Source organism: Micromonospora sp. C28SCA-DRY-2 (genome assembly GCF_030519475.1).
Classification (GTDB): domain Bacteria; phylum Actinomycetota; class Actinomycetes; order Mycobacteriales; family Micromonosporaceae; genus Micromonospora.
Genome location: NZ_JAUMKD010000009.1, coordinates 166762 through 224432, shown reverse-complemented (window position 1 = coordinate 224432; position 57671 = coordinate 166762). Strand labels below are relative to the sequence as shown.

Annotated in this window: 50 protein-coding genes (1 of these 50 running past the window's edge); 22 read left to right on the top strand and 28 right to left on the bottom strand. The window is 73.0% G+C overall.

Features of this window, described 5'->3' with window-relative positions:
• Nucleotides 1-1317 carry the 3' portion of a glycosyltransferase 87 family protein gene (locus Q3W71_RS28345; RefSeq protein WP_302922519.1) on the top strand. It extends 129 nt beyond the left edge of the window, so only the last 1317 of its 1446 coding nucleotides appear in the window; its start codon lies beyond the left edge, outside the window; its stop codon occupies nt 1315-1317.
• Nucleotides 1318-1357: 40 nt separating this feature from the next.
• On the opposite strand, the gene Q3W71_RS28340 is transcribed toward Q3W71_RS28345, so the two are convergent.
• From Q3W71_RS28340 to moaC, 4 genes are read right to left on the bottom strand one after another with little or no spacing between them, the layout of a single operon-like run.
• Nucleotides 1358-1786, bottom strand: a complete 429-nt coding sequence (locus Q3W71_RS28340) for a molybdenum cofactor biosynthesis protein MoaE (protein WP_302922518.1) — start codon at nt 1784-1786, stop codon at nt 1358-1360.
• On the bottom strand, nt 1783-3042 hold the full coding sequence (locus Q3W71_RS28335) for a molybdopterin molybdotransferase MoeA (RefSeq protein ID WP_302922517.1): 1260 nt from the start codon (nt 3040-3042) through the stop codon (nt 1783-1785). Before Q3W71_RS28335 ends, Q3W71_RS28340 begins: the two co-directional genes overlap by 4 nt.
• A gap of 38 nt (nt 3043-3080) precedes the next feature.
• On the bottom strand, nt 3081-3551 hold the full coding sequence (locus Q3W71_RS28330; protein ID WP_302922516.1) for a molybdenum cofactor biosynthesis protein B: 471 nt from the start codon (nt 3549-3551) through the stop codon (nt 3081-3083).
• Entirely contained in the window at nt 3548-4039 is a 492-nt protein-coding gene (gene moaC / locus Q3W71_RS28325; RefSeq protein ID WP_302922515.1) for a cyclic pyranopterin monophosphate synthase MoaC, read from the bottom strand. Before moaC ends, Q3W71_RS28330 begins: the two co-directional genes overlap by 4 nt.
• Before the next feature lie 810 nt (nt 4040-4849).
• On the opposite strand from moaC, the gene Q3W71_RS28320 reads away from it, so the two are divergent.
• From Q3W71_RS28320 to Q3W71_RS28300, 5 genes are all read left to right on the top strand, one after another.
• Nucleotides 4850-7363: a bifunctional diguanylate cyclase/phosphodiesterase gene (locus Q3W71_RS28320; protein ID WP_302922514.1), complete on the top strand. Its 2514-nt coding sequence runs from the start codon at nt 4850-4852 to the stop codon at nt 7361-7363.
• 74 nt (nt 7364-7437) lie between these two features.
• Nucleotides 7438-8727, top strand: a complete 1290-nt coding sequence (locus Q3W71_RS28315; RefSeq protein ID WP_302922513.1) for a glycosyltransferase 87 family protein — start codon at nt 7438-7440, stop codon at nt 8725-8727.
• Nucleotides 8728-8826: 99 nt separating this feature from the next.
• The gene (locus Q3W71_RS28310; RefSeq protein ID WP_302922512.1) at nt 8827-9459 is read left to right on the top strand and encodes a phosphoribosyltransferase; all 633 of its coding nucleotides are present in this window, start codon (nt 8827-8829) and stop codon (nt 9457-9459) included.
• Nucleotides 9460-9478: 19 nt separating this feature from the next.
• On the top strand, nt 9479-9889 hold the full coding sequence (locus Q3W71_RS28305) for a zf-TFIIB domain-containing protein (protein WP_302922511.1): 411 nt from the start codon (nt 9479-9481) through the stop codon (nt 9887-9889).
• An 89-nt stretch (nt 9890-9978) separates the two neighbouring features.
• Nucleotides 9979-10797, top strand: coding sequence for a maleylpyruvate isomerase N-terminal domain-containing protein (locus Q3W71_RS28300; RefSeq protein ID WP_302922510.1), 819 nt, complete (start codon nt 9979-9981; stop codon nt 10795-10797).
• Nucleotides 10798-10855: 58 nt separating this feature from the next.
• Here the strand turns inward: Q3W71_RS28300 and dnaB are convergent, their stop codons facing one another.
• Nucleotides 10856-12262, bottom strand: coding sequence for a replicative DNA helicase (gene dnaB / locus Q3W71_RS28295; RefSeq protein WP_302922509.1), 1407 nt, complete (start codon nt 12260-12262; stop codon nt 10856-10858).
• Between the two features lie 396 nt (nt 12263-12658).
• Between dnaB and Q3W71_RS28290 the strand changes: the two genes are divergently transcribed.
• Nucleotides 12659-14323, top strand: a complete 1665-nt coding sequence (locus Q3W71_RS28290) for a hypothetical protein (RefSeq protein WP_302922508.1) — start codon at nt 12659-12661, stop codon at nt 14321-14323.
• Between the two features lie 171 nt (nt 14324-14494).
• Here the strand turns inward: Q3W71_RS28290 and rplI are convergent, their stop codons facing one another.
• From rplI to rpsF, 4 genes are all read right to left on the bottom strand, one after another.
• Nucleotides 14495-14941, bottom strand: a complete 447-nt coding sequence (rplI, locus tag Q3W71_RS28285; RefSeq protein WP_302922507.1) for a 50S ribosomal protein L9 — start codon at nt 14939-14941, stop codon at nt 14495-14497.
• Nucleotides 14942-14955: 14 nt separating this feature from the next.
• Nucleotides 14956-15195, bottom strand: a complete 240-nt coding sequence (gene rpsR / locus Q3W71_RS28280; protein ID WP_007073789.1) for a 30S ribosomal protein S18 — start codon at nt 15193-15195, stop codon at nt 14956-14958.
• A 41-nt stretch (nt 15196-15236) separates the two neighbouring features.
• Nucleotides 15237-15764 (bottom strand): single-stranded DNA-binding protein, encoded by a 528-nt coding sequence (locus Q3W71_RS28275; RefSeq protein WP_199235687.1) that lies wholly within the window; start codon nt 15762-15764, stop codon nt 15237-15239.
• Nucleotides 15765-15841: 77 nt separating this feature from the next.
• Entirely contained in the window at nt 15842-16132 is a 291-nt protein-coding gene (gene rpsF / locus Q3W71_RS28270) for a 30S ribosomal protein S6 (protein WP_076468436.1), read from the bottom strand.
• Nucleotides 16133-16769: 637 nt separating this feature from the next.
• Here rpsF and Q3W71_RS28265 point away from each other — a divergent pair.
• Nucleotides 16770-17561: a deoxyribonuclease IV gene (locus Q3W71_RS28265; protein ID WP_302922506.1), complete on the top strand. Its 792-nt coding sequence runs from the start codon at nt 16770-16772 to the stop codon at nt 17559-17561.
• Entirely contained in the window at nt 17558-20005 is a 2448-nt protein-coding gene (locus tag Q3W71_RS28260; RefSeq protein ID WP_302922505.1) for a hypothetical protein, read from the top strand. The genes Q3W71_RS28265 and Q3W71_RS28260 overlap by 4 nt, the downstream gene beginning before the upstream one ends.
• Before the next feature lie 122 nt (nt 20006-20127).
• Here the strand turns inward: Q3W71_RS28260 and Q3W71_RS28255 are convergent, their stop codons facing one another.
• The 4 genes from Q3W71_RS28255 to Q3W71_RS28240 form a co-directional block, all read right to left on the bottom strand.
• Nucleotides 20128-21624, bottom strand: a complete 1497-nt coding sequence (locus tag Q3W71_RS28255) for a glycosyltransferase family 87 protein (protein WP_302922504.1) — start codon at nt 21622-21624, stop codon at nt 20128-20130.
• A 114-nt stretch (nt 21625-21738) separates the two neighbouring features.
• A complete protein-coding gene (locus tag Q3W71_RS28250) occupies nt 21739-24432 on the bottom strand; it encodes a transglycosylase domain-containing protein (RefSeq protein ID WP_302922503.1) in 2694 nt (897 codons plus the stop codon).
• A gap of 113 nt (nt 24433-24545) precedes the next feature.
• A complete protein-coding gene (locus tag Q3W71_RS28245; RefSeq protein ID WP_302922502.1) occupies nt 24546-27422 on the bottom strand; it encodes a transglycosylase domain-containing protein in 2877 nt (958 codons plus the stop codon).
• Nucleotides 27423-27613: 191 nt separating this feature from the next.
• Nucleotides 27614-28081: a DUF5318 domain-containing protein gene (locus Q3W71_RS28240; protein ID WP_302922501.1), complete on the bottom strand. Its 468-nt coding sequence runs from the start codon at nt 28079-28081 to the stop codon at nt 27614-27616.
• Nucleotides 28082-28255: 174 nt separating this feature from the next.
• On the opposite strand from Q3W71_RS28240, the gene Q3W71_RS28235 reads away from it, so the two are divergent.
• On the top strand, nt 28256-28894 hold the full coding sequence (locus tag Q3W71_RS28235; RefSeq protein WP_088996671.1) for a PadR family transcriptional regulator: 639 nt from the start codon (nt 28256-28258) through the stop codon (nt 28892-28894).
• Between the two features lie 23 nt (nt 28895-28917).
• Nucleotides 28918-29997, top strand: coding sequence for an inositol-3-phosphate synthase (locus tag Q3W71_RS28230; RefSeq protein WP_302922500.1), 1080 nt, complete (start codon nt 28918-28920; stop codon nt 29995-29997).
• An 87-nt stretch (nt 29998-30084) separates the two neighbouring features.
• On the opposite strand, the gene Q3W71_RS28225 is transcribed toward Q3W71_RS28230, so the two are convergent.
• The 3 genes from Q3W71_RS28225 to Q3W71_RS28215 all read right to left on the bottom strand — a co-directional run bounded on the left by Q3W71_RS28225 (nt 30085) and on the right by Q3W71_RS28215 (nt 32231).
• The gene (locus Q3W71_RS28225) at nt 30085-31020 is read right to left on the bottom strand and encodes a hypothetical protein (RefSeq protein WP_302922499.1); all 936 of its coding nucleotides are present in this window, start codon (nt 31018-31020) and stop codon (nt 30085-30087) included.
• 171 nt (nt 31021-31191) lie between these two features.
• Nucleotides 31192-31680, bottom strand: a complete 489-nt coding sequence (locus tag Q3W71_RS28220) for a methylated-DNA--[protein]-cysteine S-methyltransferase (RefSeq protein WP_302922498.1) — start codon at nt 31678-31680, stop codon at nt 31192-31194.
• 146 nt (nt 31681-31826) lie between these two features.
• On the bottom strand, nt 31827-32231 hold the full coding sequence (locus Q3W71_RS28215) for a hypothetical protein (RefSeq protein ID WP_302922497.1): 405 nt from the start codon (nt 32229-32231) through the stop codon (nt 31827-31829).
• Nucleotides 32232-32347: 116 nt separating this feature from the next.
• On the opposite strand from Q3W71_RS28215, the gene Q3W71_RS28210 reads away from it, so the two are divergent.
• Nucleotides 32348-32869 carry a hypothetical protein gene (locus Q3W71_RS28210; RefSeq protein ID WP_302922496.1) on the top strand — a complete coding sequence of 174 codons (522 nt, stop codon included), beginning with the start codon at nt 32348-32350 and terminating at the stop codon, nt 32867-32869.
• A 29-nt stretch (nt 32870-32898) separates the two neighbouring features.
• The gene (locus Q3W71_RS28205; protein WP_302922495.1) at nt 32899-34413 is read left to right on the top strand and encodes a flotillin family protein; all 1515 of its coding nucleotides are present in this window, start codon (nt 32899-32901) and stop codon (nt 34411-34413) included.
• 56 nt (nt 34414-34469) lie between these two features.
• On the opposite strand, the gene Q3W71_RS28200 is transcribed toward Q3W71_RS28205, so the two are convergent.
• Nucleotides 34470-35933, bottom strand: coding sequence for a CCA tRNA nucleotidyltransferase (locus Q3W71_RS28200; RefSeq protein ID WP_302922494.1), 1464 nt, complete (start codon nt 35931-35933; stop codon nt 34470-34472).
• Between the two features lie 126 nt (nt 35934-36059).
• On the opposite strand from Q3W71_RS28200, the gene murJ reads away from it, so the two are divergent.
• The 7 genes from murJ to Q3W71_RS28165 all read left to right on the top strand — a co-directional run bounded on the left by murJ (nt 36060) and on the right by Q3W71_RS28165 (nt 44551).
• Complete coding sequence (gene murJ, locus Q3W71_RS28195) at nt 36060-37805, top strand: murein biosynthesis integral membrane protein MurJ (RefSeq protein WP_302922493.1); 1746 nt, start codon at nt 36060-36062, stop codon at nt 37803-37805.
• 436 nt (nt 37806-38241) lie between these two features.
• A complete protein-coding gene (locus Q3W71_RS28190) occupies nt 38242-39843 on the top strand; it encodes a protein kinase family protein (protein ID WP_302922492.1) in 1602 nt (533 codons plus the stop codon).
• 40 nt (nt 39844-39883) lie between these two features.
• The gene (sigM, locus tag Q3W71_RS28185) at nt 39884-40660 is read left to right on the top strand and encodes an RNA polymerase sigma factor SigM (RefSeq protein WP_302922491.1); all 777 of its coding nucleotides are present in this window, start codon (nt 39884-39886) and stop codon (nt 40658-40660) included.
• Entirely contained in the window at nt 40657-41670 is a 1014-nt protein-coding gene (locus Q3W71_RS28180) for a hypothetical protein (RefSeq protein ID WP_302922490.1), read from the top strand. The genes sigM and Q3W71_RS28180 overlap by 4 nt, the downstream gene beginning before the upstream one ends.
• A gap of 178 nt (nt 41671-41848) precedes the next feature.
• On the top strand, nt 41849-42802 hold the full coding sequence (gene trxB, locus Q3W71_RS28175) for a thioredoxin-disulfide reductase (protein WP_302922489.1): 954 nt from the start codon (nt 41849-41851) through the stop codon (nt 42800-42802).
• Nucleotides 42803-42837: 35 nt separating this feature from the next.
• A complete protein-coding gene (trxA, locus tag Q3W71_RS28170) occupies nt 42838-43161 on the top strand; it encodes a thioredoxin (RefSeq protein WP_088996685.1) in 324 nt (107 codons plus the stop codon).
• A gap of 226 nt (nt 43162-43387) precedes the next feature.
• Complete coding sequence (locus tag Q3W71_RS28165) at nt 43388-44551, top strand: N-acetylmuramoyl-L-alanine amidase (protein WP_302922488.1); 1164 nt, start codon at nt 43388-43390, stop codon at nt 44549-44551.
• A gap of 50 nt (nt 44552-44601) precedes the next feature.
• On the opposite strand, the gene Q3W71_RS28160 is transcribed toward Q3W71_RS28165, so the two are convergent.
• Entirely contained in the window at nt 44602-45267 is a 666-nt protein-coding gene (locus Q3W71_RS28160) for a GNAT family N-acetyltransferase (RefSeq protein ID WP_302922487.1), read from the bottom strand.
• 294 nt (nt 45268-45561) lie between these two features.
• Here Q3W71_RS28160 and Q3W71_RS28155 point away from each other — a divergent pair, with 294 nt between their 5' ends.
• On the top strand, nt 45562-46875 hold the full coding sequence (locus Q3W71_RS28155) for a PLP-dependent aminotransferase family protein (protein WP_302922486.1): 1314 nt from the start codon (nt 45562-45564) through the stop codon (nt 46873-46875).
• A 7-nt stretch (nt 46876-46882) separates the two neighbouring features.
• Entirely contained in the window at nt 46883-47872 is a 990-nt protein-coding gene (locus Q3W71_RS28150; RefSeq protein WP_302922485.1) for a D-alanine--D-alanine ligase, read from the top strand.
• Between the two features lie 147 nt (nt 47873-48019).
• Here Q3W71_RS28150 and Q3W71_RS28145 read toward each other — a convergent pair whose 3' ends face one another.
• From Q3W71_RS28145 to rpmH, 10 genes are all read right to left on the bottom strand, one after another.
• Complete coding sequence (locus Q3W71_RS28145) at nt 48020-48880, bottom strand: hypothetical protein (protein WP_302922484.1); 861 nt, start codon at nt 48878-48880, stop codon at nt 48020-48022.
• Nucleotides 48881-51227: 2347 nt separating this feature from the next.
• Nucleotides 51228-52238, bottom strand: a complete 1011-nt coding sequence (locus tag Q3W71_RS28140) for a ParB/RepB/Spo0J family partition protein (protein ID WP_302922483.1) — start codon at nt 52236-52238, stop codon at nt 51228-51230.
• A 27-nt stretch (nt 52239-52265) separates the two neighbouring features.
• Nucleotides 52266-53552, bottom strand: coding sequence for a ParA family protein (locus tag Q3W71_RS28135; protein WP_302922482.1), 1287 nt, complete (start codon nt 53550-53552; stop codon nt 52266-52268).
• A 214-nt stretch (nt 53553-53766) separates the two neighbouring features.
• Nucleotides 53767-53991 (bottom strand): hypothetical protein, encoded by a 225-nt coding sequence (locus Q3W71_RS28130; RefSeq protein ID WP_302922481.1) that lies wholly within the window; start codon nt 53989-53991, stop codon nt 53767-53769.
• Between the two features lie 132 nt (nt 53992-54123).
• Nucleotides 54124-54819: a 16S rRNA (guanine(527)-N(7))-methyltransferase RsmG gene (gene rsmG / locus Q3W71_RS28125; RefSeq protein WP_302922573.1), complete on the bottom strand. Its 696-nt coding sequence runs from the start codon at nt 54817-54819 to the stop codon at nt 54124-54126.
• Nucleotides 54820-54943: 124 nt separating this feature from the next.
• Nucleotides 54944-55534: a R3H domain-containing nucleic acid-binding protein gene (locus Q3W71_RS28120; RefSeq protein ID WP_302922480.1), complete on the bottom strand. Its 591-nt coding sequence runs from the start codon at nt 55532-55534 to the stop codon at nt 54944-54946.
• A 212-nt stretch (nt 55535-55746) separates the two neighbouring features.
• Complete coding sequence (gene yidC / locus Q3W71_RS28115) at nt 55747-56733, bottom strand: membrane protein insertase YidC (protein WP_302922479.1); 987 nt, start codon at nt 56731-56733, stop codon at nt 55747-55749.
• A 3-nt stretch (nt 56734-56736) separates the two neighbouring features.
• On the bottom strand, nt 56737-56976 hold the full coding sequence (yidD, locus tag Q3W71_RS28110; protein WP_231928446.1) for a membrane protein insertion efficiency factor YidD: 240 nt from the start codon (nt 56974-56976) through the stop codon (nt 56737-56739).
• A 44-nt stretch (nt 56977-57020) separates the two neighbouring features.
• Nucleotides 57021-57437, bottom strand: a complete 417-nt coding sequence (gene rnpA, locus Q3W71_RS28105) for a ribonuclease P protein component (protein ID WP_302922478.1) — start codon at nt 57435-57437, stop codon at nt 57021-57023.
• 37 nt (nt 57438-57474) lie between these two features.
• Entirely contained in the window at nt 57475-57612 is a 138-nt protein-coding gene (gene rpmH / locus Q3W71_RS28100) for a 50S ribosomal protein L34 (RefSeq protein WP_074478258.1), read from the bottom strand.
• Nucleotides 57613-57671 lie beyond the last annotated feature (59 nt).

The window sequence follows — 57671 nt, the reverse complement described above, 5'->3', positions numbered from 1 at the left end:
ATCGGCGCATTCGGGCGGCCGTACAACTTCTTCGACATGAAGATCTACCACGGCGCGGTGGTGTGGTGGGCGAGCGGTCATGAGCTGTACGAGTTCATCGCACCCGGCACCACCCTGGGTTTCACCTACCCGCCCTTCGCCGGGCTGGTCATGCTGCCGATGGCGCACCTGCCGGTCGCGGGGGCCGGGCTGGTCAACGCGCTGGGCAGCCTCGCCGCGCTGGCCGTGGTGCTGGCCGGGCTGCTGCGCCCGATCGTCGACCGGCTGGGCTGGCCGCTCTGGTACACCGTCGCCATCGCGGTGCCGCTCGCGGCGGCGATCGAGCCGGTCCGCGAGACCCTCGGCTACGGCCAGGTCAACGTGCTGCTCTTCGCCCTGGTCATGGCCGACCTGATCGGCCTGCGCTGGCGGTCGCGCCGGGGCACCCACGTCGCCGAGGGTGACGGGGCGCTGCTGCGGTTCGTCTACAGCGGCGCGTGGGCCGGCGCCGGCATCGGCCTGGCCACCGCTGTCAAGCTGACCCCCGCGCTCTTCATCGGCTACCTGATGATCACCCGACAGTGGCGGGCGGCGGCCACCGCCATCGGCACCGCCATCGGCGTGACCGTCGGCACCTTCGCCATCGTCGGCACCGAGTCGCGCGCCTACTGGGGCAGCGTGCTGTGGCAGACCGAGCGGGTGGGCGCGGCGGACATGACGCCGAACCAGTCGCTGGCCGGCCTGCTCGCCCGCCTCTACGACTCGATCGAGACGCCGGGCCTGCTCTGGCTCGCCTTCGCCGTGCTGATGCTGGCGCTGGGCCTGTCCCGGGCCGCCAACGCGCACGCCGACGGCGACGAGCTGACCGCGTTCACCCTGGTCGGGCTCACCGCCAACGTGATCAGCCCGATCTCCTGGACGCACCACCTGGTCTGGGTCATCCCGGCGATCATCGTGCTGGCCGACGCCGCGGTCCGCCGCCGCGAGGCCAGCCGCGGCCTCAACCAGCGGGCGGCGCAGGCGTCGTCGTACGGGGGGCCGCCGGGGGTGAACGGGCTGCGCCCACCGATCTGGTACCCGACGCTGACCGGGATGCGGCACGGGGTGGCGGCGGCCGGGCTCTACCTGCTCTTCCTGGTCTCGCCGATCTGGCCGTACGAGCACCAGCTGCCCGAGGTATCGCACTACCAGGACGGCCTGTTCGGCGCCCTGATGGAGAACTCGCTGGCGCTGGCGCTGATCGTGCTGGTGGCCGCGCTGCCCTGGCGGCCCGGCGCCGAGCCGGTCTTCTACGCCGACCGGCTCGGCCGGCAGGCCGCGCTCAACGCCCGCCGCTGACCGGGGAACCCGCCCCCGACCGGGGGACCCGGGGAACCGGTCAGGGGCAGTTGACCCACTCCTCGGTGCCGTCGGCGAAGACCTGCCGCTTCCAGATCGGCAGCCGCGCCTTGACCTCGTCCACCAGCCGGGCGCAGGCCGCGAACGCCGCCGCCCGGTGCGCGGTGCTGACCGCGGCGACCAGGGCCACGTCGCCGATGGCGAGCGGGCCGACCCGGTGGGACACGGCGACCGCGTACACCTCGGGGTCGGCGGCGATCTCGGCGGCCACCTCGCGCAGCACCCGCTCGGCGCTCGGGTGGCCCTCGTACTCCAGGCTGGTCACCGCACGGCCGTGGTCGTGGTCGCGGACCACGCCCTGGAACGAGACCACCGCGCCGGCCCGCACGTCGGCGACCGCCGCCTCGTGCGCGGCGAGGTCCAGCGGCTGGTCGGTCACCTCGCCGTAGGTCGTCGTCGGGGCGGTCACCAGGCACGCTCCCCGGGCAGCAGGGGCAGCGGCAGCACCGGCACCCGGTCGCCCGGTTCACCGGAGGTGCCCGGGCGGATCACCGCGAAGCCGTCCGCCCCGGCCAGGCCGCGCAGCATCGCCGAACCGACGTGCCGGACCGGGTGGGCGGTGCCCGCGACCCGGTCCAGCCGGACCAGCGCCAGATGGGTGTGATCCCCGCGGCCGGGCACCGGCTCGGCGAGGGTGGCGTGCGGCAGCACCGGCAGCGGGCGGCCGGCCAGGCCGGCGAGCAGCGGGACGACCAGGGACACCAGGGCGATGACGGCGGACTGCGGGTTGCCCGGCAGCCCGGCGACGAAGCGCACCCGGCCGTCGTCGCCGACCAGCCGGGCCAGCAGCATCGGGAAGCCGGGCCGGACCGCCACGGTGTTCACCACGTAGTCCGCGCCGAGCGCGGTCAGCGTGGGGTGCAGGTGGTCGACCGGGCCGTGCATGGTGCCGCCGGTGGTGCAGACCAGGTCCGCCTCGGCCAGCGCGGCGCGTACCGCCGCCACGTGCGCGGGCAGGGTGTCGGCCACCGGGCCCACCACGTCGGCCGGGCGCACCTGGCAGCCGTAGCGACGCAGCCAGGCCGGCACCGCCGGGCCCAGGGCGTCGCGGACCCGGCCGGCGGCCGGCGGGCCCTCGGTGAGCAGCTCGTCGCCGAAGACCAGCAGGGCGGCCCGCGGCTGCCGCCGCACCAGGAGGGCGTCCTGGCCACAGGAGGCGGCCAGGCCGATCAGCGCCGGGTCGACCGGGGTGCCGGCGGGCAGCAGTTCCTCACCGGCGTACGCCTCCTCGCCGGGCGCCCGCCACTCCGGCGTCGGTCGCGGCACGCCGCTGACCAGGTCGTCGGCGGTACGGCTGGACTCCTCGACCCGCAGCACGGCGGTGGCGCCGTCGGGCACCATCGCGCCGGTGGCGATCTCGACGGTGGTCCCGTCCTCGGTCAACGGGGCCGGCGTGCCGCCGGCCAGCACCCGCCCGACCACCCGCCACGGGCCCTCGCCGCGCACCGCCCAGCCGTCCACGCTGGAGGTGGGGAAGGCGGGCAGGTCGGTCCGGGTGGCCAGCGGTTCGGCGAGGGTGTACCCGTCGGTCTCGGCGAGCGGCCGGCGCTCGGCGGGCAGCGCGGCGGCCAGCCCGACCGCGTACGCCCGGTCGCGGGCCTCCTCCCAGCCGGCCGGCGGCGGCGCGGCGACCCGGCCGGCGGCGGATGCGGTGTCGGTGCTCACCGGCCGAGCCTATCCGGGCGACCCGCTCGGGGGGCGGGTCAGTGGTCGCCGCCGCGGAGCTGGTCGACGGCGTGGCGCAGGATCGGGCCCAGTACGGCGAGTCCGTCGCGGGCGCCGCCGGTGGAGCCGGGCAGGTTGACCACCAGCGTGCGACCCGCGACGCCGGCCAGCCCTCGGGAGAGCGCCGCGCTGGGCACCTTGTCGCGGCTGTGCGCCCGGATCGCCTCCGCGATGCCGGGGATCTCGTAGTCGAGCAGCGCCCGGGTCAGGTCCGGAGTCCGGTCCGACGGGTTGATGCCCGTCCCGCCGCTGGTGACCACCACGTCCATCCCGTCGGCCACCGCCGTGCGCAGCGCCGCGCCGACCGGGTCGCCGTCGGGCACCACCACCGGCTCGGCCACCTCGCAACCCAGCTCGCGCAGGCCGGCGACGAGCAGCGGCCCGCTGGTGTCGGCGTACACCCCGGCGGCGGCCCGGTTGGACGCCACGATCACCCGGGCGCGGATCACGGCCGGCCCTCCGGGCGCATCCACTCACCGGTCTTGCCGCCGGTCTTGCGCAGCACCCGCACCGCGTCCACGCTGGCCGCCGGGTCGACCGCCTTGACCATGTCGACCAGGGCCAGCCCGGCGACGGCCACCGCGGTCAGCGCCTCCATCTCCACGCCGGTCCGGTCGGCGGTGCGGACGGTCGCGGTGATCTCCACGGTGTCGTCGGTGAGGGTCAGGTCGACCGTCACCCCGTGCAGGGCGATCGGGTGGCAGAGCGGGATCAGGTCGGGGGTGCGCTTCGCGCCCATGATGCCGGCCAGCCGCGCGACGGCGAGCGCGTCGCCCTTGGGCAGGCCGTCGCGGCGCAGCAGGTCGATCACCTCGGCGGTGGTCCGCAGCCGGCCGGCGGCGACGGCCTCCCGGCCGGAGACCGGCTTGGCGGAGACGTCGACCATGCGGGCCGCGCCGGCCGAATCGACGTGGGTGAGCTGCGCGGGTTCGGTCACGGGGGCGAGCCTATCCCCCGGCCGCGCGGCACGGGCCGGTGCCGCGGTCGCCCGACTGCCGGCATTCAGGGTTCCGGCCCGCGTCGACCAGTTCCCCGGGCCGGCACCGTGGGCTGTGGATAGGCAATTGTGGTGGGCCGGTCACCCCGGAGTTCATCCACGAGTTGAGCGGCCGTCACCGTTTGTCCAGGTGGTGTGGTCAAGCGCCGGGAGAACGTTGTGCTACTGCCCGGTTCCGCCGTGCACCCTGCCCGGGGCAACTTGCACCGACAAGCCCCCGAGAACGCGAATCCGCACTGCGGCGGCTGCTTCGACTAAGCGGGTATTCAGGTGGTCACGGGATGCTGCCGGGTGAGCGGAAAGAAGGCCGGAAGTGCCGCCCAACCAGCACGAACCCGCCGAGAATGGGGACACCATAGGGGTTGAGTCGGACACCTGGCCGAACCGACGATGAGGTGGCCGCGACCAGTCGTCAGACTGATTACACGCATTGACTGTGGCGGGTGGATGTCGCGCAGAGCGACCTGACAAGTGCATAGCGAAAGAAGCGTTCGCATTGCGTCAGGATCACCGAACTGACCGTGACAGCTCATTGCCGTATTAGCTCATATTGCGCATATGGACATTTATCGTCTCAAACCAGCGCCAAGTTCCCTTAGGCTGACCCCATCGAAAGCCGGTACCGATCAGCTGGGGGTCGAAATGACGTCGAACGAATGGGGCTGAGTTGCGGTTGGTTCACCTTCTGTAGGTGACCACAATCGCAGTAGTCTTGCGGAGCGCAGCCGTCGATGACGACAGGGAAGACGGGTGGCTCCACAGGATCGACAGACTGGGACCGATCGGCAGCTACGGCTGCTAGTCGGTCTCGTCGTCGTTGTGGCCGGCCTGGCCGGGGCCGTCTCCGCGACCCGCGTCCCGCTCCACGGCCTGCCGGACACGGCGGTGGTCTGGGCGGCCCTGATCTCCCTGGTGGCGGTGGGCTTCACGGTCAAGGTGCGGATCCGGATCCGCGCCACCCACCACTACATCGCCTGGACCGAGACCGCGATCATGATCGCGCTCGCGGTGGCACCGCTGCCCACGGTGGTGCTGGCCACCGGAGCCGGCGTCGCGATCGCCACCGCGCTGGCGCGCCTGACCCCCGTCAAGGCGCTGTTCGGCGTCGGCAAGAACATGCTGGTCGCCACGGTGGCCGGGCTGGTCCTGCACGCCAGCGGCTGGCAGACCGACGGCGGCGACGTGCTCGGCGTGGTCGGCCCGATCGCTGTCGCGTACCTCGCCGCGGTGGTGGTCGACGAGGCGATCACGCTGCCGGTCATCGCGCTGGCGACCGGAACCCGGCTCAGCGCCGTGTTCCGCGGGGACTGGGACCTGCGGCTCGGCGGCGGGTTGGCCCGACTCCTCGTCATCATCGGCACCGTCTTCATCATCCGGATCGACAACCGGCTGCTGCTCGCCGTGCCGCTGCTCGTCCTGAGCCTGCACCTCGCCTACTCCACCCGCTTCCGGGCCCGCACCGAGCAGCAGGCGTGGCAGCGGCTGGCCCGCACCACCGACGCGCTGAACGTGGTCGACCTGGACAAGGTCCTCACCACCGCGGTCACCCAGGCCGCCGAACTCTTCTCCGCCGACGAGGTGGAGATCGAGCTGCGCGACGACGGCCGCACCGTGCGGGGCGGCACCGGCGGCGTGACGTACGACGGGCCGGCCGGCCAGCCCACCACCGTGGACGGCACGGTCGTCCCGGCCGCGCTGGAGGGGCACGACCGGGCGGTCGACGTCGGCGTGCTCCGGCTGCGGTTCCGCGGCCCGGTACGGCTCTCCGAACGCGAGCAGTACACGCTGCGCACCTTCGCCTCGGCGCTCTGCACCGCCGTACGCAACGCGCAGGCGTACGCCGAACTGGCCCGGGTCGCCGACGAGCACGCGTACGCCGCCACCCACGACCCGCTCACCGGGCTGGCCAACCGGCGGCACCTGCTGGAGCAGGGCACCGAGCAGCTCAGCACCCGGCACGCCGACGGGGTCACCGCCCTGGTGCTGATCGACCTCAACCACTTCAAGGAGGTCAACGACACCCTCGGGCACGCCGCCGGCGACCAGGTGCTGGTGCAGGTCGCCGACCGGCTGCGCGGCGCCGCCCAGGACGGCGACCTGGTGGCCCGGCTGGGCGGCGACGAGTTCGCCGTGCTGCTGCGCGGGCTGCCGGCGCCCGCGGTGGCCGCGCACCGGGCCGAGGCGCTGCTCGGCGCGCTGCACGAGCCGTTCGACCTGGACGGCATGCGGATCAGCGTGGAGGCCAGCGGCGGGATCGCCGCCGCCCCGGCCAGCGGCGGGATGGCCGAACTGCTGCGCCGCGCCGACGTGGCGATGTACCAGGCGAAGCGCGCCGGCCAGCGGACCTCCACCTACGCCCCGAACCGGGACACCGCCGACCTCGGCCGGCTGGCCCTGGGTGGCGAACTGCCCCGCGCGGTGGCCGACCAGGAGTTCACCGTCAACTTCCAACCGATCGTCGACCTGGGCACCGGCGAGGTGACCGGCGCGGAGGCGCTGGCCCGCTGGCACCATCCGGTGCACGGCGTGATCGACCCGCTGCGCTTCCTGGAGGCGGTGGAACGCTCCGGCCTGCTGCCCGCCTTCGCCGAGGCGATCCTCGACCAGGCGCTCATCGCGGCCGGCAGTTGGCGCGACGCCGGCTTCGACGTGCCGGTGGCGGTCAACGTGTCCCCGCGCAGCCTGCTCGACGCCCGCTTCCCCGGCTCGGTGCTGGCCCGGCTGCGCGCGCACGACCTGCCACCCGACCGGCTGGTGCTGGAGCTGACCGAGACCCTCACGCTCAGCCAGCTCGACGTGGTCGACCGGGTGCTCAGCCGGCTCCGCGACGAGGGCGTCCGGCTCGCGTTGGACGACTTCGGCACGGGCTACTCGTCACTGTCGTTGCTGTCCCGGATCCCGGTGCACGAGTTGAAGATCGACCGGAGCTTCGTCACCGAGATGGAGACGTCGGCCGAGGCCGCCGCGGTGATCCGCTCCACCCTCGACCTCGGCCGCAGCCTCGACCTCGCCGTCGTCGCCGAAGGGGTCGAGCGGGAACCGCAGCGCCGGGCGCTCTGGGAACTGGGCTGCGCCGCCGGGCAGGGCCACCTCTTCGGCCGGCCGATGCCCGCCGGCACCCTGCTGGCCGCCCTGCAACGCGGCTCCGGCGGCAGCCCCGGCGCGCTGGCGCCCCCGCTGCACGACGCGGGCGCGGTGATCCGGTTCGCCCCGGGCCGCCGGCCGAACGGCCGCGGCCGCACCGACCGGCCCCTGCCCGCCTGAACCCGATCGGCGCCGCGAACGCCACCCGCGTCGGCGCGTGAGCCGTCCGCCGGCGGTCTGCCAGACTGGCCCGCGTGACCGCCGCCCCCACCACCCGACGTCCCGTCTGGCGGAAGCTGGACACCGCCGCCGGCGGCCTCGCCCTCGACCTCGGGCTGTACGCCGTCTCCGCCGCGTTCGCCGCGGTCACCGCCGCCACCTCCACCCTGCTGCCACACCGCGCCTGGGGTGGCATCGCGGCGGTCGGCTACCTCCTCGCCGCGCTCGCCGCGAGCGGGCAACTCCTGCTCCACCGCCGGTCGCCCGGGTCGCCGCTGACCGGGTTGCGGGCCCGCTGGGCGGTCACCGCCTTCGCGTGGGCCGCCACCGCCCTGCTGCCGCTGGTCGCGCAGAGCGTGCAGCGGGCCGGTGGGCGTACCGACCGGGCGCAGGAGGAGGTGCTGGTGGTCGAACACTCCGGCGACCGGCTCGTCGACACCGGCACCCCCTATCTCGGCCACGACGCGATCGCCGCCCTGCCGCCCGGCGAGCAGTTGCTCGGCTACACCCCGTACCAGCCGGGGATGGCGCTGTTCGGGCTGCCCCGGGCGGCCGTCGACGCCTGGTGGACCGACGCGCGGGCGTGGTTCGCGGTCGGCACCGCGATCGCGCTCGCCCTGGCGGTCCGCGCCCTGCGCGGGCCGGACGGCCGGCGCACCGACCGGGACGGCGCGCTGCTGCGCGGCGTGCAGGCCGCCACCGTACTGCCGATCTGCGCCCTCACCCTGGCCACCGGCGGCGACGACCTGCCGGTCCTCGCGCTCTGCCTGCTCGCGCTGGCGCTCGCCGCCGCCGACCGGCCCGGCGCGGCGGGCGTCGCGGTCGGCGTCGCCGGCGCACTGAAGCTCTTCGCCTGGCCGGTCGCGCTCGTCCTGGTGATCTGGGGGGCGACCCGCCGGGCCGGGCTGCGGGTGGCGGCCGGCGCCCTCGGCCTGCCCGTCGCCGCGCTGCTGCCCGTGCTGCTCGTCGACCGGGACGCGCTGGTCGAGAACGTGCTCCGCTTCCCACTCGGCCACGGCCTGGTCACCAGCCCCGCCCAGTCCCCGTTCCCCGGGCACCTGATCGCCACCACGCTGCCGGCCGGCCGGGCGGTCGCCGCCGCGCTGCTCGTCGCCGCCGGGCTGGCGATCGCCGTCCGGCTCGCCCGCCGCCCGCCCCGCGCCGCCGCCACCGCCGCGCTGATCTGCGGGTACGGGCTGCTCGCCGCGATCCTGCTGATGCCGTCGACCCGGTTCGGCTACCTGCTCTACCCGGTCGCGTTCCTGGTCTGGGCAGCCGCGCTGCGGCCGCCGCGGGTCGACTCGGCCGGCCTGACGCCACGGTGAGGCTCACCCGGCGAGCCGACGCGGGCTGAGCGGGCCGCCGCCGTGACCGGTTCGGCCAACTGGCGGGCGAAGCGCGGCGGCAGGGCGTACACCTGGAACATGACCACCTATCGCGACCGGGCCGAGGCGGGCCGGATGCTCGCCGACCGGCTCACCGCCCTGATCGGCGAACCGGACGTCATCGTGCTCGGCCTGGTACGCGGCGGCGTACCGGTGGCCGAGGTGGTCGCCGAACGGCTCGGCGCACCCCTGGACGTGCTGGTGGTACGCAAGCTCGGCATGCCCTGGGCGGCCGAGGTCGCCTTCGGCGCGCTCGGACCGGGCGGCGTGCAGGTGCTCAACGACCAGATCGCGAGCCGGCTCAGCGCCGAGGACATCGCCGAGGTCACCCGCCGCGAGCAGGCCGAACTGGACCGGCGGGAGCGGCTCTACCGGGCCGGCCGACCACCGCTGGACCTCTCCGGGCGTACCGCCGTGATCGTCGACGACGGGCTGGCCACCGGCGCCACGGCCCGGGCCGCCGTGGAGGTCGCCCGCCGGCTCGGCGCCCGCCGGGTGGTCGTCGCGGTGCCGGTCGGCTCCCAGGAGGCGTACGAGATGCTCTCCGCCGAGGCCGACCAGGTCGTCTGCGCCCAGCACCCGCCGGAGTTCATGGCGGTCAGCGCCTACTACGACGACTTCCACGAGGTTTCCGACGACGAGGTCACGGAGGCGCTGACGGCGACCGCGTGACCGGACCGGGTACCGTCGGGTGATGAGCCTCACCTGTCCCAAGTGTCACGGAGAAATGCGCCAGTACGAGCGCAGCGGCGTCGTCATCGACCAGTGCGGGGAGTGCCGAGGGATCTTCCTCGACCGCGGCGAACTGGAGAAGCTGTTCGAGGCGGAGGCGAACTGGAACCGCCAGCACGCCGCCGCTCCGGCCGGGCAGCCGGGCCAGCCCGGTCAGCCGCAGGGGGGCTACCCGCCGCCCCCGCCGCCCCCGCCCGCGCCCGCGCCGCACCAGCCCGGCTACGGCGCGGTGCCGCCGCCCCCGCCGCCCGCGCACGGCTACCCGCCGGCGCCGGCCCCGGCCTACGGCGGCCACGGCCAGCACCACGGCTACCACGGGCACTACCGGCGCAAGAAGCACAAGAGCTTCCTCGACGAGATGTTCGGCTGAGCACCGACCGCGACCGGGCCGGCGGCGCGCCGGTCCGGTCGCGCCCCGTCGGCGTGCCGAACCCGGCCGATCGTGCGACGCTGCCTCCCATGACGCCCGAGAGACCGTCGGGAAGCCCCGGGGTGCGCGAGCCGGAGCCCGGCCGGGGATCCGGCCCGGCGGAGCGCGGTGTCGCACCCGCACCGGTCTCCACCGCCGGCGGTCGTCCGCCGCCGCGGGATTCCCCGGCCACCTCCGCCCGGCACCACATCGCGCTCGCCCAGGCGTACGACGGGATCACCCGGGCGGTGGCCGACCTCGACGACACCGACCTGCAACGGCCCACCCGGTGCCGCGGCTGGCTCGTCGCCGACCTGCTGCTGCACGTCCTCGGCGACGCGCAGCGGGCCCTGGTCGCGCTGGCCAGCCCCGCCGACGGCCCGGCCACCGTGGACGACGTCAGCTACTGGCGGGGCTTCCCCGGCGAAGCGGACGACACCGCCGCCCGGCACGCCTGGTGGGTACGCCGCTCCGCGGCCGCCTTCGAGCGGCCCAGCGGCGTGGTCCGGCTCTGGTGCGACACCGCCCCCGCCGCGGTGCGCGCCGCCGGCCGGGCGGACCCGGACGGCTTCGTCAGCACCCAGGGCCACGTCCTCCGGGTGCCCGACTTCCTCGCCACGCTCACCACCGAGGCGGTCGTCCACCACCTCGACCTGGTGCTGGACCTGCCCGACGCGCCGCGCCCCGGCGTGCTCGCGGTACGCGTGGCGGTGGCCACCATGGACGGCCTGCTCAGCGACGAGGCGGTCCGCCCGGCCGCATGGAGCGACGAGGAGTTCCTGCTCAAGGCCACCGGACGGCTCCCGCTGACCGACCGCGACCGGCTCGAACTCGGTGAGGTCGCCGGCTGGTTCCCGCTGCTCGGCTGAGCGGCGACCAGACCACGTGCTGCCCGGGCGTGCCGGGCGTCTGGCCCGCCCGGACGGTCTAGACGATGGCCATGTCGACGAAGCGGGACAGGTGCAGCTGGGCGGCGACGGTGATGGTGTCGGTCGGGCCATTCCGGTGCTTGGCGACGATGAAGTCCGCTTCCCCGGCCCGGGGGGACTCCTTGTCGTAGTAGTCGTCCCGGTGCAGGAGGATCACCACGTCAGCATCCTGCTCAATTGAGCCAGATTCGCGCAAATCGGAAAGCTGTGGCCGCTTGTCGGTGCGCTGCTCCGGGCCACGGTTCAGCTGGCTCACCGCGATGACCGGGCACTCGACCTCCTTGGCCAGCAGCTTGAGACCCCGGGACAGGTCCGCGACCTCCTGCTGGCGGCTCTCGGTGCGCTTCGGCGAGGTCATCAGCTGGAGGTAGTCCACCACGATCATCTTCAGGTCGTGCCGCTGCTTGAGCCGCCGCGCCTTGGCCCGGATCTCCATCAGGTTCATGCTCGGCGTGTCGTCGACGAAGAGCGGCGCCTCGCTGATCTCGCCCATGCAGCGGGCCAGCTTGGTCCAGTCGTCGTCGGAGAGCTGCCCGCTGCGCAGCACGTGCAGCGGCACCCGGGCCTCGGCCGAGAGCAGTCGCATGACGATCTCGACCTTGCTCATTTCCAGCGAGAAGATGGCCGCCGCCTGGTTGGCGCGGATGGCGGCATTTCGGGCAAAGTCCATACTTGCCGTCGATTTGCCCAGACCAGGCCTGCCTGCCACGATCACAAGTTGCCCCGGGTGCAGGCCGTTGAGCAGCCGGTCGAGGTCGGTGAACCCGGTCGGCACGCCGGTCATCACGCCGCCCTGGGCGCCCACCGCCTCGATCTCGTCGAGGGTCGGCTGGAGCATGTCGGCGAGGACCGCGAAGTCCTCGCTGACCCGGCGCTCGGTGACGTCGTAGACGGCCTGCTGGGCGAGGTCGACGATGTCGTCGACGTCCCGGCTGCCGCCGTTGGCGGTGCCGTAGCCGAGCTGCACGATCTTGGTGCCGGCCTCGACCAGTCGCCGGAGCACCGCCCGCTCGCTGACGATCCGCGCGTAGTACGCGGCGTTCGCCGCGGTCGGCACGCTGGCGATCAGGGTGTGCAGGTAGGGAGCGCCGCCCACCCGTACCAGGTCGCCGGAGTCGGCCAGCGCCGCCGCCACGGTGATCGAGTCGGCCGGCTCACCCCGGCCGTAGATCTCCAGGATGGTGTCGAAGATGGTGGCGTGCACCGGCCGGTAGAAGTCGTTGGTCTTGAGGATCTCCACGACGTCGGCGATCGCGTCCTTGGAGAGCAGCATGCCGCCCAGCACGCACTGCTCGGCGGCGACGTCCTGCGGCGGGGTGCGGTCGAACTGCCCGTCGGGCTGCGCCGGGACGGGCGGCGGCCCGCCGGCTCGCGACTCCGACCGCATGTCATCGGTGACCGACACCGGGCCCCCCTCCACTGCGTCGGATCCTCATCCAGCTCTACCGCCGGGGTACGACAATCTCCCGACCGGCCGGGTCGATCGGGGGTCATCGCGCGGTCGGTCGGGGGGTAACCATACGGAACCCGAGCTCAGCCGCTCAACAGCCGCGGTGGACGAGCCTCGGGACAACCTGTGGACGCCGATGGGCGAGCATGTGCGCAGGGTGTGCACAGGCTGTGGACAACGGCTGGGGAATTCCTGGCCGTACCGCTCTGACCTGGGGAAACACGATCCCCACCCTGTGGAGGAGAAGTTTTCGGTCGATCCCGTGGGTCGATCGTCCCGTACTATCTCCAGCGAACGGCTACACCTGGACAGCGGATTGCGCCATCGGTTGAGAAGGGTCACGCTCCGGCCGTGAGTTACCGGGACTGGGGACGCGGAGAGGACGGTCCGCGCGAGCGACGATCGGTCGCCCGCTGGGACGAGCCCGCCGGTGCGTTCCCGGCCGATCCCTACTCCGTTGACGCCGAGGGCTACCGCACCCCGAGCCGCCGCCGGGCGATCGAACGCGGTCAGCAGGAGCCGGCCGAGACCTACCTGCCGCGCTGGGCGCTGGAGTCGGGCGTACGCAGTGCCGACGGCGGTGGCCGCCACGCCGCCCCGGACGACGACGACATCGCCCCGCCCTCCTCCGGCGGTGACTGGCGGACACCGACCGACACCGGCAACGACTGGGGAACGGGCGGGACCCCGAGCGACTGGCGGACAGGCGGGTCCGCGAGCGACTGGCGGGCAAACGAGCCCGGGCGCGACTGGGGGACACCCGGGTCGACGGGTGACTGGCGGACGGGCGAGGGCGGCACCGGCTGGCGTCGCGTCGCCGAGACCAGCTGGCGCGAGGTGCCGGCGATCGAGGCCGGCCCCGCGTCGGACCACACCCGCGAGTGGACCTTCGACCGCCCGCAGGAGCAGGGCTACGTGGGCAGCCGGCGGGCCGATGACGACCCGGTCTCCGCGATCCCGCCGCAGAGCCGCCCGCGCCGCACGCCGTCCCGGCAGCAGCCGGTGATCTGGTCCGGCGGTGAGGAGGAGAGCACCGGCGGCACCGCCGAGCCGGAGGTGGAGCGGCCGTCGCGGCGGGCCCGGTGGGCGTCGGCCGAGCCCTGGGCGCGGCCGAGCGTCGACCCCTGGGAGCGGAGCGCGGAGCCGGACGAGCCGGCGTACCGCCCGGCGGTGGATCCGTGGGACGCCTCGGGGATGCACGCGTGGCAGCCGGCCGCCGGCGCGGACCGCTGGGACCGGACGTCGGGCACCGGCCGGTGGGACGAGCCGGACAGCACCGCCCAGTGGCACCAGCCCGACAGCACCGGCCAGTGGCACCAGCCCGACAGCACGGGCCAGTGGGACCGGTATCCCGACGAGGGGTGGGACCGGACGGCGCCGCCGCGGTCCGTCGGCCCCGCCGGCCCCTGGTCGTGGCCGGGGCAGGACGGGCCGGAGGAGGGTTTCTGGTCCGGCACCCGGCTGGCCGGCGACGATCCCCGCTGGGTGGACGCACCGGTGTCGGCGCCGCGCTCACCGGTGGTCGGCTACACCGCGCCGCGGCCCCGCTCGGCGCCACGCCGCGCCGATCCGGTCGGCTCTTCGCGGGCCGGCACGCCGACGGCCGTACGCCGGGCAGATCCGGCAGCCTGGTCACGGCGTCTCGAGGACGACCTGCTCGACCCGGATCAGGGCGGTTCGTTGCGGCCGCTGCTCTACACCGCGGCCTGCTACCTGCTGCCGGCCGTCATGGTCTTCTTCTGGTTGCTGACCCTCGACGGTCAGGCGCCGGCCGGTTGTGTCACCGACATCAGCGGCGGTGGTTGCGACTCGCCGCGCTCGCGGGCGCTCGGTTCGATGCTGGAGGGCATGCCGCGCTTCGGGCTGGCGTTGGCGAGCAGCCTGGTGGTGGCGCTGCTGCTGCGGCGGGTGGGGACCACCTGGCGGTCGACCACGGTGGCGCTCGCCGCGGCGGTGGTGGGTGGCGGGCTGTCCACGGTGATGATCAGCGCGATAACCGGCCAACCCATCGGCTGACGCTCCGCGACGCCCCCGCTGCCGCGCCGTCCCGGGCGCTCCACCCGGCCGGACGCACCGCGCTGCCGGGCGCTCCATCCGGCTGGGCTCGCACCGCCGCGGTACGTGCGGACAAAGCAGGGCCCCGCACCGGTCGACCGGTGCGGGGCCCTGCTGTGGTGCTGGTGGGTGTCAGCCCTGGACGACGTTGAGGTCGAACTTGGCGGTCACCTCGGGGTGCAGCCTGATGCGCACCGGGTAGGAGCCGATCGACTTGATGTGACCCGGCAGCTCCAGCCGACGGCGGTCGAGGACCGGACCGCCGGCCGCCTTGACGGCGTCGACGATCTCGGCCGGGGTGACCGAGCCGAAGAGCCGGCCACCGTCGCCGGCGCGGGCCTTCAGGTTGACCTTGAGACCCTCGAGCTGGTCCTTGACCTCGTTGGCGTGACCGAGGTCGCGGATCTCCCGGGCGGAGCGGGCGCGCTTGATGAGCGTGACCTGCTTCTCCGCACCCTTGGTCCAGGCGATCGCGAAGCCCTGCGGCAGCAGGTAGTTACGGCCGTAGCCGTCCTTGACCTCCACGATGTCGCCCGGGGCACCGAGGCCGGACACCTCCTGAGTCAGGATGATCTTCATGTCGGTGCCTCCTCTCAGCGCGCCGTCGCGGTGTACGGCAGGAGCGCCATCTCACGGGCGTTCTTGACCGCACGGGCGATCTGCCGCTGCTGCTGCGAGGTGACGCCGGTCACCCGCCGAGCGCGGATCTTGCCGCGGTCGGAGATGAACTTGCGCAGCAGCGCGGTGTCCTTGTAATCGATGTAGGTGATCCCGTCCTTGTCGAGCGGGTTCACCTTCTTCTTCGGCTTGCGCAGTGCCGCAGCCTTGGCCATTGCTCTTGCTCCTGGTTTGCGATCGCGGGCGCTCGGCGCCATTAGAACGGGGGCTCCTCGTCGAAGTTTCCGCCGCCCGAACCGGAACGGGAGGGCGCGGGGGCAGCCGAGGCCCAGGGGTCGTCGAAGTTGCCTCCGCCGCCCTGGCCACCACCGCCACCGAAGCCGCCGCCACCGCCACCGGAGCGGGACATCTTCTGCACCTTCGCCGTGGCGTAGCGCAGCGACGGGCCGATCTCGTCGACCTCGAGCTCGATGACGGTGCGCTTCTCACCCTCGCGGGTCTCGTAGGACCGCTGGCGCAGCCGGCCGGACACGATCACACGGGTGCCGCGCTGGAGCGACTCCGCGACGTGCTCGGCGGCCTGCCGCCAGACCGTGCACGAGAGGAACAACGGCTCGCCGTCCTTCCACTCGCCGGACGCCTTGTCCATGAACCGGGGCGTCGAGGCGACCCGGAACTTGGCGACCGCGGCACCGGAGGGGGTGAACCGCAACTCGGGGTCATCGGTCAGGTTGCCGATGACCGTGATGGTGGTGTCTCCTGCCATGACCATCTCCTCGCGCACTCATCCGTTCTGCCGTACAGGTTCTCAGAACCCTCCGACAGGCCGATGAGGCTGATCCGGGCGTTACCGGGGAATGCTCAGCGCATCTCCGGCCGGATGACCTTGGTGCGCAGCACCGACTCGTTGAGTCGCAGCTGACGGTCCAGCTCGGCCACCGCCGCAGGCGTCGCCTGCAGGTCGATGACGGCGTAGATGCCCTCGGCCTTCTTGTTGATCTCGTACGCGAGGCGCCGGCGGCCCCACACGTCGGTCTTCTCCACCGAGCCACCCGCGGTCCGGATCACGTTCAGGTACGTGTCGAGCGACGGGGCGACGGTGCGCTCCTCGAGGCTGGGGTCGAGGATCACCATGATCTCGTAATGACGCAAGACGTGCTCACCTCCTGTGGGCTAAGCGGCCACGGTCCTTCCGTGGCAGGAGGTCGTGCGTCGTGGCCCGCTCCGGAGTCGGGGGATCCCGCCCGGACGCGGACAACCGGACCAGGATACCCGGTCCGGACGATCATGCCCGGGCAGGTCGCGGCCGGCGCCGGACGCGGTAACGGGGGCCGCCGCGACAGCACTGTCGTGGCCGGCCCCCGTCACCGAGGCCGCGGGGCGTCCCGTCCGCATTCCTTGGGTGGGACCTGGGGAGGAACGACCACACCGATGAGGTTGGACCGGGGACGCCCCGCGGAGCTTTATCATGTTGTTACCCGACGATACGTCGGAACTCGCCGCTTGTCGGGGTAAATGGCTAAATCTCCGACAATTTCTTTCGAGCACCTCGGGAAGGGCCGGTTCGCCGGTGGGGCGCACCCCGTCGCGCCGGGCCGCGCGACGGGGCTGGCCCGCTGTGGCGACGGTCCACGGCGGTGGGCGGCACGAGGTGCGCCACGACCTACCGGAGAGCCGACCGTCGATCCCACTCCGCACAACGAGTGCCGGCCGGTCCGGTGACGCGGACGGCCCGATTCGGCGGCGGGCGTCACCCCGGTTGTCGGGCGCGCGACGTAGGCTCCCCTGCATGCGTATCGGAGCACACGTCGATCCGACCGACCCGCTGGCGGAGGCGACCGCCCGAGCGGCCGAGGCAGTGCAGTTCTTCCTCGCCGACCCGCAGGGGTGGAAGGCGCCGAAGCCCCGGGAGGACGCGGAGCGGCTGCGGGCCGCCGACGTCGACCTCTACGTGCACGCGCCGTACGTCATCAACGTGGCCACCCTGAACAACCGGATCCGGATCCCGAGCCGCAAGCTGCTGCTCGGGCACGCGCAGGCGGCCGCGGCGATCGACGCCAAGGGGCTCATCGTGCACGGCGGGCACGTCAACGCCGGTGACGACCTCGCGGTGGGCTTCGACAACTGGCGCAAGACCTTCGCGTACGCGGCGGAGTCGGGCGGCTTCGGGGTACCGGTCCTGATCGAGAACACCGCCGGCGGCGACAACGCCTGCGCCCGCCGCCTCGACGCGCTCGCCCGGCTGTGGGACGCGGTCGGCGACTACGGTGTCGGCTTCTGTCTGGACACCTGCCACGCGCACGCCGGCGGCGAGGAGCTGCTCGGTCTGGTGGACCGGGTCAAGGCGATCACCGGCCGGATCGACCTGGTGCACGCCAACAACTCCAAGGGCGCGTTCGGCTCCGGCCAGGACCGGCACGACAACCTCGACGGCGGCACGATCGACCCGGAACTGGTGGTCGCGGTGATCCGCGCGGCCGGCGCCCCGGTGATCGTGGAAACCCCGGGCGGGGTGACCGGCCAGTCCGCCGACATCGCCTTCCTCCGGCAGCAGCTCGGGACGGAGAGTCCGGCGGCATGACGACGGACCAGTCCGCCGCCGGCGGACCGCAGCCGACCGGCGCGTCCGGCGCCCAGAGCGACGCCGGCCGCACGCGGGCGGAGCAGCCCGCGCCCGGTGGGGCCGGATCGGGCAGCGACGCCGGCGCCCGGGACGCGGGCGGCCGGACCACGGCGGGCCGCGGCACGTCCGACCAGGCCGCCGCAGGAAGGCCCGCCGCCGACAAGAGCGCCACCGACAAGGGCGCGGCCGGCGCGGCTGGAACCGGCGGGAGCGCGCCCGGCAGCACCACGGACGGCAGCCCCGAGCCCGGCAGCCAGGCCGGATCCGGCGAGACCGCCGAAGGCAAGCGCACGGGCGGCAAGTCCACCGACGACCGCGGCACGTCCGACAAGACCACGGACGGCAGCGGTGCCTCGGACAAGACCACGGGCGGCAGCAGCGCCTCCGACAAGACCGCCGACGGCAGCGGCGCCGCCGGCAAGAACGCGGGCGGCAGCAGCGCCTCCGGCAAGACCACGGGCGGCAGCGGCACGTCCGGCAAGCTCACGGACGGCAGCGACGCCGACGGCAAGGCCGGAACCGGCGGGAGCGACCCCGACAGCACCACGGACGGCAAGGGCGAACCCGGCAAGACCACGGACGGTAAGACCGGGGACGGTAAGACCGGGGACGGCAAGGACGGCGACGCCGACCCGTGGGCCGCCTTCGCGCCGGCGCCCGAGCCGGTGCCCACCCGGGTCCGGCGGATCGGTCGGGCGGTCGGTCGCGGCCTGATCCACGAGTGGACCCTGGCCACCGTCGGCTCGCTGGTGCTGGCCGTGCTGCTGACCTGGCCCACCCTGCGCTACCCGCGCCACACGCTGCCGCAGGACTACTGGGACCCGAGCCTGCAGGCCTGGCAGATGGCGTGGTCGGGGCACATCCTGCGGACCGAGCCGGCGCAGCTCTGGCACGCGAACACGTTCTTCCCGGAGTCCTGGAGCTTCGCCTTCTCCGACACCCTGCTCGGCTACGCGCCGGCCGGCATGCTCGGCATCGGCCCCGAGGCCGCCATCCTCCGCTACAACATCATCTTCGTGCTGGCGCACGCGCTCGCCACGCTCGGGGCGTACGCGCTGGCGCGGCAGCTCGGCGCGGGCCGGATCGGCTCGGCGGTGGCCGGGGTCAGCTACGCCTACGCGCCGTGGCTACTGGCCCAGGCCGGCCACCTGCACGTGGTCTCCAACGGCGGCATCCCGCTGGCGCTGGCCATGCTGGCCCGCGGGCACGGCTACTCGCTGCGCCACGGCTACCGCCCCGAGCGCCGGCGCGTCGGTTGGGTCTACGCCGGCTGGTCGGTGGCGGCCTGGCAGCTCAGTCTCGGCTTCGGCATCGGGCTGCCGTTCGCGTACTTCCTCGGTGGGACGGTCCTGGTCGCGGCCGTGACCTGGTTCCTGCGGCGCTGGGTGATCCGGCCGGAGAAGCGTCCGTTCGGGCGCCGGCTGTTCCAGGCGGACGTGGTCGGCGGCGCGCTCTTCGCCGCGGTCGGCCTGTTGATGGCCCTGCCCTACTTCAAGGTGGCGGAGCTGCACCCGCAGGCGGAGCGCACCATCGGCGACATCTCGATCTTCTCGCCGCCGGCCGTCGGCTTCCTGACCGCGCCGGCCGAGTCCCGGGTGTGGGGAAGCCTGCACGAGGGCGCCCGGGCCACGCTGCCGTGGCACCCGGAGATGACCCTGCTGCCCGGCTACGTGCTCTACGCGCTCGCCATCGGCGGGCTCTTCTTCTCGGTGTGGAAGCTGCGCCACCGGCTGCTGCTGCTCGCCGGGGTGGTGGTGACCATGGTGCTCGCCATGGGCACCCGGTTCTTCGACGGCACGTTCACCTACGTGCCGCTCTTCGAGCACCTGCCGGGCTGGAACGGCCTGCGGACGCCCGGCCGGCTGATGCTCTGGACCACGCTGCTGCTCGGGTTGCTCGCGGCCGGCGCGGTGAGCGCGTTCGCCGCCCGGGTACGCGAGATCTCCGCCGAGCGGATTCCGTCCTGGCCGAGCCCGGGGCTGCGGCTGGCCACGCTGGTGCCGCTGCTGCTGGTGATCCTCGAAGGGCTGAACACCACCCCGCACCCGGTGGTGCCGCCGCAGCCGGCCGCGATGCGGACGGTGGACGGCCCGCTGCTGGTGCTGCCCAGCAACCAGAGCCTCGACCAGCCGGTGATGCTCTGGTCGACCAGCCGGTTCCAGGACGTGGTCAACGGGGGCAGCGGCTTCACCCCGCGCCAGCTCGACGAGGTGCGCCGGGTGTCGGTCGCCTTCCCCGACCAGACCAGCGTCGACTACCTGCGCACCCTCGGCGTGCGCAACGTGCTGCTGATGCGCGACCAGGTGGCCGGCACGCCGTGGGAGATCACCATCGACGCGCCGGTGGACGGGCTCGACATCACCCGCGAGGAGATCGGCCAGGTAGTGGTCTTCCGTCTCTGAGCCGGACCGGTTGCGGTGGGGTGCGGGGAGCTCGCCCGGCTCCGGGCGGTCACGCTTGATCCCTGCGCCGGGCGGGCTCCCGGCAACCCTTGGCGCTGCCAGGCCGTCTCGGACCTGCGCGTCTAGGGGGTGGCCGGCGCGGGTGCGGGCTCGACCGGGCGGTGTCGCCAGTGGTCGAGCCACCCGGCGTCCGGGGCGCCGTCGAGCACCCCGCCGTCCGGGTCGTCCGGGTAGGTGGTGCGGACCGGGTCCAGTTCCGGGCGCATGATCTCCCGGATGACCAGCGCGCAGAGCACCACCACCGTGGTCAGCCGCAGCGTGGCGGCGAGCACGAAGACCCCCTCCGGGAACACCGGCCGGGCGGTGGCCGCGCCGAGCAGTTCGCCGTAGAAGGCCACGAAGTAGCAGACCTCGGCCGCCTGCCAGGCCAGGAAGGCGCCCCACTTCGGGCGGGCCAGCACGGCCAGCGGCAGCAGCCAGAGCACGAACTGCTGCGACCACACCTTGCTGAAGATCAGGAACGCGGCGACCACCAGGAACGCGAGCTGGGCGAGCCGGGGACGGCGTGGCGCCGCCAGCGCCAGCGCGGCAACGCCGAGGCAGGCCAGCCCGAAGAGGGCGTACGAGAGCGCGTTCAGGGTGGGGATGTTGACGTTGAGCCACTCGAACGGGCCGAGGCTGGTCGGGTCCGGGCTGCCCACCTTGTTGTCCAGGTAGCGGCCGATGTACCAGAGGGTGCCCCAGTCGATCGCGCGTTCGGTGTTGAGTTCGAAGAACCGGTCCCAGTTCTCCCGGTAGGGGATGGCCACCGGCAGGTTGACCGCCACCAACGCGACGACGGCGCTGCCGATGGCGGTGAGCGCGGCGCGCAGCCGTCCGGCGCGCAGGGCGAGCACCAGCACCGGGCCGAGGATGAACAGCGGCCACAGCTTGGCCGCTCCGGCCAGGCCGAGCAGGGCGCCGGCCAGGACGGGTCGGCTCCGCGCCCAGGCGAGCAGCCCGAACGCGGCCAGCCCGATGGCCAGCAGGTCCCAGTTGACGGTGGCGGTGAGCAGCAGCGCGGGTGCGAGCGCGAAGAGCGCGGCGTCCCAGGGTCGGCGGCGGCGCAGGGCGAGGATCACCGCGACGGTGGCCACCGCCAGCGCGCCGAGCACCAGCGCGTTCAGGTTGTAGAACCACTGGCCCTGGTTGAGCTGGGGGTCGCCGTCGCCGAGCGCGTGCACGGGCAGGCCCAGCGCGCCCATGAAGTAGCCGGTGAGCACCGGGTACTCGACGGGGTGGTCGCGGTAGGGGACCTTCCCCTCGTTGAGGCCCTCGGCGTAGTAGAGCGCCAGCACGTCGGTGTAGCAGAGCCGGGTGTACTGCACGTTGTTCTGCCAGGCGCCGTCCTGGCACGGCGACTTCTGCACCCAGTGCAGGGCCAGGGTCAGGCAGACCAGGGCCAGCACGATCCGGGCGGCCGTCCAGAACCGGCGCTCGCGCCCGGCCGGTCGGTCCAGCGCGGTCGCGTGGTCACCCAGTGGGCCGCCGATCAGTCCGGAGAGCCCGCGGACGAACCCGTCGGAGCGGGACGGGTGGTCGGGGGCCTCGTCGATGCCGCGCGTCGACTGCGTGCTCATGAAGGAGCATCCTGCCGTACGCGCGGGCTCCGCGTCCCGTCCCGCCCGACTTGTCGTACCCGAAACGCCGCCGGCGGCCGGTGCTGTCGGCCGGCGCCGGCGGCGTCGGTGGGGTCAGTACCCCCGGGTCGTGCGGGGTGGGGTGGTGGGCAACAGCCCGCCGCCGGTCCCGTCGATGCCGACCGGTGGCGGGGTGGCCGGAAGGGTTGGGACGGTCGGTGGCCCGTTGCCGTTGCCGTTGCCGTCGTCGTCCGGCGGGCAGAGCGGGTCGCAGCCGGGCGGCGTCGACGGCTGGATCGGTGGCGGCGACGGCGGGGCCGGCTCGGTGCCGTTGCCGGTGTCCGCGTCACCCATTCCGGTGACGGTCGGCAGGTCGGCGTTGGCCTTGCCCTTGAGCGCGGTGTCCATGTACCGCTTCCACAGCTTCGCCGGGAAGCTGCTGCCACCGATGTCGTTGCCGTCGTCGTCGACGATCGTCGGCTTCTTCGCGTCCCGGCTGCCGACCCAGACCGCGGTGGCGACGTTCCTGTCGTACCCGACCATCCAGGCGTGCGCGTTGCGCGGCGTGCCGTTGTGCTCCCAGGTGCCGGTCTTGCCGGCGGCGTCCCGGCCGCCGTCGAGGTCGGCGTTGTTCTTCTCCGGGATCTCCTTCAGCACCGCGGTCACCTCGCGGGCCACCTCCGCGCGGATCCGCTGCTGGCCGCCGGTCTTGTGCAGCTTCTCCCCGGTGCCGGGCACGCTGACCCACTCGCCGGTGGTCTTGTCCTGCTTCTCCACCGACAGCACGAAGTGCGCCTTGTTGTACTTCCCGTCGTTGGCCAGGGTGGCCAGCCCGTTGGCGTGGTCGAGCACGGTGATCGGGTACTGGCCGTAGCCCACCACCCGGTCGAACCGGCGCGGCGCGAGTTCCGCCGCCTCGGACGCGGTGAGGTCGTACGGCTTGGGCGGATCGACGGTCCACATCGTGCCGACCCCGGCGCGCTTGGCCATCTCCACCACCCGGTCCGGGCCGATCTCCTCGGTGACGTGGAAGAACGGCACGTTGTACGACCGGATCGTCGACTCCTCCAGGGTGCACCACTTGCCGCACACGCCCGCGCCCCGGCCGGCGTTCTGCACCTTGTCCTTGAACCCGCTCGGTTTGAACGGCGTGGCGTCCCAGTGCGACTTGACCGAGATGCCGGCGTCGATCGCGGCGGCCAGGGTGTACACCTTGAACGACGAGCCCGGCGGGTGCCCGCCGACGATATCGCCGTTGGCGTTGGTGTTCTTCCCCGCGTAGTCGAAGTCGGCGCCGCTGTCGCCGCCGTAGTAGGCCAGCACCCGGCCGTTGCCCGGGTCGATGGAGACCGCCGCGGCCATCAGGTTCTTCGGCTGCCCGTGCAGCACCGAGCCCTTCCTGTCCGGCTGGGCCGCCGCCTCCAGCGCCTTCTGCAGCCTCCAGTCGATGGTGGTCTTGATCCGGTAGCCGCCGTCGCGCAGCTCGTCGACGCAGGCCGGCTTCCCCGGCGCACCGGAGTCGGAGCAGATCCCCCACTGCTCCAGTTCCTGCCGGACGTAGTTGACCACGTTGCCGCTCGGGGTTTTCACGCCGAACCCGTTGCCGTCCTTCGGCGGGGGCAGCACCTTGGGGTACTCGGTGGGCCGGTCCGGTCGGCCGGGCACGCCCAGCCAGCCCTCGGCGACCATGCCGTCGATGACGTACTGCCAGCGGGACCGGGCGTCGGTCGGGTTGACCGCCGGGTCGTAACCCTGGTGGGTCTGGCTGGCGACGGGCTGCTTGATGAGGGCGGCGAGCACCGCGCCCTGCGCCGGGGTCAGCTTCGCCGCGGAGGTGTTGAAGTACGTCTGTGCCGCCGCCTCGATGCCGTACGCGCCGCGGCCGAAGTAGATCACGTTCAGGTAGTGCTGCATGATCTGCGGCTTGGTGTACTTGTCGTTCAGCTTGGAGGCGAGGATCGCCTCCTTCACCTTCCGGCCGTACGTGTCGTCCTGGAGGTTGTCGAACGCGTTGCGGGCGTACTGCTGGGTGATGGTCGAGGCGCCCTGCTTGTCGCCGCCGATGAAGTTGTTCCACGCGGCCCGGGCGATGCCCTTGTAGTCCACACCCGAGTGCTTGTAGAAGTTCCGGTCCTCGGCCGCCGCCACCGCGTCCTGTACGTGCTGCGGGATCTGGTCGATGGTGACGAACGTGCGGTTCTCGCTGCCGAGCTTCGCCACGATGCTCTTGCCGTCCGCGGCGTACACGGTGGTGGAGAGCGGCAGCGGCACCTCGTTCGGCAGCACCACCCGGGTCGAGTACCAGGTGAAGCCGACGACGCCGAGCCCGGCCAGCATGATGAGGACCGCGAACCCCGCGACCAGCGTGTTCAGCCGTTTTCGCTTGCGTCTGGGTGGCCGGGCCGCGGCCGGACCGCCCGCGCCGCGCCTGCCGCCGCCGGGACCGACCGGACCGGCCGGCCCACCCGGCCCGCCGGCGGCCGGCGGCACGGTGGCCCGGGCCACCGACGCCCGAGCGCCCACCGCCGCCGAACCGCCGACCCGGGCCCGTCCCCCGGCCGGCGCCGCACCTGCCGGGGCGCCACCGACCGTGGCCCGCCCGGCCCGACCGCCAGCGGCGGGTGGCATCGGGACCCTGCCGGGGCGACCGACCGGGGCGGTACCCTCGGCCGCCGGTCCGACCCGCCCGGGCGGCTCACCGCCTGTGCGGCGGTACGCGTCCGCCGGCGCCGGATCGCCGTGGCGACCCGGGATCCGGGCCCGCCCGCGTGGGGAACCGGGATGACCGTCCACTCCACTCGTGCTCATGAAACCGCATCCTGCCGCACGAGCCGGCCCCGCGTGCCCCTCTCACGTCGTGGCGGGGACGCGAAACGCCGCCGGCGACCGGATCTCTCCGGCCGCCGGCGGCGTTCCCGGCCTCAGTAGCCCGCAGTGGTGCGGGGTGGTGTGCTGGGCAACAGTCCGCCCCCGACGCCACCGAACGGGTTCGTCGTGCCGCCGTTGTTGCCACCGCCGCCGTTGTTGCCGCCACCGTCGTTGCCGCCGCCGTCGTTGCCACCACCGTCGTTGCCGCCGCCGTTGTTGCCGTCGCGCGGGCAGAACGGGTTCAGCGGGTTCGGGCAGCCCGGCGGGTTCTGCGGGACGGTCGGCGGGGGCGGCGCCTCGCCGTTGCCGGACTCCGGGTCACCGACGTTGGCCGCGGGCGGGAAGTCGAGCTTGTCCCAGTCCTTGACCTTGTGCGCCTCGTCCATGAACCGTTCCCAGATGGTGCCCGGCAGGTTGCCGCCACTGATCCGGGTGCCGTTCTTCATCTTGAGCGGCTTGCGCTCCTTGACGTTGCCCACCCAGACCGCGGTGGCGATCTGCGGCGTGTAGCCGATCATCCAGGCGTCGCCGTTCTCCGGGCTGTCCGGCTTCTGCTCCCAGGTACCGGTCTTGGAGGCGGCCTTCCGGCCGTCGTCGAGCCGGTGGTTGACCTGGGCCGGGTACTGCTCCAGCACCGAGGTCACGTCGGCCACGACGTCCTTCGGGATCCGCTGCTCGCCCTTGAGCTTCTCGCCGCCGCCGGGGACCTTCACCCACTTGCCGGTGTTCTTGTCCAGCTTCTCGACGCTGTAGAGGAAGTGCGCCTTGTGGTAGACGCCCTGGTTGGCGAAGGTGGCGACCCCGTTGGCGTGGTCCAGCACCGTGATCGGGTACTGGCCGTAGCCGATGACGTGGAAGAACGGGCTGGGCGCGAGCTCCTTCGGGTCGGCCTTGACCAGGTCGTACGCCTTCGAATCCTTGGTGTCCCACATCATGGTGACGCCGGCGTCCTTGGCCATCTGGACGACCTTGTCCGGCCCGATGTCCTCCGTCACGTGGTAGAACGGCACGTTCAGCGACTTCAGCGTGGAGACCTTCAGCGTGCAGGAATTGCCGCAGGAGGGGTTGTCGACACCGGCGTTGCTGACCTTGAACTTGGTGTTCGGCGGCGTGAAGGCCCGGCCCTTCCAGCGCGACTCGAGCGCCTTGCCCTCCTTGAGCGCCGCCGCCAGCGTGTAGATCTTGAAACTCGAACCCGGCGAGTGGCCGCCGGTGACGTTGCCGTTGGAGTCGATGTTCTTGCCGGCGTAGTCGGTGCCGGTGCCGTTGTCGCCGCCGTAGTAGGCGAGCACCCGGCCGGTCTTCGGCTCGACCGCCACCACCGCCGCCATCAGGTTCGCCGGCTGGCCGTTCAGCTCGGAATCCTTGGCCTTGCGCTGGGCGACCGCGACCGCCGCGTCCTGGATCTTCTTGTCGATGGTGGTGCGGATCCGGTAGCCACCGGCCATCAGCGCCTGGGAGCAGAGCGGCTTGGCGTCGGTGACGTCGGCCTCGCTCTCGACGCAGAGGCCCTTCTCGCGCATCTCGTCCCGGACGTAGTTGATCACGTTGCCCTGGGGCGTGTTCACGCCGAAGTCCACCCCGATGGCGCCCTTGTTCGGCTTCTGGATGTTCTTCGGGTACTCGGTCGGCCGCTGCGGCCGGCCGGGCGCGTCCAGCCAGCCCTCGGCGACCATGCCGTCGATGACGTACTGCCAGCGGCCCTGCGCGTCGGTCGGGTTGACCGCCGGGTCGTAACCCTTGTGGGTGGCGGTGGCCTGCGGCTGCTTGATCAGCGCGGCCAGCACCGCGCCCTCGGCGACGGTCAGCTTGCTGACGTCCTTCTTGAAGTACGTCTGCGCCGCCGCCTGGATGCCGTACGCGCCGCGGCCGAAGTAGATCACGTTCAGGTAGTGCTGCATGATCTGCGGCTTGGTGTACTTGTCGTTGAGCTTGGAGGCGAGGATCGCCTCCTTCACCTTCCGCGCGTACGTGTCGTCGTTCAGGTTGTCGTAGGCGTTGCGGGCGTACTGCTGGGTGATGGTCGAGGCGCCCTGCTTGTCGCCGCCGGTGAAGTTGTTCCACGCGGCCCGGGCGATGCCCTTGTAGTCCACACCCGAGTGCTTGTAGAAGTTCCGGTCCTCGGCCGCCGCCACCGCGTCCTGCACGTGCTGCGGGATCTGGTCGATGGTGACCAGGGTGCGGTTCTCCTCGCCCAGCTTGGCGATGATCGTCTTGTTGTCGTAGGCGTAGATGGTGGTCGCCTGCGGCGGGTCGGTGTCCTCGGGCAGCACCACGTTGGTGGAGTAGTAGGTGAAGCCCACGACGCCGAGGCCGGCCAGCATGATGAACACCGCGAAGCCGGCGATCAGCATGTTCATCCGCTTGCGCTTGCGCGCCCGGGCCGCCGCGGCCGGGTCACCCGCGCCACGACCACCCCGACCGGGACCGGTCGGCCCGCCGGGGCCACCCGGCCCGCCGGAGACCGGCGACACGCTGGCCCGGGCCACCGCCGCCGACCCGCCTACCCGGGCCCGCCCGGCCGACGCCGCACCCACCGCGGCGGCTCCGACCGTGGCCCGCCCGGCCGGGCCGCCCGGCGCCGGGGAGACCGGCACCGAGGCCCGACCCGCGCCCGCCCGGCCACCGCCGGGCGCCGGGGAGACCGGGACCGAGGCCCGGCCGGCGCGCCCGACGGAGGCGGAACCCGCCGCCGAGCCGCCGCGCGGGGGCACAGCGGCCGAACCGCCGACCGAGGCTCGGCCACCCGCCCCGCCCCGCGGCCCCACCGAGGCCCGGCCGGCCGGGGCCGAACCGTCCGCGGCCGCCCAACCGTTCGCGCGCGGCTCACCACCGCGGCCGTACGCGTCGTCCGCCCGTCCCGGGTCGCCGTTCTGGCCCGGGATCTGGGCCCGCCCACGCGAAGAACTGGGATCGCCGTACGAGTTCATTCCTCACACCCTGCCGGTCGCGGTGGAGCGCGGATGCGCCGCCACCGGGTTGCCGTGAGTTGAGACACCCGCCACGGCGGCACACACGTGCCGATCAGCCGGTGTCAGTTCCGTATCAATCGGGCCATTCGGACCAACGAGCTGTCGGTCGCCCCAGCTCTCCTCCACCGGGTCAACCGATCCAGCTGGGATCACCGTTGCGCCTCTCGCCTCCGTCGAGTGGCCGGCGCGGTGGCCGCGGCGTTGCCGCCACCCACCGCGTCCTGGTCCGGCCCGCCCTCGCCGCCACCGGTGAGCCCGTCCCGCCCGAGCAGGAACTGCTCGACGAGATGGTTCCAGTCACAGCCGAGGCACACCTCCACCACGAAAACCTGGAACTCACGCAGCGTCATCGCCAGCACGGGCAGTTCCGCCAGGGTGCGGGCCTGGCCGGCGGACTGCTTGAGTTCGTCCCCGTAAATGTAGTGGACGTGGATCAGGTTCTCGCTCCGGCAGATCGGGCACCGCTCGTCGGTCGGCTCACCGTGGAACCGAGCAGCGTTCTTCAGGTACGGCGAGGCGTCGCAGACGTCGTAGGTGCCGACCCGCCCGGCGAGGAGCTCACGCAGCACCGCCCGCTTCTGGAGCGAGTAGTCGACGACCTGGCGCTGCGTACGCATGCGGAGAAGGGTACGCGGTCTCGCCTGACGAGGCGACCGTGGTGACGATGCGTGACGACAGGAACTCGGATTGGGGGTTTGCCCTGATCACGGTGAACCGCTAACGTGCGATGTATCGGTCCGATACATCGCGGCGGTTAGCACTCCCCGCACAGGGTAAGGGAAGGGTGGTCCGTGCTCGAGCTCGCCATCCTCGGCCTGTTGCAGGAGTCTCCGATGCACGGCTACGAGCTGCGCAAGGAGTTGACCGCAAAGCTCGGAGCCATCCGGGCGGCGATCAGCTACGGCTCGCTCTACCCGACCCTGCGGCGGCTCCAGGCGGCGGGCTGGATCGCCGAGGCCGCCGAGACACCCGCCACCGCCGAGGAGGTTCCCGCGCTGACCAGCCGACGAGGTCGGGTGGTCTACAAAATCACCGCGGAGGGCAAGGAACGCTTCGCCCAACTCATCGCACAGGCCGGGCCCGAGACGTACGACGACACGGGCTTCGGTGTGCACTTCGCGTTCTTCGCCCGGACCGACCAGGCGACCCGACTGCGCATCCTGGAGGGTCGCCGGCGAAAGATCGAGGAGCGTCGCGAAGGGCTTCGTGACGTGCTCGGCCGGGCGGCCGAGCGCCTCGACGCGTACACCCTGGAACTGCAACGCCACGGGCTGGAGGCCTGTGAGCGCGAGGTTCGCTGGCTGGAGGAGCTCATCGCCAACGAGCGCTCCGGCCGTGCCCCGACGGTCCCGCAGCCCGGGACGGCCGGCGGCCGACGAGAAGACACCAGCCCGCCTCCGCCTGGAGAGTCCAGGAAAGAGCGGCCGTGATGAAGAAGAAGGAGGCAGACGCTATGGGCTCCGTCCGCGTCGCCATCGTCGGTGTGGGGAACTGCGCCTCGTCCCTGGTACAGGGCGTGGAGTACTACCGGAACGCCGACCCGAACGACCGCGTCCCGGGTCTCATGCACGTCACCTTCGGCGACTACCACGTTTCGGACGTGCAGTTCGTCGCGGCGTTCGACGTGGACGCCAAGAAGGTGGGCATGGACCTCGCCGAGGCGATCGTGGCCAGCGAGAACAACACCATCAAGCTCTGCGACGTGCCGCCGACCGGCGTCACCGTGCAGCGCGGCCCCACCTTCGACGGTCTGGGGCAGTACTACCGCGAGATCGTCGAGGAGTCGGACGCCGAGCCGGTCGACGTGGCCAAGGCGCTGCGCGACGCCCAGGTCGACGTGGTCGTCTCCTACCTGCCGGTCGGCTCCGAGCAGGCCGACAAGTTCTACGCCCAGGCCGCGATCGACGCCGGCTGCGCGTTCGTGAACGCCCTGCCGGTCTTCATCGCCTCCGACCCGGAGTGGGCGCAGAAGTTCACCGACGCCGGCCTGCCGATCGTCGGTGACGACATCAAGAGCCAGGTGGGCGCCACCATCGTGCACCGGGCGCTGGCGAAGCTCTTCGAGGACCGCGGTGTCGAGCTGCTGCGCACGTACCAGCTCAACTTCGGCGGCAACATGGACTTCATGAACATGCTGGAGCGCAACCGCCTGGTCTCGAAGAAGATCTCGAAGACCCAGTCGGTGACCTCCCAGATCCCGCACGAGATGAGCAAGAGCGACGTGCACATCGGCCCGTCCGACCACGTGCCGTGGCTGGACGACCGCAAGTGGGCGTACATCCGCCTGGAGGGCCGCTCGTTCGGCGACACCCCGCTCAACGCCGAGCTCAAGCTCGAGGTGTGGGACTCGCCGAACTCGGCCGGCGTCATCATCGACGCGGTCCGGGCCGCGAAGATCGCGCTGGACCGGAAGATCGGCGGCCCGATCCTGTCGGCCTCGTCGTACTTCATGAAGTCCCCGCCGGTGCAGTACGCCGACCACGACGCGCACGCCGCCGTCGAGGCGTTCATCGCCGGCGAGGTCGAGCGCTGACGCGCTGACCACCAGCACCGCCGAGGGCCGGGTCCGCACGGACCCGGCCCTCGCGTGTTCCGGTCGATCGGGTACGGGGACCGGCCGTCAGCTCCAGCGGGGCCTGCTCCGCCGGGCCGCGGCCGCGCGTTCCGCCCGGCGGGCGGCGAGCGCCTCGGCGCTCAACCGCTCCCCGCCGGAGATCGGCTGGAACATCGGGTTCACCTCGCCGTAGCTGATCACGAACGCCACCACGTCGATGATCACGTGCGTCGTCTTCAGCGTGTAGACCGAGACCAGGTCGAGGTTGTTGCTGACGCCCGAGAAGAACGCGTTCGACAGCGTCTGGTTGGCCTGGAAGTTGATGGTGGAGAACTCCGCGGGGCGCGGCGTGCCCTCCGGGAAGATCTGGAGGAAGCCGGCGGCGAGTGGACCGGTGACGGTCACGTTGCCGAACACGCCCTCACCGAAGAAGACGTAGTCGCCCAGGTTGACGTGGATCGTCCGGCCGGCCAGGAGCCGGCCGGAGCTGTCCAGGTTGCCGGTGCGGTTCTCGATCCGGGCCCGCCCGATCGGCGTGCGGGTGTCGATGACCCGCTGCGGCGTGACCGGGACGATCCGGCTGGCGGTGCCGCTGGTGTAGACGAAGTCGACGATGCTGAACCCGTCGGACCGGCCGGAGACCGCCAGCAGCGTGCCGGCGCTGTTCATGCCGATCGAGCCGACCTCGGCAGTCGGCGGAAGAGTGTCGCCGCTCGGGGCGAGCCGCAGCGCCGGCTCGGCCAGCGTGATGTCGTTCGGGTACGGCGTCGTCCTGGCGTTCTCCAGCCGCAGCGTGGCGCCCGTGGCGGCGCTCCGCAACGTCGTGGTCTGGTCCACGGCGTCGTTGTCCCGGCCTTGCAGGACCGGGTCCCCGGGAGCGGCCTGGGCGGGGCCGGCGGCGCTTGCCCCGACCACCCCGGTGCCGGCGATCCCCGCGGCGACGGTGCCCGCTCGGCGCAACAGCCGGCGGCGGTTGACGGTCCTGTCCTGCCTGTCGTTCATGGGAAGCCCCCGTCGAGGTCGGGCGGATCAGACGCCTCGATCCTCAGCGCCGAGCGTGATCCGTCGCATCGACCGATCGGTCGCTCCCGATCCGTTCGGCCGACGGCTCGCGTGTCTCCGGCCGGCCCGACGGCTCGCGTGCTCTCCGGCCGGCCGGGAGCCGCCGGTGGGTCAGCCGGAGCCGAGCAGGGAGCGTTCGAAGTCGACCCGGGCCTCCAGTTCGAGCAGGAAGCGCTTGCGGTCCAGACCGCCGCCGAAGCCGACCAGCTTGGCGCCGGCGCCGACGATCCGGTGGCAGGGCACGATGACCGGGACCGGGTTGCGGTTGCAGGCCACCCCGACCGCCCGGGCGGCGCCGGGATCGCCCACCCGCCGGGCCACCTCGCCGTAGGTGAGCATGCCGCCGTACGGGATCCGGGTCATCTCGCGCCACACCGCCCGCTCGAAGTCGGAGCCCCGGGGCGCCGCCACCGGCAGGCTGAACTCGGTCAGCTCGCCGGCGAAGTAGGCCCGCAGCTCCGCCACCGCGCGGCGGGAGAACCCGTCGCCCGGCTCGTCGGCGGCGCCGGCGACCCGGCCGAAACGCGTACCGCGGACGCTGTCGTCGTCGGTGGCCACGGAGAACTCTCCGATCGGCGAGTCGAGCACGGTCCAGCGCATCCACCCATTGTCGTCCACCGGTCCGACAGATCCCGCCGGCAGCCGCCCGGTGCCGCGTCCCGGTCGAGAGGCCCTGGTGCGCGCAGCGGGCTGGCGGAGCCGCGGCGCCCCTACCGGGCTGACGCCGCCCCGGCTCCGGCCGGCGCTCAGAGCAGGGTGACGCCGAGCAGCAGCGCGCCGGCGACGAGGCAGGCCCCGCCGGCCACGGTCAGCCAGATCAGCTTGTTGGGCCGGGTGTCCTGCGGCCGGACCACCGAGAGGAAGAAGCCGAGCGGCATCAGGATCGGCGCCGCGACCAGCAGCGACCGGATCAGCGTGCGGGTGCCGTCGGACGCGTCGGCCTGGTCGACGTAGGGCAGCACGGCGAGCGCGAACAGCACCAGCACCCCGGCGTGGGCGTGGCCGGCGGTCCACAGCCCCCGGCGGACCGGGTTGTCGAGGTAGCCGGCCTTGCGCCGGGCCAGGTGGGTGAGCAGGGTCAGGCCGCCGTACGCGACGGCGACCACGGTGATCAGCAGGACGCCGGCGGTGGTGCGGGTTGCCTCGGACATGGAAACCTCCGTCTTGTCATTGTCAAGATGCACCGATCGGCGCGATCTTGTCAACAGCTAGATTCCTTGTCGGACACCCGCCGCGACCGGCCGGGACGTTGCGCGGGATCGATACCGTGCGGGTCGTGGCCACGGGGACCCTGCTCTTCCTCATCATCGGCGGCATCGGCGTCGGGGTGCTGGCGCTCGCGCTGCTCGGCACCGAACTGCTCCACTTCGGTCAACCCGATCTGGACGGTCCGGTGTCGGTCGAGGCGGTCGCCGGGTTCGTCGGGGCGCTCGGCTTCGGCGCCGCGATCGTCAACGAACTGCTCGGCGGGGGCGGCCCCGGCGCGATCGCGGCGGCGGTGGCCGGCGGAGTTCTCGCGGCCGTGCCCACCGCGTGGGTGGCGGCCCGGCTCGGCCGGGCGGCCCGCGACATGCCCACCGACGCGACCCCCAACCGCCACCACCTGGTCGGCGCGCTCGGCCTGGTGGTCACCCCGGTGCCGGTCGACGGCTACGGCGAGGTCCGGGTCCGCGTGGCCGGCCAGCCGGTGAAGCTCAACGCCCGGGCCGACCGGCCGATCCCGGTCGGCGCCCAGATCTTCGTGGTCGAGGCGCTCAGCGAGACCAGCGTGCACGTCGAGACCTACTGAACCCCCTCATAAAGAAACAGGACGGTCACATGCCCCTTCTCATCGCCATCGGCGGCGCGGTCCTCCTCGTCCTCGTGCTCATCCTCTTCGTGCTCTCCCGGATCAAGGTCGCCGGGCCGAACGAGGCCTTCATCGTCACCGGCCGCAAGGGCCGCACCACGCAGACCGCCGACGGCGGCCGGTCGACCGACATGTCCGGGCAGAAGGTGGTGCTCGGCGCCTCGGTCTTCGTCCTGCCGGTGGTGCAGAAGCTCCAGTCGCTGGACCTGTCCAGCCGCCGGATCGACGTCGGGATCAAGGGCGCGGTGAGCAAGCAGGGCATCCGTACCGAGCTGCACGGGGTCGCGATCGTCAAGGTCGGCGGCACCGAGGACGCCATCCGCGCGGCCGCCCAGCGCTTCCTGCACCAGCAGGACGAGATCGAGGACTTCACCCGGGAGGTGCTCGCCGGCGCGCTGCGCTCGATCGTCGGCCGGCTCACCGTCGAGGAGGTCATCCGGGACCGGGCGGCCTTCGCCAGCGCGGTGGCCGAGGAGGCCGAGCACTCGATGACCAACCAGGGCCTGGTGCTGGACACCTTCCAGCTCCAGGACATCCTCGCCGAGGGCTCCTACCTGCAGGACCTGGGCCGGCCGGAGGCCGCGCGGGTGCTCAAGGACGCGGCCATCGCCGAGGCCCGGGCCCGGCAGCAGGCCGAGCAGGAGCGGCTGCTCGCCGAGGAGGCGATCGCCGAGGCCAACCGGAACCTGGCGCTCAAGCAGGCAGCCATCCAGGCGGAGATCGACGCGGCCAAGGCGAAGTCCGCCGCCGCCGGGCCGCTCGCCCAGGCCGAGCGGGACCAGGCGATCCTCTCCGAGCAGCAGAAGGTGGCCGAGCGCAACGCCGAGCTGAAGCAGCGCCAACTGGACACCGAGGTGCGCAAGCCGGCGGACGCCGCCCGGTACAAGGTCGAGCAGGAGGCCGAGGCGGCCCGCAACGCCGCGGTGTTGAACGCCGACGCGCAGCGGCAGGCAGTCATCGCCGCCGCCCAGGCCGCCGCCGAGCAGGCCCGGCTCACCGGTGAGGGCGAGCGGGCCCGGCGGGCCGCGCTGGCCGAGGCGAACGCGATCGAGGGCGCCAAGGAGGGCGAGGCCGAGCAGCGGCGGCGCTCCGCGATCGCCGAGGCGGTCGAGCGGGAGGGCCAGGCCGAGGCGGCGGCCATCCTGGCCAAGGGGCAGGCGGAGGCGGACGCGATGGCCCGCAAGGCCGAGGCGTTCGCCGCGTACGGCGAGGCGGCGGTGCTCGACCTGCTGGTCAAGGTGCTGCCGCAGGTGGTCGAGGCGGCCAGCGCGCCGATCGGCGCGATCGACAAGATGACGGTCATCTCGACCGACGGGGCCTCCTCGCTGACCAAGTCGGTGGCCGGCAACGTGGCGCAGGGGCTCCAACTGGGCAGCGACCTGACCGGCATCGACCTGACCGGCCTGCTGGCGAAGCTCGGCTCGGCGTCGTCGTCGGGCAACGGCAAGCCGGCGGTGGACGGCACCGCGGTCGAGGCGAAGTAGCGCCGACCGTAGGGCGAAGGGCGTCGCTCCCCGGGGGCGGCGCCCTCCGCGTCGGCTCAGTCGCGCAGGCCCTCGTCGCGGGCCCAGCGCAGCAGCTCGGCCTCGGCCGTCTCGCGGTCCAGCGGGCCGCGCTCCAGGCGCAGGTCCTTCAGGTGCTTCCAGGCGCGGCCGACCACCGGCCCCGGCGGTACGCCGAGCAGCTCCATGATCGCGTTGCCGTCCAGGTCGGGGCGGACCCGGGCCAGATCCTCCTCGGCGGCGATCCGGGCGATCCGCTCCTCCAGCGCGTCGTAGTCGGCGGCGAGCTGGGCCGCCTTGCGCCGGTTACGAGTGGTGCAGTCCGACCGGGTGAGCTTGTGCAGCCGCGGCAGCAGGTCACCGGCGTCGGCGACGTAGCGGCGCACCGCCGAGTCGGTCCACTCGCCCCGGCCGTAGCCGTAGAACCGCAGGTGCAGCGCGACCAGCGCGGTCACCTGAGCGGTGACGTCCTTCGGGTAGCGCAGCGCCTTCATCCGCGCCTTGGTGAGCCGGGCGCCGACCACCTCGTGGTGGTGGAAGCTGACCCGGCCGTCCGGGCCGACCGCCTTGGTCGCCGGCTTGCCGACGTCGTGCATCAGCGCGGCCATCCGGAGCACGAAGTCGCAGCCGTCCTCCTCGTACGAGACCGCGTTGCTCACCACGGTGAGGGTGTGCTCGTAGACGTCCTTGTGCTGGGCGTGCTCGTCGATCTCCAGCTTCAGGCCGGTCAGCTCCGGCAGGAACCGGTCGGCCAGCCCGGTGTCGACCAGCAACCGGAGCCCGGTCACCGGGTCGGCGCCGCAGAGCAGCTTGGTGAACTCGTCGCGGATCCGCTCGGCGGTGATCCGGTCCAGGTCGGCGGCCATCCGGGTCATCGCCGCGTGCACGTCCGGGTGCACCGCGAAGCGCAGCTGGGCGGCGAACCGGGCGGCCCGGAGCATCCGCAGCGGGTCGTCCCGGAACGACTCCTGCGGCGACGCCGGGGTCCGGATCACCTTCGCCGCGAGATCGGCCAGCCCGCCGTGCGGATCGGTGAACCGGTGCTCGGGCAGGCTGACCGCCATCGCGTTGATGGTGAAGTCCCGCCGCTTCAGGTCCTCGGTCAGGTCCGTGCCGTAGCTGACCACCGGATTGCGGGTGACCTGGTCGTACGCCTCGGCCCGGAAGGTGGTGATCTCCAGCCGCAGCCCGTCGCGCTGGGCGCCGATGGTGCCGAACTCGCGGCCGGTCTCCCAGATCGACTCGGCCCAGCCCCGGACGATGCGCAGCGTCTGGTCGGGCAGCGCGTCGGTGCAGAAGTCGAGGTCCTCGCCGAGCCGGCCGAGCAGGGCGTCCCGCACCGAACCGCCCACCAGGTGCAACTCGTGGCCGGCCTTCGCGAACCGGCGGCCGAGCTCGTCGGCGACCGGCGAGACCCGGAGCAGTTCGGCGACGGCGTTGCGCTGCGCGGCGGTGAGTTCGCGGCGGTCGGCGGCGGCACGGGGAACGGAGGCTTCGGACATGGGATCGCCAGCCTATCGGTCCCGGTGCGGATGTCCTCCGCCGGGCGCGGGTAGCAGGTGCGCGTTGACTATCGTCATGCTCGTGCGGGCCGGTGCCGGCTCCGGATACCCCTTGGAGGCGAGAAGATGAGCGGCGGGCTCTACCGCAGCGCGAACGCCATGGGTGACGGCGGCGGGCGGCCTCCGGCGGACGGCGCCACGTTCATCTCGGCGGAGCCGCTCAACCAGCCGGCGATGGAGTCGACCGCCCCGCCGCCGGAGCAGGTGGCCGAGGGCAGCGCCGCGACCAACAGCGCGGTGATGGCGATCGGCAGCCTGGTCAGCCGGGGCACCGGCTTCCTGCGCACGCTGGCGCTGACCGCGGCGCTGGGCGGCGCCCTGGTCGGCGACGCGTACACCACCGCGCAGATCCTGCCCGGGATGGTCTACGAGTTCCTGCTCGGCGGCATCCTCACCAGCGTGCTCATCCCGGTGCTGGTGCGCCGGCGCAAGGCCGACGCCGACGGCGGTCAGGCGTACGCCCAGCGGCTGCTCACCCTCGCGGTGGTCACCCTGGCCGCGGCCGCGCTGCTCGCCGTGGCCGCCGCGTCGCTGCTCACCATGCTCTACACCAGCGACAACCGCGGCGAGGCTTACCAGGAACTCGTCACCAACCTGTCGTACCTGATGCTGCCGATGATCTTCTTCACCGGCCTCAGCGCGCTGATCAGCGCGGTGCTCAACACCCGGGGGCACTTCGCCGCCCCGATGTGGGCGCCGATCCTGAACAACATCGTGGTGATCGCCACCGCCGGGCTCTACATCGCGATCTTCGGCGCCGAGATCATCCGGCCGGAGCAGATGACCACCGGGCGGATCCTGCTGATCGGTGGCGGCACCCTGCTCGGCGTGGCGATCCAGGCCGCCGGCCTGCTGCCGGCGCTGCGCAAGGTGGGCTTCCGGTGGCGGTTCCGGTTCGACTTCCGGGCGCTGGGCCTGGCCGAGCTGGGCCGCCTCGGCGCCTGGATGTTCTGCTACGTCGCGGTCAGCCAGATCGGCCTGATCGTGCTCTTCAACCTGCTGAACCGGGCGGGTGACGGGGACGCCGGCGCGCTGATCTACAACAACGTCTTCCTGCTGCTGATGATGGCGCACGGCATCATCGCCGTCTCGATCATCACCGCGCTGATGCCCCGGATGAGCGCGGCCGCCGCCGACGGCCGGTACGCCGACCTCGCCGCCGACCTGTCCCGGGGCACCCGCACCGTCTCGGCGGTGCTCGCCCCGATCGCCGTCTGCTACGCGGTGCTGGCCACCCCGCTGTCGGTGACGCTGTTCCGCTACGGCGCGTTCAGCGACGACAACGCCGCCGACACCTCGCTGGTGCTGCTGGTCGCCGCGCTCGCGCTGGTGCCGTTCGCGATCAGCCAGCTGTTCACCTTCGCCTTCTACGCGCTCCCCGACACCCGCACCCCGGCGCTGATCAACATTCCGGTGGTGGCGCTGCGGATCGGAGTCCAGATCATTCTCTTCGCCGCCTTCGCCGCGCACTTCGCGGCCGCCGGAATGATGATCGGCAACGCGGTCTCCTACCTGGCCGCCGCGATCGCCTCCGCCTGGCTGCTGCGGCCCCGGGTGGGCCGGATCGGGCTCGGCGCGATCACCCGCACCCTGGCCCGGGTCGCGGTCGCCGCGCTCGGCGCGGCCCTGGTCGGCCTGCTGGTGGTCGCCCTGCTGCCCGGCGACGACACGCCGAGCCGCGCCCAGGCGCTGGCCCAGTTGGTGATCGGCGGGGCGGTGATCGGCGGTACCTATCTCGGTCTGGCCATGGCGCTGCGGATCGGTGAGATCACCGAGGTGGTCGGGATGGTCCGGCGCCGGCTCGGCCGCTGACCGCCGCCCGGCCCTACCCGCCGGTACGAAGCGTGACGGTGGATCACCAGCCTGGGGATGCGCCTGTGGATAACTCCGCGATTCCCCGCTCAGTCACCGGATCGGGCTGTGGATAACCAACCGGACGGCTGAGTATGGCGCCCCGTTCGTCGGGAACCCCCCGGACATCGACGCGGCCGCGACACCGTTCCGGCCCCTGCGTCGAGCCCTTGCGGTCTACCTCTAGATTGGCTAGTACATGTGCCAGCAACGTGGTTGACAACGGTCGTAACCGGACGAGCTCGTCTACTCCCGAAACCTCGCTGGGTGCGGCGGGAAGATGACATGTCGGGGAGACGGCCCAGCCGGGTAAGGTCGCTCTCGACGGGTACGGCAGGCACCGGCGCTCGCGCCGACACCGGTCGGCCGGCCCCTGAAAGACAGAGCGGGAAGCCACATGCCCAGCAGCGCGGGTCCATCGATCGACACGATCACCGAGGGAGGACGGGTGACCCAGGTCGGCGAGGGTCAGGACGCGGACGAGAGCGCTCCTCCGGTCATGACCTTCGGTGCTCCCACGGCCGGTGAGATCCTCGCCGAGCGTTACGAGCTGGTCGAGCACATCAACAACGACAGCGCGGGCCGGCTGGTCTGGCGCGGGGTCGACGTCGTACTGCGCCGTCCCGTCGCGGTCGTGCTGCGCTACCCGGGCGGCGAGTCCGCCACCGAGATGCTCCAGGCCGCCGTCGCGGCCAGCCGGGTCATCCACCCCAACCTGGTCGGCGTCTACGACGCGATCGACGAGGGCGAGCGGGCGTACGTGGTCCGCGAGTGGGTCGACGGCCGGTCGCTGCGCGAACTGGTCGCCGACGGCCCGCTCGACGGGGCCCGGGCGACCACCATCGGCAACGCCGTCGCCAGCGCGCTGGCCGCCGTGCACGCCACCGACATGGTGCACGGCAACGTCCACCCCGGCACGGTGATGATCAGCGACGACGGCCGCGTGGTGCTGGCCGACGCGCGCACCGACGGCGACGACAGCCAGGAGAGCGACGTCCGGGCGGTCGGCGGCATCCTCTACTTCGCGCTGACCGGGCACTGGCCGCACACCGAGGCCCCGCTGCGCGGCGCCACCGCCGGCCACGGCCGGGCCGCCATCCCGGACGCGGTGCGCGACGCGACCGGCGCGCTCGCCGCGCCCCGGCAGGTCCGGGCCGGCGTGCCGGCGTACCTCGACGACCTGACCATGGACCTGCTCGACGCCGAGGTCGCGCCGCCCTCCTCGGACGTGCTGGCGGCCGAACTGGCCCGGCTCGACGTGCCCGCCGACGAGCAGTACCTGGACAACAGCGGCCCGCTGCGGTTCGCCGCGGACACCGGCGACGAGCCGTCGCCGCTGGCCGCCGCCGGCGGTCGCAAGGTGGCCATCGGCATCGCCGGCCTGCTCGCCGTCGCCCTGGTCGGCCTGCTGATCGGCATCAGCGCGCTCGGCGGCGACGACAAGGACCCGCAGACCAACCCGGTCGCCCAGCCCACCTCCAGCGCTCCCGCCGACGACGCCAGCCCGGCTCCCGCCGTGGGCCCGATCAAGATCACCAGAGCTCAGATCATCGACCCGGACGGAGACCGGACCGAGGTCAAGAACGCCGACAAGGTGTTCGACGGTGACGAGGACGAGGGCTGGGAGACGCAGACCTACCGGCGGGCCGCCAACTTCGGCAACCTCAAGAAGGGCATGGGGGTCTGGATCGACCTCGGCTCCGAGCGCAACGTGAAGTCGGTGCAGGTCCTGCTCTCCGCCCAGGGCGCCTCCGCCCAGCTCTTCCACGGCACCACCGAGCACCCGTCGACCAAGGCCGGTGACGCCCAGCTCGTCGCCGACTACCAGCAGAAGCCGGTCGGTCGGGCATTCGAGGAGCACGACGGCACCACCATGACCTTCACCGGCTTCAACGCCGAACAGAAGTACCGCTACCTGCTCTTCTGGATCACCGAGCTGCCGGACAGCGACGGCGGCTACAAGGTCGGCGTGCAGGAGATCAAGGTCCAGGGTTCGTGAGCCGCTCGTCGCACCCCGGGCGTCGCCTCCGCCGGACGCGATGATGACCGGGCACGGCGAGCGGGCGGACGGGTCGGCGGGCACCACGGGTGGCCCGCCGCTCGCGTCGTCACCGGCCGAGGCCAGCGACCTGGACCTGCTGCACGCCCACGTGGCCGGCGACCGGGACGCCTTCGCCGAGCTGTTCCGCCGGCACCGGGACCGGCTCTGGGCGGTCGCCCTGCGTACCCTCGGCGACCGCGAGGAGGCCGCGGACGCCCTCCAGGACGCGCTGCTCTCGGCGCACCGCGCCGCGGCCCGCTTCCGCGGCGACTCGGCAGTCACCACCTGGCTGCACCGGATCGTGGTGAACGCCTGCCTGGACCGGATCCGGCGCCGCCGAGCGCATCCGACCGTGCCGCTGCCGGACGGGGTGCACGACCGGGAGTCCGGGTCCGCCACCGGCGGCGTCGAGCCGGCCGCGCCGGCACCGGACCACGACACCGCGCTGGTCGTCCGCGACGCCCTCGCCGCGTTGCCGGTCGAGCAGCGGGCCGCGCTGGTCCTGGTCGACGTGCAGGGCTACCCGGTGGCCGAGGTCGCCCGGATGCTCGGCGTGGCCGAGGGGACGGTGAAGAGCCGGTGCGCCCGGGGCCGGGCGCGGCTGGCCACCATGCTCGGTCACCTCCGGCCGCGAACCACCGCCCGGCCCGGACAGCCGGCGGGCGGGCCGGAGCCGGACGTGCCGGGTGTCACCCTCGGGAACCCCCGGGCTCCCGAGGGCGTCGGATCGGGGTCGGGACGATCCCGGCGGGATGCCAACCAGGAGGACGCGTGAGCGCCGGGGGCTTCAGCGAGGTCGACCACGACCTGCTCGCCGACTACGTCGGCGGGGCGCTGGAGGGCACCCCCGAGGAGGCCACCGTCGCCCGGCTGGTCACCGAGGACCCCGCCTGGTCCGAGGCGTACGCGCTGCTGGCCGCGGCCGTGGCCGGGGTCCGCGCCGACCTGGCCGGCTGGGGCGAATCGCCCGAGCCGATGCCGGCGGCGGTGACCGACCGGATCCTGGCCGCCCTCGCCGCGCAGCCCGTCGACGTACCGTCCGACGAGACTCCGGCCGACCCCACCGCGGCCACCGGGTCGCGCGCGGTGTCCGCCGAGCCGGACACCGCCGCCGCGCCGGCGGTCGTGCCGGCGCAGCCGGTGGGTGGCTCCGGGCGGCGCCCGGCCGGCGTACCCCGATCGGAGCCGGGGCGCGGCGCGGCGACCGGCCCGGGCCGGCGGCGGCGCCGGTTCACCCGGCTCGCCGGTCCGGTGGCGGTCGCCGCGGTGTCGATCGCCGCGGTCGGGCTCGGCGTGAACCAGCTCGCCGGTAACCGGTCGGAGGACGGGGCGGCCGGAACGGCGCTGAGCGACAGCGCCGAGGGCCGGACCGCGCCCGAGGCGGCCGGTCCGGCGGCGGCCGGCGCCTCCGGCGCCCAGCAGCGCAGCGGGACGGACTACACCCCCGAGACGCTCGGCGGCCTGTCCACGCTGAAGGCCGTGCCGTTCGGCAGCGGCGCCCCGGCCCGGGTCGACGCGGAGGGCGGGCGGATGGCCGCCCCGGGCGGTCTCGACCGGCTCGCCGACCAGGCCGCGCTGACCGCCTGCCTGGGCGACATCGGCACCGAGCACGGCGCCGGGCCGCTGGTGGTCGAGGTGGTCGACTACGCCCGGTTCCAGGGGCAGCCGGCGCTGGTGGTGCGCTTCACCGACAACTCCGGTGCCCGGTGGGCCTGGGTCAGCGGACCCGAGTGCGGTGTCCCCGGATCTGGCGCGGACACCCGGTACCGCACGCGGGTAGGGTGAAATCGCGGTCGGGCGTTTGACCGTCCACGTGACCTGACCCACCGGATGACCGGCTCGGGAATCCCCGGTTCGTACGATGACGTTCTGGAAGTCAGCTGCCGGCACCCCCGAGGCGTCGGCACTCGGATCGGCATCGGTGCGCGTGCCGATGGCGAACACACACAATCGGGAGACGGCAGTGGACGAGGTCCGCAACCTGATCATCATCGGCTCCGGGCCGGCCGGCTACACGGCGGCGGTCTACGCCGCACGCGCCAACCTCAAGCCGCTGGTCATCGAGGGCGTGCAGTCCGGCGGCGCGCTGATGACCACCACCGAGGTGGAGAACTTCCCCGGCTTCGCCGACGGCATCCTCGGTCCCGAACTCATGGACAACATGCGCAAGCAGGCCGAGCGGTTCGGCGCCGAGTTCCTCACCGACGACGTCACCCGGGTCGAGCTGGTGGACACCGGCGACGTCGGCTCCGGGGCGACCAGCACGGTCTGGGTCGGCGAGACGGCCTACCGGGCCCGCGCGGTCATCCTCGCCACCGGCTCCGCCTGGCGTCCGCTGGGCGTACCGGGTGAGCAGGAGTACCTGGGCCACGGTGTCTCCTCCTGCGCCACCTGTGACGGCTTCTTCTTCCGCAACCAGAACATCGTGGTGGTCGGCGGTGGCGACTCGGCGATGGAGGAGGCCAGCTTCCTGACCCGGTTCGCCGACTCGGTGACCATCATCCACCGCCGGGACTCGTTCCGGGCCAGCAAGATCATGGCCGACCGGGCGCTGGGCAACGAGAAGATCAAGGTCGAGTGGAACACCGTGGTCGAGGAGATCCTCGGTGCCGACGGCAAGGTCTCCGGCGTCCGGGTGCGCAACGTGCACACCGGTGAGTCGAAGGTGCTCGACGTCACCGGTGTCTTCGTGGCGATCGGCCACGACCCGCGCAGCGAGCTCTTCCGGGGGCAGGTGGAACTCGACGCCGAGGGGTACGTGAAGGTCGAGGCTCCCAGCACCCGGACCAGCGTGCCCGGTGTCTTCGCCGCCGGCGACCTGGTCGACCACACCTACCGGCAGGCGATCACCGCCGCCGGCACGGGCTGTGCGGCCGCGCTGGACGCCGAGCGCTTCATCGCCACGCTGCAGGGCTGAACAACCAGATACACATCCCCGGAGGAGGGTCATAGATGGGTGCAACCAAGTCGGTCACCGACGCGAGCTTCGCGGCCGACGTGCTGAAGTCCGACAAGCCGGTGCTGGTGGACTTCTGGGCGGAGTGGTGCGGGCCGTGCCGCAAGGTCTCGCCGCTGCTGGAGGAGATCGCCGGCGAGATGGGTGACCAGGTCACCATCGTCAAGCTCAACATCGACGAGAACCCGGAGACCGCCCGGACCTACCGGGTGATGTCGGTGCCGACCCTCACCGTGTTCAAGAACGGCGAGCCGGTGCAGTCGATCGCCGGGGCCAAGCCGAAGGGCGAACTGGTCAAGCTGATCGAATCCGCGCTCTGAGCAGCATAAACACCACTTTTCCGACCCCGCGCCCGCGCAACAGCCGGGCGCGGGGTTCGTCTTTTCCGGACGGCCGCACCTCGACCCCGCGGAACGCATAACCTCAACCCGGGGCCCGGTGGCCGGCGCCCCGGCAACCCGTCAACGAGGCGAGCACCTCCGTTCCAGTCGCGGTCCTGCGACCGCGGGGCCCGGCCAGCCAGCATCCGCGCAGAGGGGGTCGTGCGTGCGTCCGATCCGACCCGGAGACCGTGGGCCCGCCGTGACGGAGATCCGTACGGTGCTCTCCGGCCTCGACCTGCTCACCCCGTCGCCCGGCCCGGGCGACGAGTTCGACCCGCAGACCGAACGGGCCGTGCGGGCCTTCCAGCAGTCCCGTGGGCTGAGCGTGGACGGGCGGGTGGGTGCGGAGACCTGGCGGGCCCTGGACGCCGCCCGCTGGCGGCTCGGCGCCCGCACCCTCTACCACGCGGTGCCCGAGCCGCTCACCGGTGAGGACGTCCGGTCGCTGCAGGAGCGGCTGCTGGAGATGGGGTACGACGTGGGGCGCGCGGACGCCATCTACGGCATCCGGACCGCCCGGGCGGTCGCCCAGTTCCAGCGCGAGGTCGGGCTGACCCCGGACGGCTCGTGCGGCCCGCACACCATGGACGCGCTGCGCCGGCTGGGCCGCAAGGTGGTCGGAGGCCGGCCGCAGTGGCTGCGCGAGTCGGACGCGATCCGGCAGTCCGGGCCGACGCTGGTCGGCAAGACGGTGGTGATCGATCCCGGGCACGGTGGCACCGACCCGGGCGTGGTGGTGCGGGACGGGCCGCTGTGCTGGACCGAGGCGGACCTGGTGCACGACCTGGCCAGCCGGCTGGAGGGGCGGCTCGCCGCGTCCGGGGTCCGGGTGCAGCTCACCCGTGGCCCGTCGCCGCGTACCTGCCTGCCCGACGTCGACCGGGCCCAGCTGGCCAACTCGCTCGGCGCGGACGTGTTCATCTCGCTGCACACCGACGGGCACGCCAACCCGGCCGCCGAGGGGGTGGCCACGTACCACTACGGCACCGACAACGGGGTGACCTCGGCGACCGGGGAGCGGCTGGCCGGGCTGGTGCAGCGGGAGATCGTGGCGCGTACCGGGCTGCGCGACTGCCGTACCCACGCCAAGGCGTGGGACCTGCTGCGACTGACCCGGATGCCGGCCGTCCGGGTCGAGGTCGGTTACCTCACCTCGCCGGCCGACCGGGCCCGGCTGGTGGATCCGCGGTTCCGCGACCGGGTGGTCGAGGCGATCGTGGCCGGGGTGCAGCGGATGTACTTCCCGATCGAGCGGGACGTGCCGACCGGCTCGATCGACGTGAGCGAGCTGCGGGCGGTGGTGGCCGCCGGCACGGTGGTGGACTGACCGGCGGCGTGGCGTCCCGTCCCGGGAGTGGTCGGTCGGGCGTGCGGCGTTCAGCCGATCGAGGAGCGGGTGGCGGGGGCGGGTCGGACCGGCCGCAGCAGGGTCTCCGGGCTCATCGAGCCGAGCAGCTTCTCCAGCGCGTACTCGACGTCGGACTTCCAGCTCAGCGCGGTGCGCAGTTCCAGGCGGAGGCGCGGGAAGCGGGGATGCGGACGAACCGTCTTGAAGCCCACCGAAAGGAAGAAGTCGGCAGGAGCCAGGCAACCGCCGGCCGGGTCGTCGGAGTCGCCGAACTTGGCGTCGCCGAACGCCTCGATCGCCTTGATGCCGCGCTTGGTGAGGTCCCGCGCGACACCCTGGACCAGCATCCGGCCCAGCCCGCCGCCGGCGAAGGCGGGCACCACGTTGGCCGTCATCAGCAGCGCGGCGTCGGCCGAAACCGGCGAGGTGGGGAACGCCATCGAGCGGGGCACGTAGGCGGGCGGGGCGTACATGACGAAGCCGGCCGGCATGCCGTCGACGTAGACCAGCTTGCCGCAGGAGCCCCACTCCAGCAGCGTCTGGGAGACCCACGCCTCCTTCTCCAGGCCCGGGTCGCCGGCCGCGCAGGCCCGGTCGGCGGAGACCGGGTCGAGCTCCCAGAAGACGCACTGCCGGCAGGGGCGGGGCAGGTCCTCCAGCGTGTCCAGGGTCAGACTGACCAGACGTCGCGACATTGGCGCATCCCCACACTCAGGCTCGGTGATGAACCGGCACGGAACGACCCCGCCGCCTTCCTGCCCCCGACCAGCGATCGTACGCCGCGAACGGACGTCAGGGGAGAGGACGCGCGAAACCCCACCTCCGGGTGGCCGTCCGCCGGGTCCGGCATGTGGAAGCCTGCCCCCGGCGCGGCGTCATCCGGGCGCGAGCGGACTACGATCGACATTCGGCGTCCCGTGTCGCCATGGTCGCCGGTGTCCGGGGTACCCCGGGACGGAAGCCACCCGAGCAGCCATCGAGGTGATGTCATGACCGGCACGACACTCGACGACTACACCGACCGGTACGCCCGTCGGGTCCGGGGCATGACCGCCTCCGAGATCCGAGCGCTCTTCGCGGTGGCCAGCCGGCCGGAGGTGGTCTCGCTCGCCGGTGGCGCCCCCTACATCGCGGCACTGCCGCTGGACGCGGTCGGCGAGATGCTCGGCCGGCTCGGCGCCGAGCACGGCACCACCACCCTCCAGTACGGCATCGGGCAGGGCACCCTGGAACTGCGCGAGCGGATCTGCGAGGTGATGTCCCTCTCCGGCATCGACGCGGCCTGCGGCGCCTCCCCGGAGGACGTGGTGGTCACCGTCGGCGGTCAGCAGGCGCTCGACCTGGTGGCCCGGCTCTTCCTCGACCCGGGTGACGTGGTGCTCGCCGAGGGGCCGACCTACGTCGGCGCACTCGGGGTGTTCCAGGCGGCCCAGGCCCAGGTCGTGCACGTGCCGATGGACGACGACGGGCTGATCCCGGAGGCGCTCGAGGTGGCCATCGCCGAGCAGGCGCGCGCCGGCCGCCGGGTGAAGTTCCTCTACACCATCCCGACCTACCAGAACCCGACCGGCGTCACGCTGACCGAGGAGCGGCGCGAACGGGTACTCGACATCTGTGAGCGCGCCGGCCTGCTCGTGGTCGAGGACGACCCGTACGGCCAACTGGGCTTCGAGGGCGACGCGCCGGCGCCGCTGCGCGCGCGCCGGCGGGACGGCGTCTTCTACCTGAGCACGTTCTCCAAGACCTTCGCCCCCGGGCTGCGGGTGGGCTGGATCCTCGCGCCGCACGCGGTCCGCGACAAGCTGGTGATCGCCAGCGAGGCGCAGATCCTCTGCCCCAGCGGCTACGCCCAGGCGGCCGTCACCACCTACCTGTCGACAATGCCCTGGCGGCAGCAGCTCAAGGTCTACCGGGAGGTCTACCGGGAGCGGCGGGACGCGATGCTCACCGCGCTGGAGGACCTGATGCCCGACGGCACCACCTGGACCACCCCCGGTGGCGGCCTCTTCGTCTGGGCCACCCTGCCCGACGGGCTGGACTCCAAGGCGATGATGCCGCGGGCCATCGCCGCCCGGGTGGCGTACGTGCCGGGCACCGGCTTCTACGCCGACGGCACCGGCAGCGGCAACATGCGGCTCAACTTCTCCTTCCCGTCCCCGGAGCGGATCCGGGAGGGCGTGCGCCGGCTGGCCGGCGTGATGGAGCAGGACATCGCCATGCGGAAGGTCTTCGGCGCGGTGGGCCGGCCCGGCGTGCGACGCGGGCAGGCCGGTTCGGACACGCCGGGACCTGACTTGGCATGATTTCGGCATGAGCGCCACCGCTGCCGAACATCCCGCCGCGACCCCCGTCACCGCCGACCTGCACGTGCTGGTCCTCGCCGGCGGCCTTTCCTACGAGCGGGACGTCTCGCTGCGCTCCGGCCGCCGGGTGCTCGACGCGTTGCGCGCCGTCGGCATGGACGCCGAGCTGCGCGACGCCGACGTGGCCCTGCTGCCGGCGCTGGCCGCCGACCCGCCGGACGCCGTGGTGATCGCCCTGCACGGCGCCACCGGCGAGGACGGCTCGCTGCGCGGGGTGCTCGACCTCTGCGGCATCCCGTACGTCGGCTGCGACGCCCGCGCCTCCCGGCTCGCCTGGGACAAGCCGTCGGCGAAGGCGGTGCTCCGCGAGGCAGGCATCCCCACCCCGGACTGGGTGGCGCTGCCGCACGACCGGTTCTCCGAACTGGGCGCGGTGGCGGTGCTCGACCGGATCGTGGACCGGCTGGGCCTGCCGCTGATGGTGAAGCCCGCCCAGGGCGGCTCCGGTCTGGGCGCCGCGGTGGTCCGGGACGCCACGGCCCTCCCGGCCGCGATGGTCGGCTGCTTCGCATACGACTCCACGGCGCTGGTCGAGCGGTACGTGCCGGGCATGGACGTGGCGGTCTCCGTGGTCGACCTGGGTGACGGTCCGCGCGCCCTGCCGGCCGTGGAGATCGTGCCCCGCAACGGGGTGTACGACTACGCCGCCCGGTACACGGCCGGCCGTACCACCTGGCACACGCCCGCCCGACTGGACCCGGCGGTGGCCGACACGGTCGCCGAGGTGGCGCTCGCCGCGCACGCCGCGCTCGGCCTGCGCGACCTGAGCCGGGTCGACCTGATCGTGGACGCGGACGGCCAGCCGCACGTGCTGGAGGTCAACGTCTCCCCGGGGATGACGGAGACCTCCCTGCTGCCGCTCGCCGTGCAGGCCGCCGGTCTCGACTTCGGCCGGGTGCTCGGCTCCCTGGTGACCCGGGCCGCGAGCCGCGCCTGAGCGCGGCTACTCCCTACCCCGGCCGTTCCGTCTGGCCGCACGGCTTCGACGTCTCCTGACTCGGCCCCTCGGTCGGGGCTGCTGTGAACAGGATTCAGCCCTGGCCGTGCCGATCCGCGATACCGCGACCCCGGGCGGTCCGGCGGACTAGCTGTCCGTCGAGCGGGCGGTGCCCGAGGCGGCAACTCTCGGAGTTCCGGCGGGCGGTGCGACCTCACCCCTGTCGGCGGGTGCTTCCAAGACATCCCCTTGCCGCTGTCCGGTGTGCTCGGTGGCCGAGGTGCCGAGGGTGGTGGACTCCGGAGCGGCGTCGGGCTCGCTCCCGGACGCCGGTTCGGGAATCTCCGCCGCTGCCTCGATCACCGATGCCGCCTCCTCGTCCGCCCGCTCGCTGGTCGCCGGAGCGGCGTCCGTCAGGCTCGAGGGCGCCTGCCACTGGATGCGCGGCGGCTCGGCCAGCGGCCGCCCTCCGAACTCGGCGAGCCAGGCGGCCACCAGGGCGAGGTTCTCCCGCCACTGGGCCTCGGAGATCGGCGGCAGGATCGAGTCCCAGAGCGGCAGGAACGTGCCGCGCAACTGGAGCCGGCCGAGGGGCCGGGCCAGGAACCACATGTGCAGGTGAGCGGAGCCGTCGCCCCAGCGGTTGACGTGGACCCGGGCGACGTCGTCCAGCGACCGGATCGCGCGCTCCAGCCGTACCGTCATCACGCCGAGTTCGGCGGCGAGCAGGTTGGGCAGATCGCCGAGATCGAGGTGCGAGCGGGATTCGAGGATCAGCACCATCGGCAGCCCGGTGGGGCGGTCCATAGCGCGTACCCGCCAGCGCTCGCTCACCCAGATGTACGCCTCGTCGGGAGCGCCGCAGGCGGTGCATTCCCGGAGTCCCTCGCCCTTGCGGGGCGGTTCGACCGGGACCGGATCGTCGAGTTGCTTGACCCGGAGGTCGCCCTCGAAGGGGAAGGACGGCCACTGGGTGAAGTCCGGAACTGAGGGAGGGGTGTCCTGCACGAGGCTGACCCTAACCGAGTCCGGCACCGCTGTCCCTACTTGAATCAGCGTCATTCCCGACCGCCACCGGGCTGGACCGGCGATCGGTCGACGGGGGTCGCACCGGGCCCGCGACCGCTTGTCCACAGGCCGCCACGGCGCCGAACACACCCCGTCATCCACAGGCACACCCCCTGTTCCACACGGGGTTTCACGTGAAACGGGGCTGCCTGTGGAAAACCGGTGTGGATAACTTTGGCGGGTCCACGGGACGGTGTAGCGGGCTCGGCGGGCGGGCTCTGGGCGGGCTGGGTCGGACTGTTGGTCGGGCTCGCCGATCTCTCAACCCGGTCACGCCGATGCGGGGCTCGCTAGACCGGTGACGGCTCGGCGCCCGGTCGCTGCCGGCGCCGCCGGAGGTTCGGGCATCCGACCGCGAGTCTGTGGTACTGCCCGGCGTCATTCCCCTCGTTCCGCTGTGGGCGTCCAAGTCTGAGCTTCTGGCGAGGTTGGGCCGTCCCAGGGGCGGTGAAGCAGAGAGCCGGGCCGGGCGATGACCGGTAGGGCGGTAGGGCGGTACGCCGCCGCGATCCCCAACGATGCCGCGTGCCGCCTTGCGGCCGGGAGGAGTCTCCGAGGTCCGACAGGTCCGGGGTTGGTCGGTCTCCGGGAGTTCGGTGAAGAAGTCAGTGGACGATCCGGAGCTGAGGGCTAGGTGCGTGCACCTGCGGGCGCTGTCGAGCTGCCCGCGTGGATGGGGCAATGCACGCCGACCCTGTCGCACTCCCGCTTCCAGGCACGACACCGCTCACCGGTCGCCGCGTCCGCAGCCATCGGCGGCGGCGCGTTGGACCCGGACGGGCAGCCGGGCAGCCGGGCAGCCGGGCAGCCGGGCAGCCGGGCAGCCGGGCAGCCGGGCAGCCGGGCAGCCGGGCAGCCGGGCAGCCGGATGATGCTCGGGTGCCGGTGCCCGCCGCGCAACCTCGGTGGCTACCACCGAGCACGCGGCGGGTTTCACGTGAAACGGCGAGTCCCCGACTCGGCGACTGGTCATCAGGACCTCTTGGCAGCGACCCAACGCCTCGCGACGACTGCGCTGTCCGAAGCCAAGCGGTCGGCTGATGCGTGCGCAGCGGCCGACGGTGCCAGTAACAGCGTCTGTCTCGGCCTCGTCGTGCCGGCGGGCTCGCAGGGCCTCGGTTCCCTGCCGGCGCACAGCAGGGCGGCGGCCTCCGACGGCGATCCTCAGGATGCGTCCATAGCCGGCGATCGCGCCCGACCCCGATTCGCCGATGCCGCTGGCTGTTGGCGACGTACCGCAGGCCCCGCCCGGCACCGACACACCTCGGCGCCGGCCTCGGTCACTGCCTCCACCACGCCGGCCGACCGTTGTGGACCCCCCCAACACGGAGTCCGGGCTGCTGCGCCGCCACGGATCGGATACCGGCCGCCTGTGCCAGACCGCTGAGAGGTGAGGCACCGGGGACGACCCTGGATTCCACGCACACCGAGTCGGCCGCCCGGCCGGCGGACGTGGCAAGCCCGCTCCCGTTGCGGGTGGCCGCGTCGCTACCGATCGCCGCCGGGTGGCGCTGCTGGCTAGACAATGCGGAACCTCCTGCCTTGACCGAGCCCCCGACGGCGTCCGGGCGCTCCCCGGCCTCGAAGTCCGGACGGCGGCCCTCAGGACGCCGCAGAGGGCCTCCCGCCCGCGGCAGCCCTGCGGGAGCCAACCCGCCACCGTCGTCCGCCTACAGCGTCATCGCCCGGTCCTATGGCTGGCCCCGACGCCACGGCGTCCTGGCTGGTGACGGCGCCTTGTTTCACGTGAAACGGCGGCACTAGGAGGGAGGCGCCGCGTTTTATCGGATACTCGGCCGCGTGCCGCAGCGGACCGACTGGGAAAGCGAGACACCGGCGCGGCGACCATCGGCACGCACCGCAAGGCCGACGCGGCACGCATGGCACGGAACGGTCCGGCACTGCACACCACAGCACGGCGCGGTACGGCACAGCACCGCACGCCGCGACACGGCGACGCGGCACGCGTGGGCACCGAAAGAACGGCCCGGCACGGCACCCCACGCGCCGAGCGGCCCTCACGGCACCCACCGCGCAGCGCGGCCCGCACGGCACACCACGGCCCGGCCCGACACGGCCCGGCCCGACACGGCCCGGCCCGGCCCGGCCCGACACGGCGCGGCGCGGCGCGGCGCGGCGCGGCGCGGCAGGGCAGGGCAGGGCAGGGCAGGGCACCAGAGAGCGTCCCCGGCGGGCCGGGGCGGCAAGGAGAACGGCTGCGGTGCCCGGGGGCGCGGAAACGGCCGCGGCACCTGCGGTGTGCGCGCGGCCGTTCGGCGTACCGGGGTCAGGCTTCGGGCTCCTCCCGGTCGACCCCGATGATTCCGACGATCCGCTCCAGGTCGTCGACCGTCGCGAACTCAATCGTGATCTTGCCCTTGTTCCGGCCGATGTCGACCTTCACCCGGGTGTCGAAACGGTCCGAGAGGCGGTCAGCCAGATCGGTGAGCGCCGGCGCATGCGGCTTGGGCCGCCGCCGGGCCGAGTCCTTCTTCGTCGGGCCGTCGCTCAGCGCCAGGGCCACGATCTCCTCGGTCGCCCGGACCGAGAGGCCCTCGGCGACGATCCGGAGCGCCAACTGCTCCTGCGCCTCCGCGTCGTCGAGGCTGAGCAACGCCCGGGCGTGCCCGGCGGAGAGCACGCCGGCCGCGACCCGCCGCTGCACCTGCGCGGGCAGGTTCAACAACCGGATGGTGTTGGAGATCTGCGGCCGGCTCCGGCCGATCCGGCGAGCCAGCTCCTCGTGGGTGGCGCCGAACTCCTCGAGCAGCTGCTGGTACGCGGCCGCCTCTTCGAGCGGGTTCAGGTTGGCCCGGTGGATGTTCTCCAGCAGCGCGTCCCGGAGCATCGCGTCGTCGCGGGTGTCCCGGACGATCGCCGGGATGCTCTCCCGGCCCACCGCCTGCGCGGCGCGCCACCGACGCTCGCCCATCACCAGCTCGTACTTCTCGTCGTCGAGCTGGCGTACCACGATCGGCTGAAGGAATCCGACCTCGCGGATCGAGGTCTTCAGCTCCTCCAGCGCCTCCTCGTCGAAGACCTGCCGGGGCTGCTTCGGGTTCGGCACGATGGCGTCGACCGGGATCTCGGCGAACCGGGCGCCGGGCACCGGACCGAGTGTCGCCGACGCGGGCGCGGGCGCTGGCGGATCGACCGCTGCCGGCGCTCCGGCCGGTACGGCCGCGACGGTGACGCCGCTGTCGGGGGCGCCCACCGCGGCATCGGCGGCCGGCGCCGGTCCGGTCGGGATCAGTGCGCCCAGGCCTCGACCCAGCCCGCCCCGAGGACGGTTCTTCATGCCACGCCTCCCAGCGCCTCGTCCGCACTACGCATTCCGGCTCACCGGCTCCTTGACGCCTCGCTCGGCGATCTCCTGGGCGGCCTCGAAGTAGCTCGTCGCCCCCCGCGATCCGGGATCGTAGGTCATCACCGACTGGCCGTAGCTGGGTGCCTCGGAGACGCGGACGTTACGCGGGATGACCGCCTGGAGCACCTTGTCACCGAAGTGGTTCCGGACGTCCTGCTCCACCGCGTCGGCCAGCCGGGTACGCCGGTCGTACATGGTGAGCAGGATCGTGGAGACCTCCAGCCGCGGGTTGAGGTGCTGGCGAACCAGGTTGATGTTCTGGATCAGCTGGTTGAGGCCCTCCAGCGCGTAGTACTCGCACTGGATCGGGATGAGCACCTCCTGCGCCGCGACCAGAGCGTTGACCGTGAGCAGGCCGAGCGAGGGCGGGCAGTCGATAAAGACGTAGTCGAAGTGCCCCGGGTACGCGGTGATGGCGCGGGCCAGCCGGGACTCCCGGGCGACCACCGAGACGAGTTCGATCTCGGCACCCGCCAGGTCGATGGTGGCCGGTACGCACCACAGGTTGGGGATCCCCTCGACCTCCTGGGCGACCTCCTCCAGCGGCACGCTGTTGATGAGGCAGTCGTAGACGTCCGGCACGCCGGTGTGGTGCGGCACGTTGAGCCCGGTGGAGGCGTTGCCCTGCGGGTCGAGGTCGACCACCAGCACCCGGTTGCCGTGCAGGGCGAGCGCCACCGCCAGGTTCACCGTGGTCGTGGTCTTTCCCACGCCGCCCTTCTGGTTCGCGACGCACATGACCCGGGTCCGCTCCGGCCGAGGCATAGTCACCTCGCCACTGGGATTCAGGATCTGCACGGCACGCATCGCCTCCATAGCCAACGGTGGGTCATCCTCTTCGCGCATCGGTGTTTCACGTGAAACGTACGCGGGCTCGACGGCGGCGCTTTCGAAGGCCGCTGTCGTGTCGAAGACCGGACCGGGGGTCGCGTCCGGCACCGCCTCCGGGGTCGGCTGCTGGGGTACCGGCGCCTCGAACCGGGCCGCCGCGTTGCGCCGGATCGGGATGACCCGTCCGCCCGCGCCAGCCGGCTGGGCACCACCGGGCACCGTCGAGTCCGCACGACCCGCCCCGGTCACCGGAAGGTCCCGGCGCTCCCCGGATTCGACGTCCGGCGGCCGGTTCGACGGGCCCTGCGCCGACGCCCCGGAAGGCGGCCAGCTCTGGTAGTCGGTTTCACGTGAAACAGGAGCGCCCGTCGAACCCGTCACGCGTGGATCGTCGTACCTGCCGTCGTCATGCACCTGTCATCCCTGCCCGCTTCGGATGGTCGGTCCGCATCCCGTCATACCCCGGCCGTACGCGTACTCGCACTGCGCGTCCGGCGCGGCGGAAGCGGTCGGGACCCGGTGACGCCGTTGCCGCCCGCTCCACACTATCGACGCGCGGTCAGCCTACGGCTCACGGGCGCGGCCGGTCCACGTCGGGTTCGCAACCCGCACCCTCCACCCACCCGGTTCAACGACCCAGGAGCCGGCCGGAAAGCCGGTAGCAGGCACCTGAGCGGCGGGTCAGCGGGACCAACCGCTGGGTGGTGATCGGCATCACGGCCGGTTGAGGCAGCACGACGTTCAGCGGCCCGGCGTTCAGGGGCCACCCGTCCCGGCCGATGCGCGGGGTGCTGCTGTCCATCCTGGAAACGCGGCGTGTGACAGCAGGAACAGCGCGATGCTGCAGCAGCACCAGCCCGCCCCAGCAGCGGAGCGACAACCGCGTCTCGGGCCCTACCGGGGCAAGGCCAGGTGCGCGGGGATCGGCGCCAGTACCGGGTCCACCCCGGGCGCACGGCCGCCGGCCACCACCGTCCGCACCGGGTCAGCGGCGGCGGGACCGCCCGCCGCGAGACTTCTTGGCGGCCGGTCGCCGGACCGGCCCCACCACCCGTTCGCGCACGATCTCCACCACCGTGGTCGGCGCGTCGAGCACGCCCTCACCGCAGCGGTGCACCGTCGGCTCGCCACCACCCAGCCGCGCCACCGCCGCCGCGTGCTCGGCGATCTCCTCGGCGGCCGATGCGCCCTTGAGCGCCACCAGCCGTCCACCGGGCACCGCCAGCGGCAGGCACCAGGCGGCGAGCCGGTCCAGCGGGGCGACCGCCCGGGCGGTGACCACGTCGCCGCGCAGCGGCTCGGCACCCGCGCCGGCCGCCGCCTCCTCGGCCCGGCCCCGGAAAACCCGCACCGTCTTCGCCAGGCCGAGCCCCTGCACCGCCTCGACCAGGAAGGAGGTCCGTCGGGCGAGCGGCTCGATCAGCGTCACGGTCAGGTCGGGGCGCGCGATCGCCAGCACCAGCCCGGGGAGTCCGGCACCCGAGCCGACGTCGAGCACGGCGGCGCCCTCGGGGATCCGCTCCGCCACGGCCGCGCAGTTGAGCAGGTGCCGGTCCCAGATCCGCGGCGCCTCCCGGGGGCCGATCAGCCCGCGGAGCACCCCGTCGGTGGCCAGCAGTTCGGCGTACGCGGCGGCCAGGTCGAGCCGATCGCCGAAGAGGGTGCGGGCCGCGCCGGCCAGTTCCGGCGGCAGCACCGCGTCGGCCGGCGAGGGCGTGACGCCGGGGCGGACAGCCGACGGCCCGGGCGGCGTGCCACCCGGGCCGGCCACGGCCCCGGCCGTGGTGTCGTCGTTGGTCACGCGGTCAGTCCGCCGGCCGGACGACGATGCGCCGGTTCGGCTCGACACCCTCGGACTCGCTCTCCACCCCGCTCATCGCGTTGACCACGTCGTGCACGCACTTGCGCTCGAACGCGGACATCGGCTCCAGGCGGACCGGCTCGCCGTACTCCTTGACCTTCTCGACGGCGTTCTTCGCCACGGCGGCCAGTTCCTTGCGGCGGTTGGCCCGGTAGCCACCGACGTCGAGCAGCAGCCGGCTCGGCGACCCGGTCTGCCGGAACACGGCCAGCCGGGCCAGTTCCTGCAGCGCCTCCAGGGTGGCGCCGCGCTGCCCGACCAGGTTCTGCAACCGGCCGCCCACGACCTCGACCACCGGGCGCCCGCCCGATACAAGCTCGTCGATGTCTCCGTCGTAGTCGAGGATGTCGAGCAGCCCCTCGACGTAGTCGGCGGCGATCTCGCTCTGCCGGAACAGTTCGCTCTCGCCCGCGGCCTTCTTCTCCCGCGGGCCCTCCTCGGTCTCCTCCGCCTCGGTGTCGTCCTCCGCCGCGGCGGGGGCGACGCCCTCCTCGTCCAGTGACTCGTCGGCGCGGGGGATGCTGGTGTCCGTCACGGTCTCATCTCCGTACTCGCTCGGCCGGACCGTCGGGTCCGCTGGTTCCCCGGGGGCCGGCGGGAGCTTCGCCGGTGCCCGCGGGCACGTCTGTAGGGCAGTCTCGCCCGTGGCCGCGCCCCGCGCGGCCGTTCCGCTCCGGCGCCGGCCGTACGGCGGCTGCACGGTGCGGAACGGGCCGCCGCCGGTCTCCCGACGGCGGCCCGGACAGGTCAGCCCTTCCGCTTGGCGGGGCGGCCCTTCTTGGGGTTCACCGGCTTGGCGCCGGGCTTCGGGGCGGCGACCTTCGGCGCGGCGGGCTTCGCCGGCACCTGGGCGGCCGGCTTGGCGCGGCCGAGCAGGCCACCCGACTTGGCCGGCTGCACCGGGCCGCGGGGCGAGGTGCCCGGCTTGGTGGTGCTGACGTTCGCCGGCGGCGGGAACTTCCGGAGCACCCACTGCTGCTGGCCGAGGGTGAACAGGTTGTTGGTGACCCAGTAGATGATCACACCGATCGGGAAGATCGCGCCGGAGACCAGGAGCGAGAGCGGGATGCCGTAGAGCATCAGCCGCTGGATCATCCGCTGCTGCGGGTCCTCCGCCCAGCCGGTCTTGAGGATCATCTGGCGGCTGGTCAGGTAGGTGGTGCCCATCATGACCAGGACCAGGATGCCGGCGATGACCTTGACGGTGGTGCCGTTGGCGCCGAGGCGGGCCAGCTCCTCGGCGGTCGAGCCGAACTTGCCGGCGATCGGGGCGGTGAAGAGCTTCGCCTGCGAGGCGCTCTCGAACTGGCCGACCGTCCAGCCGTAGAGGGTCTTGCCGCCGTTTGCCGGGTCGAGCCGGCGGAGCACGTGGAAGAGGCCGAGGAAGACCGGGATCTGGAGGAACATCGGAAGGCAGCCCATCAGCGGGTTGGCCTTTTCCTTCCGGTAGAGCTCCATCATCTCCTTCTGGAGCGTCTCCCGGTCACCCTTGTGCTTCTCCTGCAGCGCCTTCACCTGGGGCTGGAGCGCCTGCATCGCCCGCTGGGACTTGATCTGCTTGACGAAGATCGGGAACAGGATCACCCGGACGGTGACCACCAGGAAGACGATGGCGAGGATCCAGGCCCAGTTCGTGCCGATCACCGCGCCGTCCGGCACGCCGATGGCGTCCCAGGCCGAATGCCAGGCCAGCAGGATCCACGAAATCGCGTAGTAGATCCAGTCGAGACTCAATTCTCAGGCTCCAGTCACATCGGCACGTCGGCGACCGCCCGGCTCCGGCACCGGGTCGTGTCCACCTGGGTGGAATGGGTGGCAGCGCAGCAACCGCCGGACCGTGAGGCCGGCTCCCCGGAGCGCGCCGTGCCGGGCCACCGCCTCGAGGGCGTACGCACTGCACGACGGATAGAACCGACAGCGGGCCGGCAGAGCCGGGCTTATCCACCGACGGTACGCGATGATGGGGCCGGTCAGCACACGGGCACCGGCTGTGCTGGGCCGGGGGACGGTCGGTCCGGCGCTCACCGCGACCGCCGCCCTCGGGGCGAGCGCGCGGCGGCGATGGCGGCGTCCAGGTCGGCGCCGAGCCGCGGGTAGGACGCGTCGGCCGCGGCGGGCAGCGCCCGTACGACCAGGGTGCTGCCGGGCGGGAGGTCGGCCAGCCGCTCGCGGACCAGGTGCCGCAGCCGACGGCGGACCCGGTTGCGGACCACGGCCGGCCCGACCGCCTTGGACACGACGAAGCCGGCGCGGGTCGGTGCGGAGATCTGCTCCGCACCGGCGTCCCGCGCCGGCTCCGGCGAGGTCTGTGCCGTGGGTTCGGCCCCGGTCGGCAGGGTGAGGTGGACGACAACCGCGCCGCGACCGGCGCGGCGGCCACCGCGAACCGCTGCGGCGAAGTCGGTGCTACGCCGCAGTCGCTGTGCGGCCGCCAGCACGACTGCCCACGTCCCCCCGGACCTGACCCGGTCGGCCTCAGGCCGACAGGCGGGTGCGGCCCTTGGCGCGACGGGTCGAGATGATGGCGCGGCCGGCCCGGGTGCGCATGCGCAGCCGGAAGCCGTGGGTCTTCGCGCGCCGGCGGTTGTTCGGCTGGTAGGTGCGCTTGCTCACGTCAGGCTCTCCGTTGTCGTACGCCCCGGGCGAGGGGACCGCCGGGGTCGTGTGGTGGT

Bases quoted from the DNA above. Each gene is read 5' to 3' on its own strand.
- Q3W71_RS28310 (WP_302922512.1), top strand. From the start codon at position 8,827: ATGACCACCTATCGCGACCGGGCCGAGGCGGGCCGGATGCTCGCCGAC.
- Q3W71_RS28300 (WP_302922510.1), top strand. From the start codon at position 9,979: ATGACGCCCGAGAGACCGTCGGGAAGCCCCGGGGTGCGCGAGCCGGAG.
- rplI (WP_302922507.1), bottom strand. From the start codon at position 14,941: ATGAAGATCATCCTGACTCAGGAGGTGTCCGGCCTCGGTGCCCCGGGC.
- rpsR (WP_007073789.1), bottom strand. From the start codon at position 15,195: ATGGCCAAGGCTGCGGCACTGCGCAAGCCGAAGAAGAAGGTGAACCCG.
- Q3W71_RS28265 (WP_302922506.1), top strand. From the start codon at position 16,770: ATGCGTATCGGAGCACACGTCGATCCGACCGACCCGCTGGCGGAGGCG.
- Q3W71_RS28260 (WP_302922505.1), top strand. From the start codon at position 17,558: ATGACGACGGACCAGTCCGCCGCCGGCGGACCGCAGCCGACCGGCGCG.
- Q3W71_RS28255 (WP_302922504.1), bottom strand. From the start codon at position 21,624: ATGAGCACGCAGTCGACGCGCGGCATCGACGAGGCCCCCGACCACCCG.
- Q3W71_RS28250 (WP_302922503.1), bottom strand. From the start codon at position 24,432: ATGAGCACGAGTGGAGTGGACGGTCATCCCGGTTCCCCACGCGGGCGG.
- Q3W71_RS28245 (WP_302922502.1), bottom strand. From the start codon at position 27,422: ATGAACTCGTACGGCGATCCCAGTTCTTCGCGTGGGCGGGCCCAGATC.
- Q3W71_RS28240 (WP_302922501.1), bottom strand. From the start codon at position 28,081: ATGCGTACGCAGCGCCAGGTCGTCGACTACTCGCTCCAGAAGCGGGCG.
- Q3W71_RS28230 (WP_302922500.1), top strand. From the start codon at position 28,918: ATGGGCTCCGTCCGCGTCGCCATCGTCGGTGTGGGGAACTGCGCCTCG.
- Q3W71_RS28225 (WP_302922499.1), bottom strand. From the start codon at position 31,020: ATGAACGACAGGCAGGACAGGACCGTCAACCGCCGCCGGCTGTTGCGC.
- Q3W71_RS28220 (WP_302922498.1), bottom strand. From the start codon at position 31,680: ATGCGCTGGACCGTGCTCGACTCGCCGATCGGAGAGTTCTCCGTGGCC.
- Q3W71_RS28215 (WP_302922497.1), bottom strand. From the start codon at position 32,231: ATGTCCGAGGCAACCCGCACCACCGCCGGCGTCCTGCTGATCACCGTG.
- Q3W71_RS28205 (WP_302922495.1), top strand. From the start codon at position 32,899: ATGCCCCTTCTCATCGCCATCGGCGGCGCGGTCCTCCTCGTCCTCGTG.
- Q3W71_RS28200 (WP_302922494.1), bottom strand. From the start codon at position 35,933: ATGTCCGAAGCCTCCGTTCCCCGTGCCGCCGCCGACCGCCGCGAACTC.
- murJ (WP_302922493.1), top strand. From the start codon at position 36,060: ATGAGCGGCGGGCTCTACCGCAGCGCGAACGCCATGGGTGACGGCGGC.
- Q3W71_RS28190 (WP_302922492.1), top strand. From the start codon at position 38,242: ATGCCCAGCAGCGCGGGTCCATCGATCGACACGATCACCGAGGGAGGA.
- sigM (WP_302922491.1), top strand. From the start codon at position 39,884: ATGATGACCGGGCACGGCGAGCGGGCGGACGGGTCGGCGGGCACCACG.
- trxA (WP_088996685.1), top strand. From the start codon at position 42,838: ATGGGTGCAACCAAGTCGGTCACCGACGCGAGCTTCGCGGCCGACGTG.
- Q3W71_RS28160 (WP_302922487.1), bottom strand. From the start codon at position 45,267: ATGTCGCGACGTCTGGTCAGTCTGACCCTGGACACGCTGGAGGACCTG.
- Q3W71_RS28155 (WP_302922486.1), top strand. From the start codon at position 45,562: ATGACCGGCACGACACTCGACGACTACACCGACCGGTACGCCCGTCGG.
- Q3W71_RS28150 (WP_302922485.1), top strand. From the start codon at position 46,883: ATGAGCGCCACCGCTGCCGAACATCCCGCCGCGACCCCCGTCACCGCC.
- Q3W71_RS28140 (WP_302922483.1), bottom strand. From the start codon at position 52,238: ATGAAGAACCGTCCTCGGGGCGGGCTGGGTCGAGGCCTGGGCGCACTG.